The sequence below is a fragment of the Bacteroides sp. AF20-13LB genome (assembly GCF_003603065.1).
In the GTDB taxonomy this organism is placed as follows: domain Bacteria; phylum Bacteroidota; class Bacteroidia; order Bacteroidales; family Bacteroidaceae; genus Bacteroides; species Bacteroides uniformis.
This window is the reverse complement of record NZ_QTMH01000011.1, coordinates 60,138-104,231: the sequence shown is the minus strand read 5'-3', so window position 1 is coordinate 104,231 and position 44,094 is coordinate 60,138. Positions and strand designations below refer to the sequence as shown.

At 45.8% G+C, this 44,094-nt stretch carries 27 protein-coding genes and 1 pseudogene (1 of these 28 cut by a window edge); 14 read left to right on the top strand and 14 right to left on the bottom strand.

Translation table 11 applies throughout. The features are described 5' to 3' along the window. A partial coding sequence (locus tag DWX62_RS14670) for a carboxypeptidase-like regulatory domain-containing protein (RefSeq protein WP_133304108.1) occupies window positions 1–216 on the bottom strand: 216 nt, incomplete at its 3' end. 453 nt (window positions 217–669) lie between these two features. Between DWX62_RS14670 and DWX62_RS14665 the strand changes: the two genes are divergently transcribed. The 3 genes from DWX62_RS14665 (at window position 670) to DWX62_RS14655 (ending at window position 7,192) form a co-directional block, all read left to right on the top strand. After that, on the top strand, window positions 670–1,860 hold the full coding sequence (locus DWX62_RS14665) for a site-specific integrase (protein WP_061412937.1): 1,191 nt from the start codon (window positions 670–672) through the stop codon (window positions 1,858–1,860). An 862-nt stretch (window positions 1,861–2,722) separates the two neighbouring features. Then, the gene (locus tag DWX62_RS14660; protein WP_310591531.1) at window positions 2,723–5,713 is read left to right on the top strand and encodes a TonB-dependent receptor; all 2,991 of its coding nucleotides are present in this window, start codon (window positions 2,723–2,725) and stop codon (window positions 5,711–5,713) included. Window positions 5,714–5,731: 18 nt separating this feature from the next. Further along, on the top strand, window positions 5,732–7,192 hold the full coding sequence (locus DWX62_RS14655; protein ID WP_005824584.1) for a RagB/SusD family nutrient uptake outer membrane protein: 1,461 nt from the start codon (window positions 5,732–5,734) through the stop codon (window positions 7,190–7,192). A 233-nt stretch (window positions 7,193–7,425) separates the two neighbouring features. Here DWX62_RS14655 and DWX62_RS14650 read toward each other — a convergent pair whose 3' ends face one another. After that, window positions 7,426–7,923 (bottom strand): AAA family ATPase, encoded by a 498-nt coding sequence (locus tag DWX62_RS14650; RefSeq protein ID WP_229031933.1) that lies wholly within the window; start codon window positions 7,921–7,923, stop codon window positions 7,426–7,428. A gap of 404 nt (window positions 7,924–8,327) precedes the next feature. Between DWX62_RS14650 and DWX62_RS14645 the strand changes: the two genes are divergently transcribed. From DWX62_RS14645 to DWX62_RS14600, 9 genes and pseudogenes are all read left to right on the top strand, one after another. Continuing rightward, entirely contained in the window at window positions 8,328–8,912 is a 585-nt protein-coding gene (locus tag DWX62_RS14645) for a zeta toxin family protein (RefSeq protein ID WP_034533105.1), read from the top strand. Beyond that, entirely contained in the window at window positions 8,899–9,090 is a 192-nt protein-coding gene (locus DWX62_RS14640) for a hypothetical protein (RefSeq protein WP_008665776.1), read from the top strand. Before DWX62_RS14645 ends, DWX62_RS14640 begins: the two co-directional genes overlap by 14 nt. A 665-nt stretch (window positions 9,091–9,755) precedes the next feature. Further along, a pseudogene (locus DWX62_RS14635) lies at window positions 9,756–12,767 on the top strand (SusC/RagA family TonB-linked outer membrane protein); the annotation flags it as partial. 25 nt (window positions 12,768–12,792) lie between these two features. Beyond that, window positions 12,793–14,421 (top strand): RagB/SusD family nutrient uptake outer membrane protein, encoded by a 1,629-nt coding sequence (locus DWX62_RS14630; protein ID WP_227224418.1) that lies wholly within the window; start codon window positions 12,793–12,795, stop codon window positions 14,419–14,421. 31 nt (window positions 14,422–14,452) lie between these two features. Beyond that, complete coding sequence (locus tag DWX62_RS14625; RefSeq protein ID WP_008665763.1) at window positions 14,453–15,229, top strand: hypothetical protein; 777 nt, start codon at window positions 14,453–14,455, stop codon at window positions 15,227–15,229. A 187-nt stretch (window positions 15,230–15,416) separates the two neighbouring features. Beyond that, window positions 15,417–16,673, top strand: coding sequence for a GTPase HflX (gene hflX / locus DWX62_RS14620; protein WP_005824258.1), 1,257 nt, complete (start codon window positions 15,417–15,419; stop codon window positions 16,671–16,673). 108 nt (window positions 16,674–16,781) lie between these two features. Continuing rightward, complete coding sequence (locus tag DWX62_RS14615) at window positions 16,782–18,773, top strand: DUF4954 family protein (protein ID WP_005824256.1); 1,992 nt, start codon at window positions 16,782–16,784, stop codon at window positions 18,771–18,773. 133 nt (window positions 18,774–18,906) lie between these two features. Beyond that, window positions 18,907–20,547: a fumarate hydratase gene (locus DWX62_RS14610; protein WP_005824254.1), complete on the top strand. Its 1,641-nt coding sequence runs from the start codon at window positions 18,907–18,909 to the stop codon at window positions 20,545–20,547. Between the two features lie 371 nt (window positions 20,548–20,918). Beyond that, window positions 20,919–22,076, top strand: a complete 1,158-nt coding sequence (locus DWX62_RS14600; protein ID WP_005824252.1) for an acyltransferase — start codon at window positions 20,919–20,921, stop codon at window positions 22,074–22,076. Between the two features lie 47 nt (window positions 22,077–22,123). On the opposite strand, the gene DWX62_RS14595 is transcribed toward DWX62_RS14600, so the two are convergent. From DWX62_RS14595 to DWX62_RS14545, 11 genes are all read right to left on the bottom strand, one after another. Beyond that, window positions 22,124–23,764 (bottom strand): amino acid permease, encoded by a 1,641-nt coding sequence (locus DWX62_RS14595; protein ID WP_005824251.1) that lies wholly within the window; start codon window positions 23,762–23,764, stop codon window positions 22,124–22,126. Between the two features lie 48 nt (window positions 23,765–23,812). Next, window positions 23,813–25,138, bottom strand: a complete 1,326-nt coding sequence (locus DWX62_RS14590; protein WP_005824250.1) for a TolC family protein — start codon at window positions 25,136–25,138, stop codon at window positions 23,813–23,815. After that, a complete protein-coding gene (locus DWX62_RS14585) occupies window positions 25,135–28,167 on the bottom strand; it encodes an efflux RND transporter permease subunit (RefSeq protein WP_016274175.1) in 3,033 nt (1,010 codons plus the stop codon). The genes DWX62_RS14590 and DWX62_RS14585 overlap by 4 nt, the downstream gene beginning before the upstream one ends. 40 nt (window positions 28,168–28,207) lie before the next feature. After that, on the bottom strand, window positions 28,208–29,290 hold the full coding sequence (locus DWX62_RS14580; RefSeq protein ID WP_005824248.1) for an efflux RND transporter periplasmic adaptor subunit: 1,083 nt from the start codon (window positions 29,288–29,290) through the stop codon (window positions 28,208–28,210). A gap of 121 nt (window positions 29,291–29,411) precedes the next feature. Beyond that, the gene (rsgA, locus tag DWX62_RS14575; RefSeq protein ID WP_005824247.1) at window positions 29,412–30,344 is read right to left on the bottom strand and encodes a ribosome small subunit-dependent GTPase A; all 933 of its coding nucleotides are present in this window, start codon (window positions 30,342–30,344) and stop codon (window positions 29,412–29,414) included. Between the two features lie 106 nt (window positions 30,345–30,450). After that, the gene (gene frr / locus DWX62_RS14570) at window positions 30,451–31,011 is read right to left on the bottom strand and encodes a ribosome recycling factor (protein WP_005824243.1); all 561 of its coding nucleotides are present in this window, start codon (window positions 31,009–31,011) and stop codon (window positions 30,451–30,453) included. Between the two features lie 113 nt (window positions 31,012–31,124). Then, window positions 31,125–31,835 (bottom strand): UMP kinase, encoded by a 711-nt coding sequence (gene pyrH / locus DWX62_RS14565; RefSeq protein ID WP_005835090.1) that lies wholly within the window; start codon window positions 31,833–31,835, stop codon window positions 31,125–31,127. An 83-nt stretch (window positions 31,836–31,918) separates the two neighbouring features. Further along, on the bottom strand, window positions 31,919–32,434 hold the full coding sequence (locus DWX62_RS14560) for a nucleoside 2-deoxyribosyltransferase domain-containing protein (protein ID WP_005824239.1): 516 nt from the start codon (window positions 32,432–32,434) through the stop codon (window positions 31,919–31,921). 22 nt (window positions 32,435–32,456) lie between these two features. Further along, window positions 32,457–33,395, bottom strand: coding sequence for a DMT family transporter (locus DWX62_RS14555; protein WP_005824237.1), 939 nt, complete (start codon window positions 33,393–33,395; stop codon window positions 32,457–32,459). Window positions 33,396–33,483: 88 nt separating this feature from the next. Further along, complete coding sequence (locus tag DWX62_RS14550; RefSeq protein ID WP_005824234.1) at window positions 33,484–36,006, bottom strand: heavy metal translocating P-type ATPase; 2,523 nt, start codon at window positions 36,004–36,006, stop codon at window positions 33,484–33,486. A gap of 263 nt (window positions 36,007–36,269) precedes the next feature. Beyond that, window positions 36,270–37,643: an MATE family efflux transporter gene (locus DWX62_RS14545; protein ID WP_005835091.1), complete on the bottom strand. Its 1,374-nt coding sequence runs from the start codon at window positions 37,641–37,643 to the stop codon at window positions 36,270–36,272. 143 nt (window positions 37,644–37,786) lie between these two features. Here DWX62_RS14545 and DWX62_RS14540 point away from each other — a divergent pair, with 143 nt between their 5' ends. Next, complete coding sequence (locus DWX62_RS14540) at window positions 37,787–38,467, top strand: hypothetical protein (RefSeq protein ID WP_034523335.1); 681 nt, start codon at window positions 37,787–37,789, stop codon at window positions 38,465–38,467. 40 nt (window positions 38,468–38,507) lie between these two features. On the opposite strand, the gene DWX62_RS14535 is transcribed toward DWX62_RS14540, so the two are convergent. Then, complete coding sequence (locus DWX62_RS14535; RefSeq protein ID WP_009037200.1) at window positions 38,508–42,563, bottom strand: hybrid sensor histidine kinase/response regulator transcription factor; 4,056 nt, start codon at window positions 42,561–42,563, stop codon at window positions 38,508–38,510. Window positions 42,564–42,766: 203 nt separating this feature from the next. Here DWX62_RS14535 and DWX62_RS14530 point away from each other — a divergent pair, with 203 nt between their 5' ends. Then, on the top strand, window positions 42,767–44,094 hold the 5' portion of the coding sequence (locus DWX62_RS14530) for a hypothetical protein (protein ID WP_057253201.1). Its footprint extends 193 nt past the window's final position; 1,328 of the gene's 1,521 nt are visible here — the first part of the coding sequence; it begins with the start codon at window positions 42,767–42,769; the stop codon falls past the right edge of the window.

The window sequence follows — 44,094 nt, the reverse complement described above, 5'->3', positions numbered from 1 at the left end:
AGTTTTCGCGGAACTTGGTACGTTTGGTAATGTAAAATCACCATCTACACCGGTAATAGCACCAATTTGTGTACCTTTTACCAATACAGAGGCTCCAATAACTGGCTGCCCGTCTTCTTCAGAAATTACAACACCTGTAACCTTCTGGGTTTGGGCAGTTACTAGGCCTATTCCGACAAAAAGACAGGCCAATAACAGCATTAATTTTCTTTTCATAAATTCTCTCTTAAAGTTTAACTTTACATTAATTGTTTCTTTACTCTAACAAAGTGCAAATATATTAATAAAACTGAAACGAACAACTATTTTATTGAAAAAACCTTGTAAATCTATCAATTTGTTAATTAAACATACTGCTTTATGCTTAATAACAGATTTTTCACACTTAAAAAACCTAAACTGGCTTATGTTTACTATCACTATGATTCCCTCTTTTAGGATGATTTTTCCAAGAAATACACATATTTTAAAACAAAATGGTTAATAAATAAGCCGCTAAAACAGAGAACAGACCTGATTTTGAAACAAATTGAGAGTTCCCGGAGGCTAAATACCGATTAATAGCTAAACACAAAAAGACACTTTTTAAAGATATTAATTCTTATTCTAATCCCATCGAGCACAGAATATCGTCTTATTTGTTATTGGTATTAATTAAAATCAAGTAAAATGAGTAAAATTATTTACAATCTAGTGTACAACAGAAAAAGGAGCCTGAATAAAAAAGGAATGGCATTAGTGCAAGTAGAAGCCTATTTGGACAGAAAGAAAAAGTATTTTTCAACCAAAGTTTATTTAAAGCCAGAACAGTGGGACAATAAAAAGCTTATTGTGAAGAATCATCCTAATGCAGATGCGCTGAATAGATTGATATATGAGTTCATGGCTATGATAGAAAAAAAAGAGTTGGAATTGTGGCAGCAAGGAAGGCGTATTTCATTAGAGTTACTAAAGGATGTTTTGAGCACAAGCGAAAACAAAACCTCTTTTATTCCTTTTTTTAGGCAAGAGATAGCAAACTCTACTCTAAAAGAAAGTACAAAACGAAATCATCTCTCCACTCTTTCATTATTACAACAGTTCAAAAAGGATGTAACCTTTTCTGATTTAACATTCGAATTCATATCCTCCTTTGAATATTTCTTGCAATCAAGAGGTTATCACACAAATACGATAGCCAAACATATGAAGCATCTGAAGCGACATATAAATGTCGCCATCAACAAGGATTATATGGAGATACAAAAATACGCTTTTCGAAAGTACAAAATTAAAACTATAGAAAACAAGCATACGCACTTATCTCCTGAAGAGTTGGAGAAGTTGGAGAAATTAAACTTGGCTGGCAGATATACTAAATTGCAAAAGACTTTAGATGCATTCTTGTTTTGTTGCTATGCAGGAATGAGATATTCTGATTTTATCAGTTTATCACCCGATAACATCGTGAAGATTCGTCAAGAAACCTGGCTAATTTATAAATCCATAAAGACGAGTACAGAAGTCAGATTACCTCTTTATCTCTTATTCGAAGGAAAAGGGCTTGTTATTCTGGACAAATATCGGGATGACTTACAAAGCTTCTTTCATTTAAGGGATAACTCTAATGTGAACAAGGATTTAATTGTGATTTCCCGCCTAGCTGGTTTATCAAAAAAAATTTCATTTCACACTGCTCGCCATACTAATGCAACACTATTGATTTATAATGGAGTAAACATTACAACGGTGCAAAAATTATTGGGGCATAAAAGTGTTAAAACCACACAAGTGTATACAAATGTAATGGATATGACTATAGTGCATGATTTAGAAAAGAACCATGCACTCATGCCTTTGCCTAAAAAAACACGAACTTAGCATAGCCAATACTACACTTTCATATCGTTAGTCATATACTTCTCCTTTAAAGTCTGTTCACTCACTATTCAGTTTCAGCCTGCTCGCTGCAAACTCACTGCATACGTTTTGCAGTACTACTGCAAATTGTTTGCAGTATCACTGCATATTGCTTGCAGCCGCACTGCATATTAGTTTGCAGTATCACTGCAACAGCTTTGCAGTATCGCTGCAATAGGTTTGCAAAGTTTTGCAGTGAGAAATTGCTGAGAATCAATTAAGTATAGTATAGTGTAAATAGAAGATTGACATTGGTGTGTTATCAATATTTAAGACTGATTGGAGGTGTGGAAGCAAATTTTGCTTCCACACTTTTGCATTGCTTCCACAGCGTCTGTAATGCCGATGAATAGAGGGATACAAGGAGCGGGTGGAAGTGTGGAAGCAAAAATGATGAAAACTGTTATGAAGAAACAACAGTTGTCTTGATTGTTTAGCTAATCACAAAGTTTTGAGTTTACTGTTTTTTGAAGCTATTGAAATATTCTTTTACATAGACTTTAGTACTTTCGCTAATAAAATGACAATGTAGAGTAAATGCTTCATTGAAAGCAGCTAGGATGATAGATGTTGACAAAAGATATTCTTCATATAAGAGGAAGAATCATTTAAAATCTTTAAGCAACGTATTAACTTTATGATATACATATGATAACCAAGTCATTAATCCAACAAATAGTATCACAGCAGTAAGGTTTTATACATTGTACCCCTATACATACACCTTGTGAGAAAGGAAATTTCGCTATAGTGATTTCTATTACATGGTATAATCGCTTGATTATTAATAAAATAAGAGTGTTGTAGTTCCGCGAAAACTTTTATTGTATATTCTTTATTATCAATATATTATACACATTGTAGTTCCGCGAAAACTCTGCTAATTTCGTATGTTGGTATGCAAACGCAAGAGGTGGCTGTCGCACCTTCTTTAAGAGTCATCTTAAAGTCCGACAGTGAAATTCTTGATGAAGTAACAGTCATAGCTTATGGTACTGCAAAGAAGAACTCACTAACAGGTTCTGTTGCTACTATCAAATCCAGTGATATGGAAAAGCTTCCAGTTACTTCATTTGAGAAAGCATTACAAGGATTGTCGCCTGGACTGCAGATCGCAAGTGTCTCCGGTCAACCGGGTTCGTCTACACAGGTACGTATTCGTGGTATCGGGTCTATGTCTGCCTCAAGTACCCCACTTTATGTTATAGATGGAGTTGCTATTGAAGCTGCAAACTTAAGTGAAGTTGCAAATACCAGTAAATATGGAACAAGTGCAAATCCACTTTCAAACTTAAATCCGAATGATATTGAGTCTATTACCATCTTAAAAGATGCTTCTGCTGCTTCTTTGTACGGATCACGTGCGGCCAATGGTGTTATTCTGATCACAACGAAGCAGGGTAAAAAAGGACAAGCCAAGGTTAGTTTTAAAGCTCAAATGTCATCTTCCAAACTCCCTTCTGGTGGTTATGATTTGATGAATGCCTCCGAACATTATGCTCTGTATTATGGAGGCTTCTATAATAATAATATTGCTAAAGGCATGTCCTCAGAAGAAGCTTCCGCTGCAGCCAACAAATCCACACAAAGCATGTATGGGCGAAATCCATATAATGTTGCTAACCCTCTGGATGCTTCTGGCGACTTGACATCTGGTGCTCAATTGATGATTGATACCGATTGGTTGGATGAAGTCTTCAGAACCGGGATGTCACAAGAATACGATATCAGTGTAAATGGAGGAAACGAGAAATCAAAATACTTCATTTCTATGGGATATATGAATCAAGAGGGTATTGTGATTGGTTCGGATTTTGAACGATATTCAGGTCGTACAAATGTCTCAACGGAAATTAAACCTTGGTTCAGTATGGGTATCAATTCCACTTTCTCTTTGGCAAAACAAAACACTCCTGTAGGTGGAGGTGGCGGTGCTAGTCCTTTGACTAATGGTATTTTCCTACCCAATGCTGTTCCTGTATATGATTTGGATGAAAATTTCCAAATGCAATATGATGAAAATGGCAAACCTCTTTATAACTTCAAGAATCCCATATTTCAGGATATGAATGTTATATCATTTGCACAAACTGACAAATATGCAACTAACACATACCGTGTTTTGGTAAATCCCTACGTGGATTTCAACTTTTATGGAGTTCATTGGAAAACAAGTCTTTCATATGATTATATCAATTTGGATGAAACGCAATGGTATAATGCGGAACATGGTAATGGTAAAGCTGCACAAGGACGCTTGTACAAATATGCCATTTGGAACAACACTTTTGGATTGACCAGTACATTAAATTATAATTTCAACATAAAGGAAGACCATCACTTCTCGGTATTGGCTGGTTATGAAATCTATAATAAAGAGTACAAGCGCACTTATGCACAAGGAACAAAATTTCCGATTGGTGGTTTGACAGAGCTGAATGTAGCTGCTACTCCGCAAGAAGTAGGTTCTGTAACAGATAAAGAGCGCATGCTTTCTTATTTTGGTCGATTAAATTATGATTATCAGAATAAATATTTTGCCTCATTCAGTATCCGCTCCGATGGTTCTTCACGTTTTGCACCGGGACATCGTTATGGTACATTTTGGAGTGTCGGATTAAATTGGCGTATCAGCGAAGAAAACTTCATGAAAGATATTACTTGGCTCGATGACTTGAAACTGCGTGCCAGCTATGGTACTTCAGGTAACAAAACATCTGATTACTTATATGGTTATCAAGCCTTCTATGAAGGTGGAGCCAATTATAACGGAGAGTCTGGCTTCAGACATTCTCAATTAGCAAATCCTGATTTGTCATGGGAAAAATCCAAAAACTTCAATGTGGGGTTAGATTTTGCAGTACTTAACAGTCGCCTACATGGATCCATTGACTATTATATCAAAAACTCTGATGAACTGTTATTGGAAAAACCTTTAGCCGGTTCTACGGGGTTGGACATAATTATGTCTAATTTGGGTGGTATGCGCAACTCTGGTATAGAAGTAGATTTGCATTCCCTGAATATTCAAGCCGGAGACTTTAATTGGGGAACCGACTTCAATATCTCTTTTAACAAGAATGAAATCACTTCTTATCCCGAAGAACAGGAAGTTGTTGGTACAAAAGTTCGTACGGTAGGCTACAGCCTTTATGAATTTTACATGCAAGAATGGGCCGGAGTAGATAAAGAAACCGGTGCTCCACTTTGGTATAAAGACGTAAAAGATGATAAAGGTAATCCGACAGGTGAAAGAACTACCACTTCAACTTACTCTACTGCAGACAAATACAAACTTGGTTCTGCACTTCCCAATGTATTTGGAGGTTTGAATAATACATTTACATTTAAAGGATTAGACCTTTCATTCCTCTTTACTTATAGTTTTGGAGGAAAGATATATGATGCGTACGAAGCCAATTTGCTGAATGATGGTAACAACAACGGTTATCAAGCCATCAAAGATCAAGCGAATTATTGGACAAAAGAGAATCCAAACGCTCCGAATCCTGCATTCTTGCCCAATAACACTTCAAGTTCTCATTCTACATCAAGCCGCTATTTGCACGATGCAGATTTCATTAAATTTAAAAATATCAACTTAGGTTATACTCTACCAAAAAAATGGACACAGAAGATACAGTTGGAGACAGTACGTTTCTTTGGAAGTCTGGAGAATATCTGTGTATGGAACTTGGATGGTAGTTTCAAAGGTTACGATGTGGAATTGGGAGGTGTAACCGGAGTATTGGACGGTGCAGGTACGGTTCCATTGCCTCGTACAATCTTATTTGGTATAAATGTTGGTTTCTAATTTAAAATTGAGATTACGATGAATAGAATAAAGCAAACTATAATAGCACTTGCAATAGGTCTTAGCTTGGCAAATTGCGGTGATGATTTTTTGGATACTACTTCTTCGGACCAAATGTCCGATTCTAACACCTTTACTACGATAGACGGTGCGCAGCAAGTGTTGACCGGTGCTTATGACTGGTTGACCAATGGCTGGTTGGCTCATATGACCAACCAATATATTTTCTTCTTGCCTGACATTATGGGAGATGACGCATTGGTGACACCTGACCCCAACTACAATTATGGACGTTTTGTGTCTCCTTATCAATATACAGTTTCTCCAGGAAGTACCTATACTGATGACCCGTGGAAGGGATGTTACAGTATCATAGATAATACGAATGCCATTTTGGATAATATCGGAAACCTGGCAGAAAGTGCAGAGCGTAACAGAATTGAAGGTGAAGCGCTATCTCTAAGAGCTTATACTTATCATTTCTTAGTAAGAATGTATGCCAAACCTGTAAACAAGTACCCGGATAATCCGAGCATAATTTTACGTATTTCTTCTGGAACAGAAGACCTTCCTCGTGCTACAGTAAAAGATGTTTATAATCAGCTTGTCGTTGACATGGAAAAAGCATGTGGATTGTTGGACCAACATTCTTCTTCATCCAAGGCATATATCGGTGCGAATGCTGCTCATGGAATTCTTGCACGTTTGTATTTGGATTTAGGTGATGAAACAAATGGTATCAAACATGCCAATGCTGCATTGAAAGGTGTTAATTTGATGAATACGGCAGTTTACACAGCTGATTTCTGTGAAGTTAACTCAGAAACACTTTGGGCTTTCGAATGTCCAACTGATGATAATCAATTCTATCTTTCATTACCCTCTTTCTGGTATTTGTGTGGAGATGATTATGAAGATGCTGTTATTGGTTATAGCTCATTACGAGTTTCAAAGGCTTTGATTAATCTAATGGAAGATAAAGATATACGCAAAACTCAGTTCCCGAAAGATTCTGAAATAAACGATTATATCAGTGAAACAGGATACTTGACAACAAAGATTCATAGTCGTAATAATGAAATGGGACAAGGCTCTTTCAATATGCTGCGTGGTTCTGAGATGTATCTTATTATTGCTGAATTAGCTGCTGACAAACAGCATTATGATGTGGCTAAAGAAGCATTAAATGTTGTTCGGATAGCTCGTGGATTGGATAAATATAGTGGAACGGATGCCGGTTTAGCAGATGAGATACAACAAGAAAGAAGGCGTGAATTATTTGCAGAGGGACATCGCCTATTCGACATGAAACGTAGAGGTTTAGCATTGACAAGAACTGGAGTTGACGGACACGATTTGTGGACCAGTCAATTAGACCTTCCTGCTGGTTCTGATAGATTTGAATTACCTATTCCGCAAGCAGAGATTGATGCTAATGGAGAACTGACAAATAATGATCAGAATCCTGCTTATAAATAAGTCTGTAAGAAGGAGTATATCTGATTTCTGAACTTTCAAAACATCTCTATTTGATAGGGTGTTTTCTAAATAAAGTGTTTTAAAAGCCGTTCACTGTGAAGTAAGCGGCTTTTGTTATTCTATCTTTTCCACTTTATTTCTGCAACAATCATTTCCAAATAGGACGTATAGAAATCTGCTGCCGGGGATTAACGGTTATTTCTTCCTCGTCTTCCAAAGTAATAATTATGCCTTTAGATAATTGATAGTTGTCGTACCAAGTAAGTATCTTCCACAAATCCTATATATGATTTTATCGTGTCCGGACTTTTAACATCGACAGCCTTAGTTACAGAATTGTACGCAAAGCGATGAGTAGCGTTACTTGCCAAATAATACATCATCTCTCCAAGCTGCCTTTCATTGCTTATCTTGTTTCGCACCACTACATCCTTATAAATGATGTCGGTATAGAGTGAAAGCAAGTAGTTATCATTATCTGACTGAATGTATTGAGGAAAGTTTCCTATTCCTAGGTATTTTTGTATTTCACTAAGGAGTAGCACCTTGCCTTCTGCAGCATAAAATGTATCTTGTTTTATTGCTACTTGCTCTAGTTTCAGGAATTCATGGAAAGAAAAAGGATAAAGTTCCATAGTGACATATCTGCCAGTAAGAAAAGTGCCCAACTCTTTACTAAGTAGATTGGCATTACTGCCGGCAACAAACACCTTGCTCGTTTCTCTGCTCATAAATAACTTAGCGTAATAGACTTTTATCCACACAATCTTCCTCTCTTTATATATATTGCTAATATACAAAAAAATATGATATAAATAGAGAAACTTTCGATAGCCAATAGAAAGTTTTGTAACAAAGGAACCTATTTTTTATATGGAATTGCAAATTAAATTATGAACAGCATCTGAATGAAACAGATTACAACGATGAGTTAAACCTTGGAAGGGAATAATTCCACCGGAGTTGTTTGGAAAATAAAGTGTTTTTGATAGAGGTTGTCAAAATGTGAACTGCACAACCTCATTTTTTATTCTAGACTCTCGCAACAACAATCAACTTTTAAAAAACAATAACTATCAATTATCCATAATCTTATAAAAATATTGTATGTTTGCAATTAGATAAATGCATGAATATGGATTCTAAAAAACAACTCTACATCATTAGTGGTTGTAATGGTGCTGGTAAGACTACGGCATCTTATACTGTGTTGCCGGATGTTCTGGAATGCAAGGAGTTTGTCAATGCGGATGAAATAGCTCGTGGATTATCTCCTTTTAATCCCGAAAGTATGGCCATTGAAGCCGGACGGTTGATGTTGCAAAGAATCAATGAATTGCTGAAAAATCAACAAAACTTTTCTATAGAAACCACACTTGCCACAAGATCTTACACTCGCCTTGTCCATCGTGCACAAGAACAAGGATATAAAGTCAATTTAATATATTTCTGGCTGAGTTCGCCCGACTTGGCTATTCAGCGTGTAGCCCAACGTGTACGTAATGGTGGACACGACATTCCCAAAGAGGTTGTGCTCCGGCGTTATCAAGCAGGCATTGATAACTTTTTCAATATTTATATGCCTTGTGTGGACTATTGGCTATTGGCAGATAATAGCGAAACACCCCGTATAATTGTTGCTGAAGGTGGACGAGGAATGGAAATGCATATACATCACATTGAACGATTTAATAAAATACAAAGTTATGTCAGAGAATGAACGAAAAGAACTAAGCGAAAAGTTACATTTCGGTTTGGCATTAGCCGAACGTCGTATGCTTGAAGAAAAAGCATTGCGCAATGAATGCATTATACAAGGCTTGCCCAATGGAGAGATTAAAAGTGTACCGGCACGTATCATACTGCGTAGACTTTATGGAGAAGAGCTGAAACGATAGAAATATCCTCTCTTCAATAAACAGCAAACCTGAATTGTCTGCACGACACGAGAGCCAGTGCGGATTACAAAAGTACATTCTTTATTCCCCTGAATTATAATAAAAAATATATCCACTCAGTCTTCGTTATTCTATGTAGACTATATTCTCTTACAAGAAGACTTCCTCATTACGTTTTTGACATGCTCCAAACAGTAGTTTTTCATAGCTATAGAATTCTTTACTCCAATTACTTTGTATTTGGAATAATCTCCATTTATAAGATAGAGACAATTACATGGTGTTCTATGCATAAAATGGATAAATAGGTAGGATAGTATTTATGTAACCATTATAAATTCAATAGTATTTTACATAAGGGTTTACATTCTCATAGATGGAATAAACAACACGAGTAAATAATTGACAAAAAGCAACTAAATGATAGATATTGACAAAGCCCTTCTAGTTTTTGAGAAAAAAGATCCTAACGTTATGATTATAGCACATCAGTACAGAATTAAACACCTTCAAATCAGGATATTACCATTACAAATAGTATCATATAAGTAGATTGTCATTTACAGTGGATATGTATAGAGTATCTTCTCTAGAGGAATACTTTATTTCAGGAGCTCTTTTTGTTTATTTTGTATTGCTTATTATCAACAATATAGACATATTGTAGTTCCGCGAAAACTCTGGTAATTTCTTATATTGGTATGCAGACCCAAGAAGTGGCAATAAAACCCAGCTTAAAAGTGGTGATGAAGTCTGATACTGAGATGCTTGATGAGGTAATGGTGGTTGCTTTCGGTACAGCAAAGAAGTCTGCATTTACGGGTTCGGCTAAGGTGGTTGGTACCGAAAAGCTGGAGCAGTCGCAAGTGACGAATGTTACTGATGCCTTGGCAGGTGCTGTGCCGGGTGTGACACTGACTTCCAATGACGGTGCTCCGGGTTCAAAGTCATCCATCAAGATTCGTGGTTTTAGCTCAATCAATGCAAAGAATGACCCTCTGATTATTGTGGACGGCGCTCCTTATAGCGGTGATATTAATAATATCAATCCTAACGACGTTGAGTCAATGACAGTATTGAAGGATGCGGCTTCCAATGCTCTTTACGGTGCTCGTGGTGCTAATGGTGTAATTATCATCACTACCAAAAGGGCCAATATGTCGGGAGAGGCTAAGGTGACTTTTGATGCTAAGTGGGGTGCTAACACTCGAGCGTTGCAGAAATATGAAGTGATTGACAATCCTGGCATGTACTACGAGATGCATTATCGTGCCATGAACAATTATTATAAGTCAACGGGAATGAATGACCAAGCTGCATGGCTTGAGGCAAACAAGAATCTGTTTGGCTCCAACGGTGGATTGGGATACAATGTATATACAGTTCCCGATGGGCAATTCCTCATCGGTCAGAACGGTAAACTTAATCCCAACGCCACATTGGGTAGAGTTGTGAATTATAAAGGACGTGACTATCTGCTGACTCCGGATGATTGGGAAGATGTGGGAATGCGTACCGGTCTGCGTCAGGAATACAACTTCTCGGTGAGCGCAGCCAATGAAAAGTCCTCTTTCTATGTTTCTTTAGGTTATCTTGGAAATGAGGGTATCACTGAAGGCTCTGACCTGAAACGTTTGACAGGCCGTTTGAAAGCCGACTATCAGGCAAAGAAGTGGTTGAAGATTGGTGGTAATATGGGATATGCACGTTTTGATTCTAACTCGTTGAGTAACAATGGTACCAGTTCGTCTACCGGTAATATATGGGCGTTTGTTACCCAAATGGCTCCCATCTATCCCGCCTACGTGCGCAATGCTGACGGCAGCATCATGGTGGATAATAATGGTATTGGAATGATGGACTACGGTAGTGGTATCAATGCAGGTATGCAGCGTCCTTTCATTGCTGATGCCAACCCTATTCTAGACAATAAACTAAATACCAGAAACTCTGAAGGAAATGCCATTAACGGCAACGCCTTTGTAGATATAACTCCTATAGAAGGCCTAAAGGTGACATTCAATGGTGCTTTCAACTTGGATGAGACACGTCATAGTTACGTTTACAATCCTTACTACGGGCAGTTCGACTCCACTGGCGGTACAGTGAGTAAGTATCATACACGTACTTACGATTACAACCTGCAACAACTTGTTTCTTATGCCCGTTCGTTTGGCGACAATAACTTCGATATTCTTTTAGGTCACGAATATTATGATTATCGCTACTATGAACTTGGGGCCAGCAAGTCGCAGATGTTCTCTCAAGGCAATAAGGAATTGGATGGTGCCATTATCGACGGACAAGGTGCTTCTTCCTATAAAGAGCGTCGTAACAATGAAGGTTTCTTCGGCCGTTTGCAATACAATTATGACGAACGCATCTTCGGCTCGGCTTCTTTGCGTCGTGATGCTTCCAGCCGTTTCCATCCGGACCATCGCTGGGGTACATTCTGGTCGGTAGGCGGTGCGTGGCTTATCAACAAAGAAAGCTGGTTTGATGCTTCATGGGTGCAGGAACTGAAGCTGAAGGCTTCTATTGGTTCACAAGGTAATGACAATATCGGTGACTTCCTCTATACGGATAGATTTAACATTATCAACTCTAACAACAGCCTTGGTACTTCATTTAAATCTAAGGGCACTAAAGACATCACTTGGGAAACCAACACTAACTTCAATATCGGTGCAGAGTTCCAGTTGTGGAACCGTGTAACCGGTAGCATCGAGTACTACAGACGTAAGACTTCGGATATGTTGTTCTCATTTACCGTGGCTCCATCATTGGGTTATGCTTCCTATATGGACAACGTTGGTAACATGGTCAATAGTGGTGTGGAAATGGACTTCAATGTGAATATCTTCGATACACGTAACTTTACGTGGGATGTGAATGTGAACATTTCAACCTTGAAGAACCGTATTACGATGCTTGATCCTGATAAGTTGATTACTACTGAGTATACAGCTGATGGAAAAGGATATAAGGGCTATTCTAACGGAAGCTTCTTCATTGGTGAAGATTTGTCTATGTTTACATGGCGCTTGAAGGAGTATGCCGGAGTGAATGAAAAGGGTGAGTCTTTGTTCTATAAGAATGTCAAGGACGAGGCCGGCAATATCACCGGACGTGAAACGACTACGAATCATGCTCAGGCTGACTATTACATCACAGAGGAAAGCTCAATACCTAAAGTGTATGGTGGTTTCGGTACCAAACTGAAAGTCTATGGCGTGGACTTTGGCATAAACTTCACTTACCAGATTGGTGGTAAGCAGTATGATGGTACGTATGCTTACTTCATGTCGTCACCTTATGGTACGGCTGGTTACAACTACCATAAGGATTTGTTGAACTCATGGACTCCTGAGAACACAAATACTAATATCCCGCGTTTCCAGATGAACGACCAATATTCAGGGGCAATGTCTACGCGCTTCTTGACAAATGCAAGCTTCTTGAATATCCAGAATATTAATGTGGGCTACACGTTGCCTTCCAAGTGGACAAGAAAGTTGGCCATCAACTCATTGCGTGTGTATATGTCGGCAGAAAATGTTTTCTATTGGTCTAAACGTAAAGGGTTCGACCCACGTCAGTCATACGACGAGACAACCAATGCTACTTTCTATTCACCGATGCGTACCATCTCTGGTGGTGTGTCATTTGAGTTCTAAACCTAATATATAGATTACAATGATTATGAAGAAGAATATATTCAAATTATTTTCGGCTATGGTCGTATCGGCCACGGTATTGACCGGCTGTATAGAAGAGGTTTTCCCCGAAGATTCTACAGCGACCTCCGATCAGATTGGTGCATCGGCTACAGCAATTGAGGCTTCGCTTAATGGCTTGCCATCGCAAATGGTACAGGGTTATCTGGTGTACGGTAAGCAAACCCATGAGACCGACCTTGCTTATCCCTCATTGATGTTGGCCCAGACAGAACTGCTGGGTGATGTTGTGGCTACAGATTACGGGTATGACTGGTGGTGGCGCTTCAATGCCAATAATGGTATGAACGACACCGGCTATTATTCATATTTGCCTTACTTCACCCTATATAAGTTCGTTAAATCGGCCAATGACGTGATTGCGGCCGTTGATGTGACTGATCCCACAATTACCGATGAAATGCGTGGACTTGGAAGTATAGCCCATGCTTTCCGTGCATTGGACTATTATACGCTGATGGTACTTTTCGAACCGGTAGAAAATATCTATACCGATTGTAGCAAGGTACTGGGGCTGACGGTGCCCATTGTGACTGAGGCGACAACTAACGACATTGCGAAGAGCAATCCGCGTGCAACGCACGAAGAATTGGTGAATTTTATTCTTGCCGACCTTGACAAGGCAGAGATCGGTCTGGAGTCTTATACACCTGTCAGTAAGAACTTCCCTGACTTGGCGGTCGTATATGGTCTGAAGGCCAAAGTATATATGTGGGATGGTCAGTTTGCTAAAGCTGCCGAGTATGCCCGCAAGGCTATTGATAAGTCGGGAGCAACACCTATGAGCGAATCACAGTGGCATAATCCCACTACCGGTTTCAATACGGCTACTTCTGCATGGATGTGGTACCTTCACCCCACGGCTTCCAATATGGGTAATCTTGCTAATTTCATTGGTCACATTTCCAATGAAGCGGATTGGGGATATGCTTCTTTGTCTAAGCTCCAGATGGCACGTTCACTTTATGACGCGATTCCTGCTACCGATTTCCGCAAATATTCTTACCTTGACCCGGACAGAAGTACTTACGCTTACCAGTCAGTGAGAGGCAATGCATGGCTGGATGAACAACCGGATTATATGTCATTGAAGTTCCGCCCCGTGGGTGGTGACTATAACACTTATTCTGTGGGTGCGGCTGCAGATATTCCCGTGATGCGTGTGGAAGAGATGTATCTCATAGAGGCTGAAGCAGTAGGTGCCAGCCAGAATGTGGCAGCAGGCGTACAGTTGTTGAATAACTTTATGAAGCAGTACCGCCAGAGCAATTACAATTTCAGTACGGGTGATTTGCGTAATTTCCAACTTGAGGTGTTGAAGCAGATGCGTATCGAGTTCTGGGGTGAGGGAATCGCATTCCCTACGGCTAAACGTCTGAAACCGGATGTCATTCAGAATTATGAGGGTACCAACTTTATAGAAGATATCTTCAAGATAAACTGTAAAGGTGTGAAGCCCAATTGGACATTGATGATTCCTAAGACCGAAGTCGATTCAAATACCGCCCTTCAGGGAATGAACAATCCGGACCCGTCCGGTGCTATTGCTAAACGTCCTACTCCGATAGGGGAGTTTGCACCGGGTAACAATTAACCAATGAACTAACTTTTAATAGAATTTGTATATGAATAAGATATTCAATAAATTGTTTTTGGGCTTGGCCGTATGCGGTTTGGCTATGACGGCTTGTTCAGACGGTGTGGAGTGGGAGCCTTCTCCGGTTCCTACCGAGGGTGTACAAGCTTATATTTATGCTGATAACACTGATTTGACTTATTATCCGAATGATGAACAGTTTTTTGTGGTCAAAATCGGCCGTCAGAAAACAGATGCGGCTGCATCTATCCACTTGACTACAGATGCAGAGAACGTAACAGTGCCGACAACGGTTGATTTTGCTGCCGGTGAAGCACTCAAAGAAGTAAAGATTGCGTTTGACATAGCTGTGGGTACTACTGCATCTTATACTATTGCCATTCCTGAGGAAGATTCCTATGTTTATGGCTCACCCAAGGTGACGGTCAATATAAAGCGTGACTATACTTGGCTCAATATAGGTACAGGCTACTATGCATCTCAATTATTTGGCGAGGGTTGGGATCAACCTGTACTGAAGGCTAAAGAGGCTAATATCTATAAGCTGGAAGATTGCATTACGAAAGGATATCCCATCATGTTTACGTTAAGCGATGACAATCAAGAACTGATAGGTTGGGATCCTCAACCTACTGGTTATGACAAGACGGACTATGGTATGCTATATTTTGCAGCTGCAGGTATGGAGCGTAAAGGGAACGTGTTGTCTTTCCCGATGCAGGGCTTAGTAATACTTGACGGTGGTAAATGGGGAGTACTGTATCAGGGATTCACGGAAACGTTGGAGATGCCGGAAGGGTTCTGATTATCCTGGCAATTAGATAACATGTAATTTGAAATGGCATGTAAGATGAAGTTCGACTTCATTTTACATGCCATTTTTCTATTGTATCTGTTTTTATTTTATTCCCCTTTTTAAGGCGCTTCCGCCAAAATTATTTATATTTGCTGCCCGAACCAACAATACGTATATATAATAAGGTATAGAAACTATGAAAGAATTTGTAATCTCCGAAGCGCAGGCAGAAACAGCGGTATTGGTAGGTCTTGTCACGAAGACTCAGGATGAGCGTAAGACCAATGAATACCTGGACGAGCTTGCATTCTTGGCTGAGACAGCCGGGGCGGAAGTAGTGAAGCGGTTTACCCAAAAGCTGGATGCAGCGCATTCCGTGACTTATGTCGGCAAGGGCAAGCTGGAAGAAATTAAAGAGTATATCCGGAATGAAGAAGAAGCCGAACGCGAAATCGGCATGGTGATTTTTGATGATGAACTCTCCGCCAAGCAGATACGCAATATAGAAGCTGAACTCAAAATCAAGATACTGGACCGTACGTCCTTGATTCTCGATATCTTTGCCATGCGTGCCCAGACTGCCAATGCAAAAACGCAGGTGGAGCTGGCGCAGTATAAGTACATGCTCCCCCGTCTGCAACGTTTGTGGACCCACTTGGAACGCCAGGGTGGTGGCTCCGGTGCCGGTGGAGGTAAAGGTTCCGTGGGACTTCGCGGTCCGGGTGAAACGCAGCTGGAAATGGACCGCCGTATCATCTTGAACCGTATGTCATTGTTGAAGGAGCGTTTGGCTGAGATTGACAAGCAGAAGTCTACCCAGCGGAAGAACCGCGGACGCTTGATTCGTGTGGCATTGGTGGGATATACCAATGTAGGAAAATCCACATTGATGACTTTGCTTTCGAAAAGTGAAGTCTTTGCAGAGAATAAGCTGTTTGCCACGTTGGATACTACGGTGCGTAAGGTGATTATTGAGAACCTGCCGTTCCTGCTATCCGATACGGTGGGCTTTATCCGTAAATTGCCGACGGATTTGGTAGACTCCTTCAAGTCTACTCTGGATGAGGTACGCGAGGCGGACTTGCTGTTGCATATCGTAGACATCTCTCATCCGGATTTTGAAGAACAGATAGAAGTTGTGAACAAGACGTTGGCAGATATCGGTGCCGCCGGTAAGCCCATGATTCTTGTATTCAATAAGATAGACGCTTATACTTATATAGAGAAAGCGGCTGACGACCTTACCCCCAGAACCAAGGAAAACTTGACACTCGAAGAACTGATGAAGACGTGGATGGCTAAGATGGAGGATAACTGCCTCTTTATTTCTGCCCGCGAAAAAATCAATATGGAGGAACTGAAGAGTGTAGTTTATCAGCGTGTGAAGGAATTGCACGTGCAGAAGTACCCCTATAATGACTTTCTTTATCAGACCTACGAAGAAGAAGTTTAATTTTAGTTATGAGTTATAAGTTATGAGTTATTTGCTGGCAGCGGTTTGAATCGGTAGTGCCGGCAAAGGCAATAACTTATAACTCATAACTCATAACTCGTTATAAGGATGAATTACAGAAGACTGACCGAAGATGAAATTCTCCGGTTGAAGAGCCAGTCATGTCTGGCTGATGATTGGGGGAAAGTAACCGTTGCAGAAGAGTTCTCAACGGAATTTGTGCATCATACCCGTTTTTCGGGTGAGGTGTGTTTGGGAGTGTTCCATTCAGAATTTATGTTGCCGGGAGGAATCAGGAAGCATTCCGGTTTGCGGCATGTGACGCTGCATAATGTAACGGTGGGAGATAACTGTTGCATTGAGAATATCCAGAACTACATTGCCAATTATGAAATAGGGCATGACACCTTCATTGAGAATGTGGATATTATTCTGGTAGACGGTGTGTCGAAGTTCGGTAACGGGGTAGAAGTGTCTGTCCTGAATGAGACGGGAGGCCGTGAGGTGCTGATTAATGATAAACTCTCCGCACACCAAGCCTATATTCTGGCGCTTTACCGCCATCGCCCGGAGCTGATTGCACGGATGAAGGAAATCACGGATTTTTATTCCAACAAACATGCTTCTGCTGTAGGAAGCATCGGGAACCATGTAATGATATTGAACACCGGTTCCATAAAGAATGTGCGCATCGGTGATTATTGCCGCATCTGTGGTACATGCCGTCTGTATAACGGAAGCATCAACAGCAACGAGGTGGCGCCGGTACACATCGGGCATGGGGTGATTTGTGATGATTTCATCATCTCTACCGGGTCTCATGTAGATGACGGAGCTATGCTGAGCCGCTGCTTCGTGGGGCAGGCATGCAAGTTGGGACACAACTACTCTGCCTCGGATTCTTTGTTTTTCAGCAACTGCCAGGGAGAGAACGGGGAGGCGTGCGCTATTTTTGCCGGACCCTATACGGTAACCCACCATAAGTCTACGTTGCTGATTGCCGGTATGTTTTCCTTTATGAATGCCGGTTCGGGGTCCAATCAGAGTAACCATATGTATAAGTTAGGACCTATCCATCAAGGCACTTTGGAACGTGGTGCCAAGACGACTTCCGATTCGTACATCCTATGGCCTGCAAGGGTAGGGGCATTCTCTTTGGTAATGGGGCGCCATGTCAACCATTCTGATACTTCGAACCTGCCGTTCTCTTACTTGATAGAGCAGAATAATACCACCTACCTTGTACCCGGTGTCAACCTGCGTAGTGTGGGTACCATCCGTGATGCCCAGAAGTGGCCGAAACGTGACGGGCGTACCGACCCGAACAAACTGGATTACATCAACTATAATCTTCTCAGCCCCTACACGGTGCAGAAAATGTTCAAGGGACGGGAAACGTTGCAGAATCTGCGTCATGCCAGTGGCGAGCTTTCGGATATCTATTCTTTCCATAGTGCGAAGATACGTAACTCGGCTTTGGTGAAAGGTATCCGCTTCTATGAAATAGCCATTCATAAGTTCCTCGGAAACTCTGTCATCAAGCGCTTGGAAGGCATTGACTTCCGGAGCAATGAAGAAATACGTGCCCGTTTGAAGCCCGATACTGCCATTGGCAGCGGCGAATGGGTGGATATTTCCGGATTGATAGCCCCAAAGAGTGAGATAGATGCGCTGATAGACGGTATTGAGTCCGGCAAAGTCAATCGCTTGAAGTCTATCAATGCCGAGTTTGAGAAGATGCACAGCAACTACTATACCTACGAATGGACCTGGGCGTATGAGAAGTTGGAAGAGTTCTATGGTATCAAGCCGGAAGGTATGACGGCAGAAGACGTCATACATATTGTCGAAAAATGGAAAGAAGCAGTAGTTGGCCTCGACCGCATGGTGTATGAGGATGCTAAGAAAGAATTTTCACTGGCTTCCATGACGGGCTTTGGAGCTGACGGCTCACGCTTGGAAAAGGAACTTGATTTTGAGCAGGTACGCGGCGACTTTGAAAGCAATCCGTTTGTAATGGCTGTGTTGAAACACATTGAGGTGAAGACGGCGCTGGGCGATGAACTGATAGGGCGGATGCAGCGGGTATCAGAAAATTAATTATGATTTGCCGCCTTTTTACTCTAATTAAAGAATTATTTCAATAATAGTTTTTACCTTTGCTCTGTAAAGGCGGTTTTCAGGCTGCCTTTGCTACCCGAATCACTTTTAAACATTAAATATACGAGTAATTATGGCAACAACACCTCCGTTCAAGTATCAGCCCATGTTCGAGAAGGGAAAAGATACTACTGAGTATTATCTGCTTACGAAAGATTACGTGTCAGTAAGCGAGTTTGAAGGAAAACCTATCCTGAAGATTGAAAAAGAAGGTTTGACGGCAATGGCCAATGCGGCTTTCCGTGATGTATCGTTCATGTTGCGTCGTTCGCACAACGAGCAGGTTGCTAAGATTCTGAGTGACCCCGAAGCAAGCGATAACGATAAATACGTGGCACTCACCTTCCTGCGCAATGCAGAGGTAGCGTCCAAAGGGGTACTTCCTTTCTGCCAGGATACGGGTACGGCAATCATCCACGGTGAGAAGGGACAGCAGGTATGGACCGGATACTGTGACGAAGAAGCCCTCTCACTGGGTGTTTACAAGACTTATACCGAAGAGAACCTGCGCTATTCGCAGAATGCTCCCCTCACCATGTACGATGAGGTGAATACGAAGTGCAACCTTCCCGCACAGATTGACATCGAAGCTACGGAAGGTATGGAGTACGAGTTCCTCTGCGTAACCAAGGGTGGCGGCTCTGCCAACAAGACTTATCTCTACCAGGAGACAAAGGCTATCCTCAACCCCGAAACATTGGTTCCCTTCCTTATCTCAAAAATCAAGACTTTGGGTACGGCAGCTTGTCCTCCCTATCACATCGCATTCGTTATCGGCGGTACCTCTGCCGAAAAGAACTTGCTGACTGTGAAACTGGCTTCCACCCACTTCTACGATAACCTACCCACTACCGGCAATGAGTTCGGCCGCGCTTTCCGCGATGTGGAACTGGAGAAGCTGGTACTGGAAGAAGCTCATAAGATTGGCCTCGGTGCCCAGTTCGGCGGCAAGTATCTGGCTCACGACATACGCATCATCCGCCTGCCGCGTCACGGTGCTTCCTGCCCCGTGGGTCTGGGCGTTTCCTGCTCTGCCGACCGCAACATCAAGTGTAAAATCAATAAAGAAGGTATCTGGATTGAAAAGCTCGACAGCAACCCGGGTGAACTGATTCCCGAAGAACTCCGTAAGGCCGGTGAAGGCGATGTGGTGAAGATTGACTTGAACCAGCCGATGGCCGATATTCTGAAGGAACTGACCAAGTATCCGGTTTCCACCCGTTTGTCTCTGAATGGAACCATCATCGTAGGCCGTGACATCGCACACGCCAAGCTGAAAGAACGTCTGGACCGTGGCGAAGACCTGCCGCAGTACATCAAAGACCATCCCATCTACTACGCCGGTCCTGCCAAGACTCCTCAAGGCATGGCTTGCGGCTCCATGGGCCCGACTACTGCCGGACGTATGGACCCGTATGTAGACCTCTTCCAAAGCCACGGCGGCAGCATGATTATGCTTGCCAAAGGTAACCGCAGCCAGCAAGTGACAGATGCCTGCCAAAAGTATGGCGGTTTCTACTTGGGCTCTATCGGTGGTCCTGCCGCTATCTTGGCACAGAACAACATCAAGAGCATTGAGTGCGTGGAATATCCCGAACTCGGTATGGAAGCTATCTGGAAGATTGAGGTGGAGAACTTCCCTGCATTCATCTTGGTGGACGATAAGGGCAACGACTTCTTCAAGCAACTGAAGCCCTGGAATTGCAGCAAGTAAAACAGAAGCCTTTTAGAAAGGCATAATATAAGGAAAGCCGTAACGGAGAAAATCTTGTTACGGCTTTTTTGTTTTGTAGAGGAAAACAAAGTGTTTCGCGGCATAGAACACTCTGTTTCATCAAGCAAAACAAACTGTTCCTTTATGTTGAAACAAATTGTTTCAATAGGAAGAAACAAACTGTTCTTTCATGTTGGAACAAAGTGTTCTTCCCTATTGGAACACTCTGTTCTGCCTTGATAAAACAGATTGTTTTCTATAGGAGAATAAAACTGAAACTCGTTTGTTGTCGTATTTTTGTTACATTCTCCTTTTCATTTCTCGGTTAACTTCTTTATCTTTAGCCCTCCAAACAACCAATTTAATAAAACATGGAACCAACTCTTACACGACAAACTCCGGCACAACACATCGTATGGCTGGATGTGGTACGCCTTGTTGCAATGTTTACAGTAGTTTGCTGCCATTGCACAGACCCTTTTAACTTCTATCCGGGCACATCGCCCGACATTGTTGACATCAAGTTCTGGGGAGCTGTCTACGGTGCGGCGCTCCGTCCTTGCGTACCGCTTTTTGTAATGATTACCGGTGCATTGCTGTTGCCGGTACGGGGTGACGCCTCGGCATTCTACAAGAAACGTATCCCCCGCGTATTCTTTCCTTTCCTCATCTGGTCTGTGATTTACAATCTGTTCCCCTGGATAACGGGACTGCTGGGAGTGGAGCCGAAAGTGATTCTGGATTTCTTCCCTTATTCGGGTGAGGAAGTGATGCGCCAGTCTCTGGCAGTGAGCCTGGGATATATTGCAGAAATGCCTTTTAATTTCTCTCTATTGGATGTACACATGTGGTATATCTATCTGCTGATAGGGCTTTATCTCTATCTTCCGATATTCTCGGCATGGGTGGAGAAGGCCTCGGAACGTGCCAAACTATGGTTTCTTGCAGCATGGGGAGTGACACTGCTGCTGCCTTATTATACCGAGTTTGCCGCTCCGTACCTTTGGGGGACTTGCTCGTGGAACTCGTTCGGTATGCTGTATTACTTTGCCGGTTTTAACGGCTACCTATTGTTGGGCCATTATCTGAGGAACCATAACTGGACGGGCCGGCAACTCTGTGGCATCGGCATTCCCATGTTTGCCATTGGCTATGCCGTGACATTCCTTGGTTTCCGTCGTATGACCTCCTTGCCGGATTTTACGGATGAGATGCTCGAACTCTTTTTCACCTACTGTTCGCTGAATGTAGTAATGATGACCATCCCCGTGTTTATGCTTTGCAAGCGGGCCAATTTCCGTTCGGAGCGCATCAAGAAAGCATTGGCAAACTTGACGCTCTGTGGTTTTGGAGTCTATATGATACACTATTTCTTTACCGGACCGAGCGTAGTCCTGATGCGTGCTATCCATGTTCCTATCTATCTTCAGATACCTTGTGCCGCAGTCGTCGCTTTCTGTACTTCCTGGTTTCTGGTGGCAATGGCATACCGTTGTTTCGGGAAGCAGACCAAGTGGGTGCTGGGGTAGTTTGGATGAAAGATTGTTTATCTTTAAAGGAGGAGATTTAGGGCTTATTATTTCCTCCAGATTCTCCACATATAGTAAGCGCAGTGCGTGAATGCGAAAACAAACGAGATAATCAGCAGCACTTTGTTTTCTCCCCATCCCACAGTCTGTTGGTGCCACAGTCCGGTGATGACGCAAAGAACGGCAAGGATAAGTCCAATCATGTTCAAGGCAACCTGCCCGTGGCGGGTGTCGCCTCCATGCTCCAGCTTACTGTGCTTCATGCCGTAGCCCACGTAGATGTCCAGACCGATGAGCATCCACAGCACCAGGCGTATCCATGTATCGGCAGGAAGGAACAACATCATGCAAAGGCAAGTAAGAATACCCAGTATGGGGATAAGTGGAACAAGTGGGGTTTTAAAGGAACGGGGCACGTCAGGCATGGTTCTGCGTACTACCAGTACAGCGGCACAGACCAGCGTGAAGGCCATCAGCGTGCCGATGCTTGTCATCTCTCCGGCCAGCCGTGCGGGTACAAAAGCTGCCAGCAGGCCCACAAGTACCATGAAGAGCAGGTTGCTGCGTGCCGGAGTACGGAACTTTTCGTTGATATGCGAGAAGAAAGGAGGCAGCAGCCCGTCGTGGCTCATGCTCAGGAATACGCGGCTCTGTCCCAGCAGCGTCACCATGATGACGGAGCAATATCCGAACAGAATGGACAGCACGATGGCACGGTTCAGCCAGGGATAGTCCGGCTGGATGATACCTGCCGCATCAGCCTGCCCCATGTGCTCTATGGCTATGGCAACGGGAGCAATGCCTTGCTGTCCGCTGAAGGCGGTGTAGTGTGCCACTCCCGTCATGACGTGGGCAAAAACCATATAGAGCACGGTGCATACCAGCAGGGAGACCAGAATGCCGATAGGCATGTTCCGCTTCGGGTTCTTCGTCTCTTGGGCAGCTGTGCTCACGGCGTCGAACCCGAGGAAGGCGAAGAATACGATGGCCGCCCCTCGCAGGATGCCGGAGAAGCCATATTCGCCCAGCACGCCCGTATTGGCAGGGATGTAAGGTGTATAGTTGTCGGTATTGATGTATTTCCAGCCGAGTATGACAAAAATCAGTATGACGGAAACCTTCAGGAATACAATGAAGCCGTTGAAGATGGAGCTGCCTTCCGTACCCCGTATCAGGAAGAGGCTCATCAGCACGACGATAAGGAAGGCGGGGATATTTACGACTCCGCCATCCCAGGGACAGGCGGTGAGGGCTTGCGGTAGATGTATGTCCAGTCCCTCGAGAAAGACGACCAGATAGCGGCTCCAACTGATGCTTACCGTGGTTGCGGCTACGGTGTATTCCAGTACCAGGTCCCACCCGATAATCCAGGCGATGAGTTCGCCCATCGTGGCATACGAGTAGGTGTATGCGCTGCCGGCTACGGGTATCATGGACGCAAATTCCGCATAACACAGTCCGGCGAAGCAGCATCCCAGTGCGGCAATGGCAAAGGACAGTGTGATGGCCGGTCCCGTATAGCCTGCCGCCACCGTTCCGGTGATGGAGAATAGACCCGCTCCGATGATGACTCCCACGCCCAGGGCAACAAGGCTCCACGGACCAAGTACACGTTTCAATGTTTTCTTTCCGGAGGCATTAGCCTCCGCTTGCAGTGCCTCGAATGGCTTTCTGATGAATAATCCCATTATGCTTCAATTCTGATAAATCGGGCGCAAAGGTACGGATTATATTGCTTATTCCATATAGCGCGCTACTTTTCCACTGATTTGCAGTAGGGAGATTTCACATAATTTGGTATCATATTCTGCGGAGAGAATACGTTCTTCTGCATCCAGCAGACTCTTTTGGGCTTCGCGCATCTCGATTCCCGAGAGGTTGCCCAGCATATATCGTTCCATGGCAATCTCGTGGTTCTCCTTGGCAGCCACAAGGTTCTGGCGTTCCAGGTTCAGCATTTGCAGGTTGTTTTGGTAGGCCTGCCATAGGTTGCTGAGGTCGGCGCGCAGGGCTTGCTCCAGTTGCTCCCGTTCCAGGCGAGCGTTCTGCACGGCAATGCGGGCATTCTTGCGTTCGCGGCGCCGGTTGCCGTCGAACAGATTGAAGCCGACCGTGACGCCGAAGTTCAGACCGAGGTTGCTGCGGCGGCTGTTGGCAGAGATGTCATACTTGTTGAGGGTGTAGCCGTATCCGCCGTTCATCTTCACGTATGGGTAGTCGCGCGAGCAGACTTTCTTGTAGTCCAGACGGGCCAGGGTATTGTTCTGTTCGGCACGTAGCAGTGAGGCGTTGATGGTGAGGGTGGCGTTCCACAGCTCCTCGAAGTTCAGGGAGGCGGTCACGTTGATGAGGCTGTCTTGTATGATAAACGGCTGGTCTACATCTTTGTTTGCCATGAGTTCGTTCAGCTGGATACGTGAGGTGTGCAGCAGTTCCTGCTGTTTCATGTATTGGGCACTGTCGGCATTGAAGTCCACTTTGGCCTGCTGGTAGTCCAGGCGCGAGAAGTTACCGATGTGGTAACGCTCTTCCACAATGCGCAGGCGCTCTTTGGATAGCGATACGGCATAACGGAAGTTCTTCAAGCGGATTTTTTGCTGAACATAGTTATAGTATTCGGCGGCTATGTTGGCTATCAGGTCCTCGATGGCGATGCGCGTATTGGTCTCGCCTTGGCGTTCCAGCTCCTTGAGCCGTTGGTAGTTGGCGGTAATGTTGAAACCGTCGAAGATGGTCCAGTTCAGGTTGATGCCTGCATCGAGAGTTTGGTCAAATACTCCGTTGTCCTTGGTTGTCTCTCCGGTGGCTCGGGCTTTGGTCTCGGTATTGTCTATGGTTCCCTTGTAGCCGGCGGAGAGGTCCAGTGTGGGCAGGTAGCCCGCATTGCCCAATGTGGCGTTGTTCTTGCTGACCTGCTCTTCATTGCGGACAATGCGCAGGGAGTAGTTGTTCAGCAATCCCTGCTCCAGGCAGGACTTCAAGGTGTAGGTAGGCGCAGGCTGTGCATAAAGGCCCAGCGCTGTGCAGGCAGTGGCTATGAAAATTAAAACAATGCGTTTCATTCGGTCTTCAGTTTACTTCGGTTCGTTGATACATAACTATATATGGCAGGCACGATGTACATCGTCAGCAGTGTGGAGATGAGCATGCCGCCTACGACGGCAGTACCCATGGCGATGCGCTGGTTGCAGCCTTCGCCGGTGGCGTAGGCAAGCGGTATCAATCCCAGGATGGTGGAGGCACTCGTCATCAGGATGGGGCGCAGACGTTGCAGGGAGGCGTCCTTGATGGCTCGCATCTTGTCTTCACCCGCTTCCTGCTTCTGATTGGCGAACTCCACAATCAGGATACCGTTCTTTGCTACCAGACCAATCAGCATGATGATGCCAATCTGGCTGAATATATTCATCGTGATGTCTCCGAAATACATGAATACCAGCGCGCCGGCAATGGCGAGAGGCACCGTCAGCATGATAATCAGCGGGTCTTTGAAGCTCTCGAACTGGGCGGCCAGAATCAGGTAAATCAGCACGATGGCAAGGATGAAGGCGAACATCAGACTGGAGGAGCTTTCGCGATACTCCTTGGAGTCTCCGGTCAGTGCGGTACGGAAGGTCTCGTCCAGTGTCTCCTTGGCAATCTTGTCCATTTCGTCCAGTCCTTGCCCGATGGTCTTCCCGTCGGCAAGCCCCGCGGAGATGGTGGCGGACACGAAACGGTTGTAACGGTACAGTTTCGGAGGGGCGATACCGCCGGTCAGCTCTATCAGGTTGTCCAGCTGCACCATGTTCCCGTTGTCGCTTCGGATATAGATACCTTTCAGGTCGGCGGGCTTGTTGCGTTGCTGGCGGTTGATTTCGCCCAATATCTCGTATTGCTTTCCGTTCATGTAGAAGTAGCCCATACGCTGTCCGCTCAAGCCGTATTGCAGAGTTTGGGCAATGTTCTTGGTGCTTACGCCCATGATACTCGCCTTGTCACGGTTGATGTTGATGCGCGCTTCAGGCTTGCTGAACTTCAGGTTTACGTCTGCCATCTGGAATACCGGATTTTCGTAGACCTTCGTCATGAACTTGGGGAGCACCTCCTGCAATTTCTCGATATTAGTTGCCTGCAATACATACTGCACGGGCATACCGCCGCGCCGTCCTCCGAATGAGGAGGACTGCTGTACGAAAGAGCGTGCCATGGTCTTTTTCTGCACTGCCTTCGACAACTTTTCGGCAACCTCCATCTGGGTATAGTCACGGTCTTTCATGTCTTTCAGTGTGATACGTACGTTACCGCTACCACTGGATACACGCGCTGTTACCGCTTCTGCATCCGGGATAATGGAGTCCACCAGATGATTGATGTCTTCGGTATAGTCGCGGATATATTCGTAAGTCACTCCTTCGGCACCCATTGTATTGATACTGATTTGCGAACGGTCCTCCAATGGCGCCATTTCAGCCGGGATAGTATTCCAAAGGACTCCGATAAGCAGGATGGTGACGATGGTGAAGGGCAGGGCAATCCAGCGCCGTTTCAGGAAGGCGGCCAGTGACTGGCTGTATACCCGGTTCATCCCTTCGAAGAAAGGTTCGGTCTTGCGATAGAACCAGCTCTGCTGTTCCCTTTTGATTAAAAGTTTGGTGGCAAGCATCGGCGTAAAAGTCAATGCGGCGAAGGAGGAGATAATCACCGAACCGGAGACCACGATACTGAATTCGCGGAACAGTCGTCCTGTCGTACCGTCCATGAATACAATAGGGAAGAATACCGCCACCAGCGTAATGGTAGTGGAGATGACGGCAAAGAAAATCTCCTTGGCTCCTTCTATGCCGGCTTCTTTCGGGGGCATCCCTTTCTCGATGCGGACATAAATGTTCTCCGTCATCACGATGGCGTCGTCCACCACCAAGCCCACGGCAAGCACCACGGCAAGCATGGAGAGCACATTGATGGAGAAACCGGCCAGATACATGACGAAGAAAGCTCCAATCAGCGAAACGGGGATTACAATACATGGCACAAGCGTCACACGCCAATCGCGCAAGAAGAGGAAAATGATGATGATAACCAGTACAAAGGCCTCATACACCGTCTGCTTCACCTCGTCGATAGAAGCGCGGATAAACTTGGTATTGTCAAAACCGTAGTTGTAATGAACATCTTCGGGAAGGTCTTTCTTCATCTTCTCCATGCGGTCATATACGGCGTTGGCTATTTCAATGTGGTTGGCACCCGGCTGCGGAATTACTACGACACCTACCATGGGCACACCGTTCATCTTCATATAACTTTTGATGTCGGCTGGTCCCAGTTCGGCACGTCCAATGTCGCTGAAGCGGACAATACGGTTACCGTCTTCCTTCAGGATAAGATTGTTGAACTCTTCGGCTGTATGCATCAGACCCAACGTACGGATGGTGAGCTCGGTAGTGTTTCCTTCGATACTTCCGGAAGGGAGCTCTACGTTTTCGTTGTCCACCGCATTCTTTACATCCAGAGGAGTGATTCCATAGCCGGACATCTTGATGGGGTCCAGCCAAAGCCGCATGGAATAGCGCTTTTCTCCCCAGATACTTACACTACTTACATCTGAAATAGTCTGAAGCTGCTCCTTGACAGTCAGGTCGGCTATTTCACTGAGCTCCAGTAGGGAACGTTTGTCACTTTGGAGGGCAACCATCAGGATAGGGGTGGCGTCCGCATCGGCTTTTGATACGGTAGGCGGGTCACAGTCACGAGGCAGATAGCGTTGTGCACGCGACACTTTATCACGTACGTCGTTGGCGGCGGTTTCCAGGTCAACGGAAAGCTCAAACTCTACTGTAATGCGTGATGAGCCTTGCTGGCTGACACTGGAGAGGGAGCGTATGCCGGGAATACCGTTGATGTTCTGCTCCAGAGGCTCCGTTATCTGGTTCTCGATGACATCGGCGTTGGCACCCGGATAGGAGCAGGATACTGATATGATGGGATTGTCTACAGATGGGTACTCGCGTACACCCAGATAATTGTAGCCGATGAAGCCAAACAGCAGGATTATCAGGGTAAGTACTGTCGAGAGTACCGGTCGCCGTATACTTAATTCGGATATATTCATTCTTTACAATTGATAATTAACGGTTGATAATTGACAGTTGTCAATTGATATTGTCCAGTGTTACCGGTAGTCCGGTACGGAGTTGCAGGGTTCCCGAGGTGATGATGGTATCTCCTGCCTGCAAGCCTTGCAATACTTGTACTTCCGCTTCCGTACGGATTCCCGTAGTAATCTCTACCGGCTGGGCTTTTCCCGACTTATAGAGGAATATCTTGTCTTTTCCCATTTCCGGCACAATGGCTTCGGACGGTACGGCAAGGGCGTCCTGAATTTCATCCTTGTTCAGCTTGATGCTGGCATAGCGGCCCGGAAGCACAGCTCCGTTGGCATTGGGATAAAGTGCACGGATTGTCAGGGTATGGGTAGTAGGGTCTATCTTTGATTCGCGTGCATAAACCGTGGCGTGGAAGGTATTTAGCTTTCCTTCGAGAGTGAAGTCCAGTCCGGCGCCGGTCTTTACGTCATTGGCATACCGCTCGGGTACGGCAAATTCCACCTTCAACGGCGAAATCTTGGTGAGTTTGGCTACAATGGTTGTAGGGGAAGCGTAAGTACCCACACTGACTTGGCGCAGACCGATGACACCGTCGAAAGGAGCACGCAGCTCAGTTTGTGCGATGTTCGATTCTATCAGGTCAATGTCGGCATTCAGGGTGGCCAGCTCGGTCTTTACTTGTTCGTAGGCTTCTTTACTGACCGCATCCCTTTCCAGCAGGGCGTTCTGGCGAAACACGCGGTCTTCTGCCAACTTTAATTGGGAGACGAGGCGTTGCAATTGTGCTTGCAGCGGCCGGTCATTAACTTTGGCAAGTAATTGTCCTTTCTTGACGAAGCTGCCTTCTTCAAAATTTATCTCTATGATTTTGCCGGATGTCTCGAAAGAAAGGTCCACTTCCTCATCCGGCAGCAGGCTGCCGCTGATTTGTATTTCATCCTTCAGCAGTTGCGGTTTGATTATTTTTGCGTTTACGTTTAGAATTTTCTTACCGCTACGTTGACCGGTCATCACCTTGTCTGCAGCGGCTAATTCTTCATTCTCTTTAGGTAATTGGGAGTAGATTCCTCCTCCAATCAGTCCGGCACCAATCACGATAATGATGCCCCATTTAACTCTCTTATTCATGTTGTAGTATTAGTAGTAATAAAATCAGCCTTAGATTAGACTACGGGAAAAGAGAATAGTTTAAAAGATAAAGAGTTAAAAAGTGTAAGAATATGGATTGGAAAGGTGATAAAATGACAAATCAGTAAGCAGCCCGGTATTTTCCCTCCTCCTTGTCCTCCAGCATGTTCAGATAAGAAGCGTAACGGGATTCGCTGATATAGTGCTTCTCGACAGCCTCGCGTACAGCGCATCCGGGTTCGTGGCGGTGGGTACAGTTGCCGTAACGGCAGTCGGCAGATACCTTGAATATTTCCGGGAAGTAGTGGCCTATCTCTTCTTCTTCCATATCGAATGTTCCGAAACCTTTGATGCCCGGAGTGTCAATGATATATCCGTTGCCCGGAACCGGGAACATTTCTGAGAAGGTAGTGGTGTGCATACCTTTATTATGATAGGTGGATATCTCTCCGGTTTTAATCTCTATATCGGGCAGTATTGCCTTGATGAGTGTCGATTTCCCTACTCCGGAATGTCCGGAAAAGAGGGTTATGCGTCCTTTGAGTTCTTTCTCGATAGTGTCGATGCCTTCCCCTTTTCTGGCAGAAACCTTGAAACAAGGATAGCCGATGGTGGTGTAAAGGTTGATGAGACTGTCCAGATAGTGCAGTTCCTCTTCATTGTAGGCATCCACTTTGTTGAATATAATCTTGACGGGAACACGGTATGCCTCGGCAGAGGCGAGAAAACGGTCTATAAAGGTAGTGGAGGTCTCGGGATAGTTCACCGTCACTATGAGCATGCACTGGTCGAGGTTGGCAGCAAGAATGTGCGATTGCTTGGAAAGGTTGGAGGCGCGGCGGATGATGTAATTCTTCCGGTCCTCTATCTCGCTGATAAAGGCCGTACCTTCTTGGTTCAGTATGATGTTCACATAATCGCCTACAGCCACGGGATTAGTGCTTCGTATGCCTTTCAGCCGGAAGTTCCCTTTGATTTTACATTCAATCTCCCTTCCGTCGTCAGTCCGTACCAAGTACCAACTTCCGGTGTTTTTTATAACGAGTCCCCTCAAAATAATTGAAAGTTGAAAGTTGAAAGTTGAAAATGGAAGGTTGAAAGGCTTCTATACTTGGTATATCGGTTTATTTTCAACTTTCCATTTTCCGTTTTCAACTTAATTAAACGGTCATGATTTCTTTATCCTTTGCAGCCAGCATGTCATCAATCTGCTTGATGAACTTGTCGTGAATCTTCTGCAGCTTTTCTTCACCGCCTTTCTGGGCGTCTTCGGCCAGTCCGTCCTTTACGGATTTCTTCAAGGCGTCGATGGCATCACGGCGTGCATTACGTACACTTACCTTGGCAGTTTCTCCTTCTCCCTTACACTGTTTGGCAAGTTGTTTACGGCGTTCTTCCGTCAGTGGCGGGATGCCGATACGGATAATCTCACCATTGTTTTCGGGCATGATGCCGAGACTGGAGTCAATGATGGCCTTTTCAATGACGCGGAACATGCTCTTATCCCATGGCTTGATGGCAATGCTGCGTGCGTCCGGAGTGGTTACGGCTGCCACATTGTTGATAGGAACCATACTTCCATAAGAATCCACACGGATACCGTCCAGCAAACGGATATCGGCTTTTCCGGCGCGGATATGAGCCAGTGCCTCGTCCAGATACATGATGGCCATGTCCATACTTTCTTGCGCTTCGTCTAAGATGTCTTTTACGTCTCTCATATTATTTTCGTTTTGAAATAGCTTTGATTTGAAACTTTGCAAATATAATTATTAAATTGAAAATTGAGAATTAAGAATTAAATAACATTCATTTTTTATTCTCCATTTTCCATTCAATTGTGCACCAGTGTACCGATTTCTTCTCCTTGCATCACTTTTTTCAGATTACCCACTGTGTCCATGTCAAAAACGATGATGGGCAGGTTATTCTCTTTGCACATGCAGGTGGCAGTGAGGTCCATCACTTTCAGACCGCGCTTCAGCACTTCGTCGTAGGTGATGTCGTGGAACTTCGTGGCTGTCGGGTCCTTCTCCGGGTCGGCGGTGTAGATGCCGTCCACACGGGTACCTTTCAGCATGACATCCGCCTCAATCTCGATGCCGCGCAGACTGGAACCGGTATCGGTAGTGAAGAACGGATTGCCTGTACCGGCGGACATGATGACTACTTCGCCTGCTTCCATACATTCGATGGCACGCCATTTATTGTAGAATTCACCGATGGGTTCCATACGTACGGCAGTCAGCACGCGGGCCTTCACGCCGGCAGCTACCAGAGCCGAACTGAGTGCAAGGCTGTTGATGACGGTTGCCAGCATTCCCATCTGGTCGCCTTTCACACGGTCGAACCCTTTGTTGGCACCGCTCAATCCGCGGAAAATGTTTCCACCGCCTATCACGATGCCTATTTGTACTCCCAATTCGTGGATTTCTTTGATTTGAGCTGCGTACTCGGCAAGGCGTTTCTCGTCGATGCCGTATTGCTTTTCACCCATCAGGCTCTCGCCGCTGAGTTTCAATAAGATTCTTTTATAGGTTGCCATAATATATAGTTTTGTTACATTGCTTTGCAGCAAAGATAAAGAATTAAACTGAAAAGTGCAGCAGAATGTGGTAGGATAGTTGCCTAACGCACAGTCTTTAGGAACTCGTCCATGCTGTGATATAACGGAACGCCATAGCGGTTGCAAGTAATCCGCACATTGTCGTAGCGGTAGAAACCGGGTTCACAGATAACGTGCAGTTTACCCGAACGCATGTGCAGTCCCATCTCCAGCAGGGTGATGGGGGACTTGCTGCTTGCCAGGATATTCATGATTATCAGGTCGGCTTTTTCCAGATGTTCCAGTTCCCAGTTCACTTGATGTTCAAAGTCGGACATTTCGCCGCTGAGTCCCTTGTCCCTTCGGGGATTGTATAGGATGTATTTACCTTGGGGGCGTGCGCGGAACCAGTCGCAGGTTGCCTTTTGCCAGTCTATGCTTTTGCCCATGTCGATGGTGCCTGCCAGGAAAATTCTGGTGTATTCGGCTTCGTTCACTTCGGCTTTGCCTTCATCCGGGTGGAGTACTATAACCTCGGACTGAGCCTGCAGCCCGATAGGAAACAACAGCAGTAAAAGCAGGTAGAGACTTTTCTTCATGGTTGATGATGGTTTTATAGGATTAGTTTCTTTTTTTGCTTCTTATCGGGAGTCTTGGGAACAGTTTCCTGAAGCGGACCAGTTGGCTTGTAATATTGCCTCCTGCGATGACGAACGTTACGGCTACGATAATCATCACCAGTCCGAAGCTTTCTCTGACTGTCAGGCTTTCTCCAAAGACGGCTATTCCGAAGAAGATGGCTGTCACGGGCTCCAATGCGCCGAGAATGGCGGTCGGGGTGGAGCCGATATATTGGATGGCACCGGTAGTGCAGAGGAAGGATATGGCGGTGGGGAAGACAGCCAATGCAAGCAGATTGGCCCACAGATACCACTGGTCCGGTGTGTTCAGTACGCCGGAATAGAGCAGGCGTGCCACAAAAAGCGATAGGCCGAAGAGAAGGACATAGAAGGTGACTTTAAGCGTAGCCACATTTTTCAACGATGTCTGGTTGATGCCCACGATGTATATGGCATAGGAAAGGGAAGACGCGAAAACCAGCAGTGTCCCTATCAGGCTCAGTGTGCTGCCGTCCTCGCTCTTGTAGAGCAGTCCGATACCTCCCAGTGCAAGCAGCATGCAGACGATGGTTTGCAGTGCCAGCTTCTCTTTGAAAACCATGGCCATAATAAGCGCCACCATGATGGGATAGACGAACAGCAGTGTAGACGCTATGCCGGCGGCCATGTAGTTATAGCTCAGGAAAAGCGTCAGTGAGGAGAGGGCCACGAGCAATCCCATGATGATGAGCGGAAATGTTTCTTTCCGCTGTATCTTGAATGACCGCCCTCTCGCCTTTATCATAATGCCCAGCAACGGGATGGCGAAGAGGTATCTGAAAAAAAGTACCGAGTCCGGGTCCATGCCGGCCTTGTACAACGGGAGGGCAAACAGTGGATTCATGCCGTAGGAGGCTGCGGCGATGGAACCTAAAATATATCCTTTGGCTTTTGCGTTCATATCTTTATCTGTAAATTAGCGCGCAAAGGTAGATATTTACTTTGATTTCCTCCTTCTTTTCTGTATGAAAACCGTATGAATTCTACACTTATGCCTTCAGTGTGTAGTCGCCGGCTTCTTTCGTCACTACTTTCTGCAGTTCTTCGAGCGTCTTTTCACCGTCCGAAAACTCTACGGTGGCTACCGGAGGGTTCAGGGTTACGGTGGCGTGTATGCCTTCCATACTGTTCAATGCTTTCTCTACATGCATGCGGCAATGGTTGCACATCATGCCTTCTACTTTGAATTCTTTCTTCATGATTGTTTCTGTTGGCGGTTCAACTTCTTTGTTTTCTTCTCCTTCATGTATTCTTTTCCGTTTCAGCAGCAGGCTGTTGCTCACCACACTGACACTGCTGAATGCCATGGCCGCACCGGCTATCATCGGATTCAGCAGGAAGCCGTTGATGGGATAGAGTATTCCGGCCGCAATGGGTACACCTATTATATTATATATAAATGCCCAGAAGAGATTCTGCCGGATGGTCCGGACGGTGAGACGCGACAGACAGAGAGCTTCCGGTATCTTGGTCAGGTCGGAAGAGATGATGGTCATTTTGGCTACATCCATGGCGATGTCGCTGCCTCCACCCATGGCGATGCTTAAGTCGGCTTGGGCAAGGGCGGCGCTGTCGTTGATGCCGTCGCCCACCATGGCAACCTTCCGGCCTTCTGCCTGCAACCGGCTGACGAAGGCAGCCTTGTCCTGCGGCAATACACTGGCCTGGTAGTGGGCGATGCCTGCTTTGCGGGCAATCTCACGGGCGGTGGCCTCATTGTCTCCGGTCAGCATGTGGACTTCGATGCCGGCGGCGTGCAGCTCGCTGACGGCACGGATGGAAGTTTCCTTTATCCGGTCTGTAATTCCGGCTATTGCCAGCACGTTTTCTTCATCGGCAAACCAGATGACGGTCTGTGCTTCCGATGTCAGTCGGGTTGCCTCTTCCTGCAGGGAGGGGGGGATGGCGATATGGTTTTCTTCCAGCAGTTTCCGGTTCCCGGCGAGGTAGGTCCGGCCTTGTGCCCGTCCTTTCACGCCTTTTCCGGTGATGCTTTCAAAGTCTTGAATGTCTATGGAGGCCGACTCCTTGAGGTGGTTCACCACGGCTTCTGCCAACGGATGTTCCGAGAGCTTCTCCAGACTATAGAAAATGTCCGACAGCGCATTGCCTGCAGTGGCGCCAGTACCGGGCGTCATTGCCTGCGTATTCCATATCAGCTTGCTGACTACCGGTTTTCCTTCAGTCACCGTTCCGGTCTTGTCGAGTACCACGGTGTCTATCTTCTTGGCAATCTCCAGGCTTTCGGCATCTTTTATCAGAATGCCCCTTTCGGCGCCCTTGCCGATGCCTACCATGATGGCGGTAGGAGTAGCCAGTCCCAGTGCACACGGGCAGGCGATGATGACCACCGTGACAAATGCCAGCAATCCGTGGGTGAATCCGCCGGTTCCGTCCAGTAGCATCCATGCGATGAAGGCAAGCACTGCGATGCCTATAATGGTAGGCACGAATATCCCGGCTATCTTGTCCACCAGCTGCTGCACCGGTGCCTTGCTTCCTTGCGCGTCCTGCACCATGTGTATAATCTTCGCCAGCAGTGTATCCGTGCCGATTTTCTCTGCCCGGAAGCGGAAACTTCCCTTCTGATTGATGGTACCTGCAAAGACCTTGGCGTCTTTGTGCTTGGATACTGCTACCGGTTCGCCGCTCAGCATACTTTCGTCTACGTAGGAGCTACCTTCCGTCACGATGCCATCCACGGCAATCCGTTCTCCGGGCTTCACCAGGACGATGTCTCCGGGGCGAATCTGCTCGATAGGGATAACGCGCTCAAAGGAAGAGTGAGGGACAGCGTGTCCTTCATCCACAATGATGGTCACAGTCTTGGGTTGGAGCCCCATCAGTTTCTTGATGGCGGTTGAGGTGTTTCCTTTCGCTTTTTCTTCCAGCAGGCGGCCCAGCAGGATAAAGGCTATGATGACACTTGCCGCCTCAAAATATACATGCGGATGGATGCCTCTGGATAGCCAGAAGTCCGGAAATAGCATGTTGAACAGGCTGAACAGATAGGCGGTCCCCGTACTGATGGCTACCAGTGTGTCCATATTGGCGCTGCCATGCTGCAATTGTTTCCAGGCGCTGGTGAAGAATCCCCGCCCCAGCCAGAATACGACGGGAGTGGACAACGCCCACATGATGGGATTGGCATGGGGCATATCCATGAAGAACATGCCTATGATGACAACGGGCATAGACAAGATGATGGCCCAGGTTGTGCGGAATTTCAATGCGCTGAATTTCTTGTTGTGGGCCTCTTCCGCCTCTTCGAGCGTGTTGCCGTCCTGGTTTATCAACAAGTCATATCCGGCCGCCTGCACAGCCTGCTGCAAAGTCTCGGAAGAACAGCTCGTAGGGTCATATTCCACGGTTGCCGTTGCCGAAGCGTAGTTTACGACCGCTTTCTTGACACCTGACTGATGGTTCAGCGTCTTTTCTACCCGTGCGGAGCATGAGGCGCAACTCATTCCCAATACGGGAAATGTCTCTTGAACTATATTCTTTTCTGCCATAACAATTTTGTATAAGTCATTACTCTTGCTATGAGTGACTTGGTTCCAAATGCAAATACCGTCAGTCTCATTCCGAGATACCGTTGGTTTCACTACTTGAAACCGTCGGTTTCTCGCATTGAAACCGATGGTGCCAAAAGTTGAAACTTGTTTGGCACCGTATACTGGCTACCTGACGCCTTGTTCTGGAGGGTGGAATCCATATTTTATATCAGTCATAGCGATACAAAGATAATGCTTTTTCCCTTGAAATTGTTCATAGCCTACCCCTCACGCCAAGCAGGTTCCTTCTTGCTGGGAAATGCCCGTCGGATGACTTCCCGGCTCAAGCCTGTCTGCACCACTCCCCGCATCAGCAGGTAAGTGAGGAAAGCAAGCCATAGGGCATGGTTTGCCAGGACGGGATGCAGCCCATAATATAAGATAAAAAAGCTGACAGCTGCCGCTGCCATGGAGAGGAGCATTCCTCGCGTGGCGGTGGCGCCGATAAAGATGCCGTCCCAGATGAAGGCGGCTATCCCGACGGCGGGCACGGCAAGCGCCCAATAAAAATAGGTGTCGGCAACAGCTATCACTTCTTTGTCATCCGTCAATAGTCCGAGGAAGGCATTGCCTCCCAGCGCATAAACCAATGTAAAGAGAACCGCTATCACCGCTCCCCATCCGAAGAGGTGCCGGACGGTGTCTGTAAAGGCTTCCCGGTTGCGTGCGCCTATGTATCTGCCGCTTAAGGCTTCGCCAGCGTAGGCAAAGCCGTCCATTACATACGAGAATAAGGTGAAGAGCTGCATCAGCAGCGTGTTGACCGCCAGAATAATCTCTCCCTGCGAAGCTCCCGCCGAAGTGAAGAACAACGTGACTGCCACCAGGCAAAGAGTACGCAGAAAAATATCCCTATTCACTTGGAAGAACCGGAACATCGCCCCTTTCTCCCAGATACCTGCCCCTTCTCCCCCTTTAATTTTTAATTTATAATTTTTAATTTCCCAGAATCTTTTCAGCCTGCCGTAGTTGTGCATCCAAAGGACAATGCCCATCAGGAAGCCAGCATACTGGGCAATCAACGTCCCCAAAGCTACTCCTTCTACTTTCATCCCACACAGATAAACCAGTCCGAGGCTGGCAATGATATTGACCACATTCTGTGTGATGGCTATATACATGGGGATACGCGAATTCTGCATGCCGATGAACCATCCCGTCAGTCCGTATAGCCCCAGCATGGCAGGTGCCCCCCAAATGCAGATATGGAAATAGCACGTTGCCATTTCTTTGACTTCATCCGTAGGATGGATGAGAAGGAAGGCTCCCTGCCTGATAGGCGTTTGCAGCAGGATGAGGCAGAACGCGACTGCCAGGCCTATGCTCACGGAACGCAACAGCAGGCGGACCACCTCCGGTAAATCCCGCTTGCCGAATGCTTGCGAGGTCATTCCGCTGGTACCCATCCTCAGAAAACCGAATATCCAGTAGATAATGTTGAACAGCATGCCACCTACGGCAATGGCGCCTATGTAGGCGGGCGAACCCAGATGGCCGACGATGGCTACATCAATCAGGCCGAGCAGCGGCACGGTGATGTTCGATACGATGGAAGGTAAGGCTATTTGCAGTATTTGTCTGTCTCTGGGCTTCATTTATATTATTTAATTCATTAAGGTCGGCAAAGTTAACTATTTTTCTACTTTCAACTATTGATGGTTACCGTAAAAATGCGTAGTTTTGTAGGTAGATTTCTATGAGACTGATTGGGCTGTTAAACTATATATATACACTAAAAATGAAAACCTTAACGTTGCTTTTCTCCTTGTTCTTGATGTGTCCGCTGTCTGTCTGGGGACAGTCGGCAGATGAGTTGCTTTCGAAAGTGTCCGATGCACTTTCCGAGGGTAAAGATGACTATGCGGTGAGTTTGTTTCGCCAGGCGGCAAATGCCGGTGAGGATAGGACGGAAATGTTCTACTGGACCAATGTGGACAAGAGCAGTGAGGTGGCTCCCCGTCTTGCGGATGTGCTGGCTGTGCACTACAAGGAAATGCGGAATTACGATAAAGCCTACCTCTTCTATAAGGAGTTCTTGCAGCGTCATCCCGAAGACGTACCTGCACTTGTCTCTTGTGCCGAAATGGAGATGATGCGGGGAAAGGAGAAAGATGCCTTGAAAACCTATGAAAAGGTATTGATGCTGGATGCCGACAATCTCCAAGCCAATATTTTCTTAGGAAATTATTATTATCTCCAAGCCGAGAAGGATAAGAAGAAGCTCGAAGAAGACTATAAAAAGATAACTTCCCCCACAAGGATGCAGTATGCACGCTATCGCAACGGATTGTCAGACGTGTTCACCAATAGCTACGGCAAGGCTAAGGCATACCTGCAACGCGTGCTTCAGGTATTCCCCTCCATGGAAGCAGGCAATACGCTGGAAAAGATAAAGAAGATGGAGCTGGAGCTGAAATAGCTGTCCGCATTCCGACTAATAGGAAGGGGCTGTTTGTCTCTTATTTCTCTCCGGTCTCTTTTAATCTCTTCAGATATTCCGAAGGTATGCAGCCGAATTCTTCCTTGAAGCATTGCCGGAAGTAGAACAGATTGTTTATACCTACCTTGAATGCTATTTCCGAAATGTTGTATTTGCCTTCCAGCAGGTATTGCTCGGCGTGTTTCATCCTTATCTTGCGGACATATTCGTTGGTGGAAAGTCCGGTAAGCGCTTTCATCTTGCGGTAGAGGGTGGAATTGCTCATGCACATTTTATCCGAAAGATAGCTGATGTCTATTTTGTCTGAAGAAAGCCGTTCCTCTATCAGCTGGTTTATCTTGTGGATAAACTCGTTGTCCAGCTTGTTGAGCGATTCTGTAATGACAGCCGCTTTATTGCTTATGGCGGCATTGGCGCTGAAATGGTTTGCCAGGTTGCGCCGCGACTGGAGCAGGTTTTCTATACGGCTATGCAGCAGGCTGGCGCTGAACGGTTTGGTGAGGTAGGAGTCGGCACCTACCTGGTAGCCTTCCTCTTTGTCGCGCAGCGAGTCTTTGGCTGTCAGCAGTATAATGGGTATGTGGCTGGTGCGCACGTCTTTTTTCAGCTCACGGCACATCTCGTTTCCGTCCATTACCGGCATCATAATGTCACTGACGATGATGTCAGGTATTTCTTTCAGGGCGCTTTCCTTGCCCAGCTTTCCGTTGGCGGCAGTCTTTACTTCAAAGTGGTCGGAGAAGGATTCGGCTATATAGTCGCAGATGTCCGGATTGTCTTCCACTACCAGCAATATGGGTTTGTCGCTGGATGAAACTTGATTTACTTGTGCCTCTTCTATATGCTGGACGTTGCTTTCCTTTTCCTGCGAATCGGCATGCAGTGCCTGCGGGTAACTGTTGTCGGTAAGCAGGCTGACGTAGAAGGTACTACCTTGATTGGGAGCACTCTCTACGCGGATTTCCCCTTCGTGTAGGGCTACGAGGTTTTTCACCAGAGAAAGTCCGATACCGGTACCCGAAGCCTGGTGTTTGCCGCCTTCCTGGTAATAACGGTCGAATATGTGGGGTAGTGCCTCCGGCTTGATACCGTATCCCGTGTCGCTGACCCGGATTTCCGTATAGTTCACTTCGGCACGTTCCACCTGTCGGATACCGATGCTGATGCTACCCTTTTCCGTGTACTTTAGGGCATTGGATATCAGATTGTCCAGGATGGTCTGGATAATTTCCTTGTCGAAGTATATAGGCATATGCTCTTTCTCCACCACCAGCCGGATATCGACGGCTGGCTTCCGGTTCAGTTCCTTGTACTTCAGGCCTATCTCGCGGATAAGGGGTACGAGGTTGTCCCGGCTCACGCAGAGTTTCTTGTTCTGGGTCTCGGTCTTTCTGAACTCCAATATCTGGTTGATGAGGTTCAGTAGCCGGATGGCACTTTGGTGAATGACGGATATCTTCTGTGCGTCTTTGGTGGATAGTGTATCACTTTTCTGTATGTCTTCCAGCGGACCCAGTATCAGCGTAAGCGGGGTGCGCAGTTCATGGGTGATGTTGGTGTAGAAGCGCAGGCGTTCGTTGTTCAGTTCCTGCTCGTGTTCGTGGCTCTGCTTCTCCAGTTGGTACAGTGCTTCAGCATCCAGTCTTTTCTTGTAGGCATAGAGTATAGAGAAAAGGATGATAAGGGACAGCAGGATATAGAATGACTTTGCCCACCAAGTAAGCCAAAGGGGTGGGGCGATGCGGATGTTCAATGAGGTGGTTGCGTCCGACCATGCTTGGTTGCGCATGCGCGTTTTCACTTGGAACTGGTATTTCCCGGGAGGAAGATTACGAAAGGTGACATTATTGGGGTCTGTAAGCGTATACCAGGAGTTCTCGAGTCCTTTCAGCATATAGGCATATTCCACTTGGTTGACCAGGGCATAGTTCTGGATGTTGAACCGGATACTGAAACTATTCTGTGTATATTTCAGTTGCACGTTCTTCTGTCCGTTTAAGGCAATGGTGCTCTGTCCGTTTTCCGGTTTGTTCAGCGGGTCGGTAATTTCAATGTTGGTGATGAATGCGGGTGGTGATTTGCGTTCCTGCAATACAACTTCCGGGTTGAAGTAGCACAGACCGTTTATAGAGCCGAAGTAAAAGTTACCGTCTTGTCCGTAGGCTACACTGCCCCGACTGAAGCTTCCCATGGGGAGGTTGTCGTGATAGTCGTAGTTATAGAAAATGTCTTTACTGTCCACAAGACAGCTGATACCTTTGTTGGTGCTCACCCAAATATTTCCTGCCTTGTCCTCACCGATGGCTTGTATGTGGGTGTTAGCCAGTCCGCTTTCACGTTGGTATACTTTGTAGTTTCTGTCTGTCAGGGAGGGGAAGCATACCAAACCTTCACCCGTGGCCACCCACAACCGCTTTCTGCTGTCTTCGTAGAGAGCATTGATGGTATTGGAGGGGAATTTGGCCAGGACGTTGAAGAGCTGGATGCTTTGGAGTTGAGGGTCATAGAGGCCCAGGCCTCCTCCGAAGAATCCTACCCATACTTGGTCTTCGGAATCCTTCAGCACACAGCGGGCCAGATTGTTCTCCAGATTGTAGTGTGCCTTGATTGTCTTGCTGTCACAATCTATAAGATAGACGCCTTCGCTGGTTCCGACCCAAATGTTTCCCTGCTTGTCTTCATGAAAGGAACGTACGTCAGTGCGTGACTTGTCTTCGGAGAAAATCTGCCGGAAGCTTTGGCTCTTGGGGTTGTAGTAGGCTATTCCTCCATAAAAAAGTCCGAACCATAATCCTCCCTTCGAGTCGCACAAGGCTGCCTGCACCGTATTGCTTCTGAATTTCTTGTTGTCAGCATTGTATATGGCTATTCGTCTTCCCTTGTTGAATACGTTGATTCCTCCTCCATCGGTTCCTATCCAGAGGTTACCGGCTTTGTCCATACAGACACCGGAGGCTATTTTACTGTTCAGGCTGTTGTTGGTGGATGGAAAAGGAGAATATTTATAAGTGCTGAAGAGTGACGGCTCGCGTTTTATGAAGTTGATGCCGCCTCCCCAGGAACCTGCCCATACATTACCGAAGGAATCTTGGAGCAGGCAACGGATACTGGAGTTGGACAAGCCGTATTCATCGTCTCCCTCCCGGATAGAAAGCGCATGAATCTGGTCCGACGAACGGAAAAGCTGTTGGGACAAATCCACTACGGCAATGCCGCCGAATTCCATGGCTATCCAAAGTCTGTTGTCATCCAGTTGGTGTATATCATATACACGGTGCGATATGCAGTTGGTTTTGTCGTCGAAGGGGATGAAACTTTCCGCTTCCGGGTTAAACAGTACCACTCCTCTATCGGTTCCTATCCATATGTTTCCGCTTTTGTCTTTGTAGACACATGTCACTTCGTTGCCGGGCAGGCTGTTGGGGGATTGCGGCTCGTGTGTGAAGTTCTTGACTGTCTTGTCTTTTATGGAAAGTATACTGAATCCCCGGTCCACATGCCCGATATAGAGTAGTCCGTTACCGCCGTCTATGGCAGACCAGATATGGTTGCTTGCAAAACCTGGTACGGTTTCGGTATTGTAATGGGTGAATTGCCCGGTTTGCTTGTCAAAATAGTCCACGCCTTTCCAATAGGTGCAAATCCATAGGTTACCGTCGGAGGCGGCAATGATTTTGGTAATGTCGTCCGTAACCAGGCTTTCAGGGTTGTTTTCGTTGTGTCTGTAAGTGATGAATGAATCGTTGGCATAATTGTATGCATTGATTCCGGCACGCTGGGTTCCTATCCATAAGATGGAGTCGATGGGATCGTCCAGCAGACAGTTCAGTTCGTTGCCGGTGATGCTTTGCTTGCCGGTTGTTTCTTCTTTATAATAGGTAAGGAAGCGTATTCCGTCGAATTTATTTAAACCCTCTTCTGTGGCAAACCATAGAGAGCCCCGTTTGTCTTGGGCTATGCTTACCACATGGTTGTTGGACAGCCCTTCACGGATACTCAGATGTTTTATGGTATATGGCTGCGCGGATAGCAGGAATGGCAGGCATAGGAAAATGGAAAGTAGAATCTTCTTCATAACGGGTCGTTTTTCATTGCATGAGTCAAAAGTACAAATAAAATCTTTAGATGATGTGCACAAATCGTGCATTGACAGATTTATATGCCTTCTCTGCAAGATTTATACAGCTGTTGAATCGAAAATTGGCATATGTTTGCATTGCCGATTATTATAAATCGGAACAAAATGTACTTTTTTGTTTAACTTTAATAATAATATTTATGAAGAAGCATTTCTTTAACGCCACTTTCTGGGCGTTATTATCGCTGGCTTTATGGACTACTGGATGTAGTGACGATGACGGATACTCTGATGTAGACGGGCAGATTCCGACAATGACATTGGTGACGGATCATATTGAATCCGGTGCCGGCCATCGTTTTACCATTGAAGGTTCGTTGGCTGACCAGGATGGAATTGTATCCGTCAATCTGCAATGTGCCGATCTTTATCTGAACAAGACCATTGATTTGGTCGAAATCTATGGAGCTCCCCAAACGGAGTATGAGTTGAGCTATTCTTATGACCTCAAGCGTGATGAAATCGGTGAACGCTTCACCGTGAAAGTGACCGTAACAGATGCGGGCGGGCGTGAAGTGTCGCAGGATGTGTTGATAACGATGGATGGGGACTTTGAGAATCCTACATTTACAATTGCCCCTGGTAAGGAGGTTACCGTACTGATAAAGGATGAAACAAAGTTCAACCTGAATTTCACGGTGAAAGATGACCGCATACTGGATTATGTACTCATTGAGATTCCTGGGGTAGAAGGTTTTGAAAGCCGCCGTATAGAGGCTGGCGGGCAATCTACTTTGAGCTTTACGGAGAAGATTATTCTGCCTAATGAGGTGAAAAGTTACGATGTGACTTTGACGGCTGTGGATGCCAGAGGCAATCAGACAGTGACCAATAGTACCATCAGTGTATCTGAAATGCCTGACTTCCCCAAAATGTATCTGGCCGATGTGGCAACCGTAGAGGAATTGAACAGTGATATTTTCGGTGTACCGATGGTGATTAACCATACGGGCGAGTACCAATATCGTGCACGTTATTATAATAAAGCTGCCGGTACGGAAATTTTCTTCTTACCGCAAAAGACAGACTTTACTCCTATCTGTTTTGGCCTTGATCCGGAGGATAATACAAAACTGACGGATGACCCGGAAACGACTAAACCTATTGTCTTGGATGAGGCTGGTGTTTATTATGAAATAGACATCAATGTGAAAGAGTCTACTTATAGTATGCGCACGTACTCGGTGACAGAGGCTACAAATCCGATGAAATATGAATATGGAAAGCCTTGTTTTGACCGTTGGGAGAATGGGGAATCGTTCATTGATTTCTATATCGGTTGGGGAGGTTCTCCTCAGGATGCGGGAAATCAGTTGTTTGCCCAGGATAAAAATAATCCTCATCTTTTCTATTATCCGGAAAATGGAACTTGGACGCTGGAAGCCGGTGAAGAAATGAACTTCATCATATCCAATTATCATCCCGACGGATGGTGGGATCATGTGGAATGGCGGTGTGACGACTCTCA

Bases quoted from the DNA above. Each gene is read 5' to 3' on its own strand.
- DWX62_RS14580 (WP_005824248.1), bottom strand. From the start codon at position 29,290: ATGAATAAGAGAGTTAAATGGGGCATCATTATCGTGATTGGTGCCGGA.
- DWX62_RS14540 (WP_034523335.1), top strand. From the start codon at position 37,787: ATGAAAACCTTAACGTTGCTTTTCTCCTTGTTCTTGATGTGTCCGCTG.
- hflX (WP_005824258.1), top strand. From the start codon at position 15,417: ATGAAAGAATTTGTAATCTCCGAAGCGCAGGCAGAAACAGCGGTATTG.
- frr (WP_005824243.1), bottom strand. From the start codon at position 31,011: ATGAGAGACGTAAAAGACATCTTAGACGAAGCGCAAGAAAGTATGGAC.
- pyrH (WP_005835090.1), bottom strand. From the start codon at position 31,835: ATGGCAACCTATAAAAGAATCTTATTGAAACTCAGCGGCGAGAGCCTG.
- DWX62_RS14535 (WP_009037200.1), bottom strand. From the start codon at position 42,563: ATGAAGAAGATTCTACTTTCCATTTTCCTATGCCTGCCATTCCTGCTA.
- DWX62_RS14645 (WP_034533105.1), top strand. From the start codon at position 8,328: ATGGATTCTAAAAAACAACTCTACATCATTAGTGGTTGTAATGGTGCT.
- DWX62_RS14665 (WP_061412937.1), top strand. From the start codon at position 670: ATGAGTAAAATTATTTACAATCTAGTGTACAACAGAAAAAGGAGCCTG.
- DWX62_RS14615 (WP_005824256.1), top strand. From the start codon at position 16,782: ATGAATTACAGAAGACTGACCGAAGATGAAATTCTCCGGTTGAAGAGC.
- DWX62_RS14610 (WP_005824254.1), top strand. From the start codon at position 18,907: ATGGCAACAACACCTCCGTTCAAGTATCAGCCCATGTTCGAGAAGGGA.
- DWX62_RS14590 (WP_005824250.1), bottom strand. From the start codon at position 25,138: ATGAAACGCATTGTTTTAATTTTCATAGCCACTGCCTGCACAGCGCTG.
- DWX62_RS14585 (WP_016274175.1), bottom strand. From the start codon at position 28,167: ATGAATATATCCGAATTAAGTATACGGCGACCGGTACTCTCGACAGTA.
- DWX62_RS14630 (WP_227224418.1), top strand. From the start codon at position 12,793: ATGAAGAAGAATATATTCAAATTATTTTCGGCTATGGTCGTATCGGCC.
- DWX62_RS14600 (WP_005824252.1), top strand. From the start codon at position 20,919: ATGGAACCAACTCTTACACGACAAACTCCGGCACAACACATCGTATGG.
- DWX62_RS14595 (WP_005824251.1), bottom strand. From the start codon at position 23,764: ATGGGATTATTCATCAGAAAGCCATTCGAGGCACTGCAAGCGGAGGCT.
- DWX62_RS14655 (WP_005824584.1), top strand. From the start codon at position 5,732: ATGAATAGAATAAAGCAAACTATAATAGCACTTGCAATAGGTCTTAGC.
- DWX62_RS14550 (WP_005824234.1), bottom strand. From the start codon at position 36,006: ATGGCAGAAAAGAATATAGTTCAAGAGACATTTCCCGTATTGGGAATG.
- DWX62_RS14545 (WP_005835091.1), bottom strand. From the start codon at position 37,643: ATGAAGCCCAGAGACAGACAAATACTGCAAATAGCCTTACCTTCCATC.
- DWX62_RS14625 (WP_008665763.1), top strand. From the start codon at position 14,453: ATGAATAAGATATTCAATAAATTGTTTTTGGGCTTGGCCGTATGCGGT.
- DWX62_RS14560 (WP_005824239.1), bottom strand. From the start codon at position 32,434: ATGAAGAAAAGTCTCTACCTGCTTTTACTGCTGTTGTTTCCTATCGGG.
- DWX62_RS14650 (WP_229031933.1), bottom strand. From the start codon at position 7,923: ATGAGCAGAGAAACGAGCAAGGTGTTTGTTGCCGGCAGTAATGCCAAT.
- DWX62_RS14640 (WP_008665776.1), top strand. From the start codon at position 8,899: ATGTCAGAGAATGAACGAAAAGAACTAAGCGAAAAGTTACATTTCGGT.
- DWX62_RS14555 (WP_005824237.1), bottom strand. From the start codon at position 33,395: ATGAACGCAAAAGCCAAAGGATATATTTTAGGTTCCATCGCCGCAGCC.